This window comes from Candidatus Pelagibacter communis, assembly GCF_001179965.1.
GTDB lineage: Bacteria > Pseudomonadota > Alphaproteobacteria > Pelagibacterales > Pelagibacteraceae > Pelagibacter.
In genome coordinates, this window is sequence record NZ_CVSH01000052.1 from 145,172 (window position 1) to 202,000 (window position 56,829).

At 28.7% G+C, this 56,829-nt stretch carries 62 protein-coding genes, 3 tRNA genes, 1 rRNA gene and 1 pseudogene (2 of these 67 only partly in view); 44 read left to right on the forward strand and 23 right to left on the reverse strand.

The annotated features are described in order from the left end of the window. A protein-coding gene (locus AMN73_RS03040; protein ID WP_075534808.1) for a hypothetical protein crosses the window boundary here: on the forward strand, window positions 1-275 show its end. It extends 1,393 nt beyond the left edge of the window; 275 of the gene's 1,668 nt are visible here — the last part of the coding sequence; the start codon falls outside the window, past its left edge; the stop codon is at window positions 273-275. Here the strand turns inward: AMN73_RS03040 and AMN73_RS03045 are convergent, their stop codons facing one another. Beyond that, window positions 276-1,019, reverse strand: coding sequence for a glycosyltransferase family 2 protein (locus tag AMN73_RS03045; RefSeq protein ID WP_075534809.1), 744 nt, complete (start codon window positions 1,017-1,019; stop codon window positions 276-278). It lies immediately after the preceding gene. 58 nt (window positions 1,020-1,077) lie between these two features. On the opposite strand from AMN73_RS03045, the gene AMN73_RS03050 reads away from it, so the two are divergent. The 5 genes from AMN73_RS03050 (at window position 1,078) to rrf (ending at window position 4,759) form a co-directional block, all read left to right on the forward strand. Continuing rightward, window positions 1,078-1,752: a glycosyltransferase gene (locus AMN73_RS03050; RefSeq protein WP_075534810.1), complete on the forward strand. Its 675-nt coding sequence runs from the start codon at window positions 1,078-1,080 to the stop codon at window positions 1,750-1,752. Between the two features lie 8 nt (window positions 1,753-1,760). After that, window positions 1,761-2,801, forward strand: coding sequence for a GDP-mannose 4,6-dehydratase (gmd, locus tag AMN73_RS03055; protein WP_075534811.1), 1,041 nt, complete (start codon window positions 1,761-1,763; stop codon window positions 2,799-2,801). Continuing rightward, on the forward strand, window positions 2,798-3,724 hold the full coding sequence (locus AMN73_RS03060; RefSeq protein ID WP_075534812.1) for a GDP-L-fucose synthase family protein: 927 nt from the start codon (window positions 2,798-2,800) through the stop codon (window positions 3,722-3,724). The genes gmd and AMN73_RS03060 overlap by 4 nt, the downstream gene beginning before the upstream one ends. Beyond that, window positions 3,721-4,602, forward strand: a complete 882-nt coding sequence (locus AMN73_RS03065) for an NAD-dependent epimerase/dehydratase family protein (RefSeq protein WP_075534813.1) — start codon at window positions 3,721-3,723, stop codon at window positions 4,600-4,602. The genes AMN73_RS03060 and AMN73_RS03065 overlap by 4 nt, the downstream gene beginning before the upstream one ends. 42 nt (window positions 4,603-4,644) lie before the next feature. Next, window positions 4,645-4,759, forward strand: a 5S ribosomal RNA gene (gene rrf / locus AMN73_RS03070). Here the strand turns inward: rrf and AMN73_RS03075 are convergent. Further along, on the reverse strand, window positions 4,759-5,535 hold the full coding sequence (locus AMN73_RS03075) for a glycosyltransferase family 2 protein (RefSeq protein WP_075534814.1): 777 nt from the start codon (window positions 5,533-5,535) through the stop codon (window positions 4,759-4,761). The genes rrf and AMN73_RS03075 overlap by 1 nt on opposite strands. A gap of 86 nt (window positions 5,536-5,621) precedes the next feature. Between AMN73_RS03075 and ykgO the strand changes: the two genes are divergently transcribed. The 7 genes from ykgO to AMN73_RS03110 are packed head-to-tail and all read left to right on the forward strand — an operon-like array spanning window position 5,622 to window position 10,644. Further along, a complete protein-coding gene (gene ykgO / locus AMN73_RS03080) occupies window positions 5,622-5,747 on the forward strand; it encodes a type B 50S ribosomal protein L36 (RefSeq protein WP_075534815.1) in 126 nt (41 codons plus the stop codon). Beyond that, window positions 5,748-5,858 (forward strand): aa3-type cytochrome c oxidase subunit IV, encoded by a 111-nt coding sequence (locus tag AMN73_RS03085; RefSeq protein WP_075534816.1) that lies wholly within the window; start codon window positions 5,748-5,750, stop codon window positions 5,856-5,858. It begins immediately after the preceding gene. An 8-nt stretch (window positions 5,859-5,866) separates the two neighbouring features. Continuing rightward, entirely contained in the window at window positions 5,867-6,955 is a 1,089-nt protein-coding gene (locus tag AMN73_RS03090) for an NAD(P) transhydrogenase subunit alpha (protein WP_075534817.1), read from the forward strand. A gap of 6 nt (window positions 6,956-6,961) precedes the next feature. Next, window positions 6,962-7,270, forward strand: coding sequence for a proton-translocating transhydrogenase family protein (locus tag AMN73_RS03095; RefSeq protein ID WP_075534818.1), 309 nt, complete (start codon window positions 6,962-6,964; stop codon window positions 7,268-7,270). Between the two features lie 2 nt (window positions 7,271-7,272). Next, window positions 7,273-8,667 carry an NAD(P)(+) transhydrogenase (Re/Si-specific) subunit beta gene (locus AMN73_RS03100; RefSeq protein WP_075534819.1) on the forward strand — a complete coding sequence of 465 codons (1,395 nt, stop codon included), beginning with the start codon at window positions 7,273-7,275 and terminating at the stop codon, window positions 8,665-8,667. A gap of 6 nt (window positions 8,668-8,673) precedes the next feature. Beyond that, the gene (locus AMN73_RS03105) at window positions 8,674-9,372 is read left to right on the forward strand and encodes a transaldolase family protein (RefSeq protein ID WP_075534820.1); all 699 of its coding nucleotides are present in this window, start codon (window positions 8,674-8,676) and stop codon (window positions 9,370-9,372) included. Between the two features lie 9 nt (window positions 9,373-9,381). After that, window positions 9,382-10,644, forward strand: a complete 1,263-nt coding sequence (locus AMN73_RS03110) for a hypothetical protein (RefSeq protein ID WP_075534821.1) — start codon at window positions 9,382-9,384, stop codon at window positions 10,642-10,644. A gap of 9 nt (window positions 10,645-10,653) precedes the next feature. On the opposite strand, the gene AMN73_RS03115 is transcribed toward AMN73_RS03110, so the two are convergent. The 11 genes from AMN73_RS03115 to tkt all read right to left on the reverse strand — a co-directional run bounded on the left by AMN73_RS03115 (window position 10,654) and on the right by tkt (window position 18,904). Further along, window positions 10,654-10,730, reverse strand: a tRNA-Met gene (locus AMN73_RS03115). 3 nt (window positions 10,731-10,733) lie between these two features. Continuing rightward, a complete protein-coding gene (rpsU, locus tag AMN73_RS03120; protein ID WP_075534876.1) occupies window positions 10,734-10,928 on the reverse strand; it encodes a 30S ribosomal protein S21 in 195 nt (64 codons plus the stop codon). Window positions 10,929-10,975: 47 nt separating this feature from the next. Continuing rightward, window positions 10,976-11,563 (reverse strand): cell cycle transcriptional regulator TrcR, encoded by a 588-nt coding sequence (locus AMN73_RS03125; protein WP_075534822.1) that lies wholly within the window; start codon window positions 11,561-11,563, stop codon window positions 10,976-10,978. Then, complete coding sequence (rpmE, locus tag AMN73_RS03130; RefSeq protein WP_075534823.1) at window positions 11,563-11,790, reverse strand: 50S ribosomal protein L31; 228 nt, start codon at window positions 11,788-11,790, stop codon at window positions 11,563-11,565. Before rpmE ends, AMN73_RS03125 begins: the two co-directional genes overlap by 1 nt. Before the next feature lie 35 nt (window positions 11,791-11,825). Next, window positions 11,826-12,566, reverse strand: a complete 741-nt coding sequence (locus AMN73_RS03135; protein ID WP_075534824.1) for an inositol monophosphatase family protein — start codon at window positions 12,564-12,566, stop codon at window positions 11,826-11,828. Window positions 12,567-12,574: 8 nt separating this feature from the next. Continuing rightward, on the reverse strand, window positions 12,575-13,135 hold the full coding sequence (gene efp, locus AMN73_RS03140; RefSeq protein ID WP_075534825.1) for an elongation factor P: 561 nt from the start codon (window positions 13,133-13,135) through the stop codon (window positions 12,575-12,577). Next, complete coding sequence (thiE, locus tag AMN73_RS03145; RefSeq protein ID WP_256997836.1) at window positions 13,132-13,758, reverse strand: thiamine phosphate synthase; 627 nt, start codon at window positions 13,756-13,758, stop codon at window positions 13,132-13,134. Before thiE ends, efp begins: the two co-directional genes overlap by 4 nt. After that, the gene (locus AMN73_RS03150) at window positions 13,745-14,755 is read right to left on the reverse strand and encodes a class I fructose-bisphosphate aldolase (RefSeq protein ID WP_075534827.1); all 1,011 of its coding nucleotides are present in this window, start codon (window positions 14,753-14,755) and stop codon (window positions 13,745-13,747) included. Before AMN73_RS03150 ends, thiE begins: the two co-directional genes overlap by 14 nt. Continuing rightward, the gene (locus AMN73_RS03155; RefSeq protein WP_075534828.1) at window positions 14,752-15,933 is read right to left on the reverse strand and encodes a phosphoglycerate kinase; all 1,182 of its coding nucleotides are present in this window, start codon (window positions 15,931-15,933) and stop codon (window positions 14,752-14,754) included. The genes AMN73_RS03150 and AMN73_RS03155 overlap by 4 nt, the downstream gene beginning before the upstream one ends. Next, a complete protein-coding gene (gene gap / locus AMN73_RS03160) occupies window positions 15,933-16,940 on the reverse strand; it encodes a type I glyceraldehyde-3-phosphate dehydrogenase (protein ID WP_075534829.1) in 1,008 nt (335 codons plus the stop codon). Before gap ends, AMN73_RS03155 begins: the two co-directional genes overlap by 1 nt. After that, on the reverse strand, window positions 16,937-18,904 hold the full coding sequence (gene tkt, locus AMN73_RS03165) for a transketolase (RefSeq protein WP_075534830.1): 1,968 nt from the start codon (window positions 18,902-18,904) through the stop codon (window positions 16,937-16,939). The genes gap and tkt overlap by 4 nt, the downstream gene beginning before the upstream one ends. 54 nt (window positions 18,905-18,958) lie before the next feature. Here tkt and AMN73_RS03170 point away from each other — a divergent pair, with 54 nt between their 5' ends. From AMN73_RS03170 to AMN73_RS03255, 18 genes and pseudogenes are all read left to right on the forward strand, one after another. Continuing rightward, window positions 18,959-19,273: a 5-formyltetrahydrofolate cyclo-ligase gene (locus AMN73_RS03170; protein ID WP_075534831.1), complete on the forward strand. Its 315-nt coding sequence runs from the start codon at window positions 18,959-18,961 to the stop codon at window positions 19,271-19,273. Next, window positions 19,261-19,707 carry a cell division protein ZapA gene (locus tag AMN73_RS03175; protein ID WP_075534832.1) on the forward strand — a complete coding sequence of 149 codons (447 nt, stop codon included), beginning with the start codon at window positions 19,261-19,263 and terminating at the stop codon, window positions 19,705-19,707. Before AMN73_RS03170 ends, AMN73_RS03175 begins: the two co-directional genes overlap by 13 nt. A gap of 3 nt (window positions 19,708-19,710) precedes the next feature. Next, on the forward strand, window positions 19,711-20,256 hold the full coding sequence (locus tag AMN73_RS03180; protein ID WP_075534833.1) for a 5-formyltetrahydrofolate cyclo-ligase: 546 nt from the start codon (window positions 19,711-19,713) through the stop codon (window positions 20,254-20,256). Continuing rightward, entirely contained in the window at window positions 20,253-21,059 is an 807-nt protein-coding gene (locus AMN73_RS03185; protein WP_075534834.1) for a TIGR00282 family metallophosphoesterase, read from the forward strand. Before AMN73_RS03180 ends, AMN73_RS03185 begins: the two co-directional genes overlap by 4 nt. A 2-nt stretch (window positions 21,060-21,061) precedes the next feature. Next, window positions 21,062-21,787: a YebC/PmpR family DNA-binding transcriptional regulator gene (locus AMN73_RS03190; protein ID WP_075534835.1), complete on the forward strand. Its 726-nt coding sequence runs from the start codon at window positions 21,062-21,064 to the stop codon at window positions 21,785-21,787. Next, window positions 21,787-22,278: a RuvC family protein gene (locus AMN73_RS03195; protein ID WP_075534836.1), complete on the forward strand. Its 492-nt coding sequence runs from the start codon at window positions 21,787-21,789 to the stop codon at window positions 22,276-22,278. Before AMN73_RS03190 ends, AMN73_RS03195 begins: the two co-directional genes overlap by 1 nt. A 55-nt stretch (window positions 22,279-22,333) precedes the next feature. Beyond that, on the forward strand, window positions 22,334-23,008 hold the full coding sequence (tolQ, locus tag AMN73_RS03200) for a protein TolQ (RefSeq protein WP_075534837.1): 675 nt from the start codon (window positions 22,334-22,336) through the stop codon (window positions 23,006-23,008). A gap of 1 nt (window position 23,009) precedes the next feature. Next, complete coding sequence (gene tolR, locus AMN73_RS03205) at window positions 23,010-23,426, forward strand: protein TolR (RefSeq protein ID WP_075534838.1); 417 nt, start codon at window positions 23,010-23,012, stop codon at window positions 23,424-23,426. A 4-nt stretch (window positions 23,427-23,430) separates the two neighbouring features. Beyond that, a pseudogene (locus tag AMN73_RS03210) lies at window positions 23,431-24,244 on the forward strand (cell envelope biogenesis protein TolA). Continuing rightward, on the forward strand, window positions 24,241-25,584 hold the full coding sequence (gene tolB / locus AMN73_RS03215) for a Tol-Pal system beta propeller repeat protein TolB (protein ID WP_075534839.1): 1,344 nt from the start codon (window positions 24,241-24,243) through the stop codon (window positions 25,582-25,584). The pseudogene AMN73_RS03210 and the gene tolB overlap by 4 nt, the downstream one beginning before the upstream one ends. Window positions 25,585-25,662: 78 nt before the next feature. Continuing rightward, window positions 25,663-26,139: a peptidoglycan-associated lipoprotein Pal gene (gene pal / locus AMN73_RS03220; protein WP_075534840.1), complete on the forward strand. Its 477-nt coding sequence runs from the start codon at window positions 25,663-25,665 to the stop codon at window positions 26,137-26,139. A 76-nt stretch (window positions 26,140-26,215) separates the two neighbouring features. Further along, on the forward strand, window positions 26,216-27,193 hold the full coding sequence (gene ybgF, locus AMN73_RS03225; protein ID WP_075534841.1) for a tol-pal system protein YbgF: 978 nt from the start codon (window positions 26,216-26,218) through the stop codon (window positions 27,191-27,193). Then, entirely contained in the window at window positions 27,153-28,187 is a 1,035-nt protein-coding gene (gene tilS / locus AMN73_RS03230) for a tRNA lysidine(34) synthetase TilS (protein WP_075534842.1), read from the forward strand. The genes ybgF and tilS overlap by 41 nt, the downstream gene beginning before the upstream one ends. Before the next feature lie 43 nt (window positions 28,188-28,230). Beyond that, window positions 28,231-30,138, forward strand: a complete 1,908-nt coding sequence (gene ftsH, locus AMN73_RS03235) for an ATP-dependent zinc metalloprotease FtsH (RefSeq protein ID WP_075534843.1) — start codon at window positions 28,231-28,233, stop codon at window positions 30,136-30,138. A gap of 6 nt (window positions 30,139-30,144) precedes the next feature. Further along, window positions 30,145-31,194 carry a dihydropteroate synthase gene (gene folP / locus AMN73_RS03240; RefSeq protein WP_075534844.1) on the forward strand — a complete coding sequence of 350 codons (1,050 nt, stop codon included), beginning with the start codon at window positions 30,145-30,147 and terminating at the stop codon, window positions 31,192-31,194. Between the two features lies 1 nt (window position 31,195). Then, window positions 31,196-32,527, forward strand: coding sequence for a phosphoglucosamine mutase (gene glmM, locus AMN73_RS03245; protein WP_075534845.1), 1,332 nt, complete (start codon window positions 31,196-31,198; stop codon window positions 32,525-32,527). Window position 32,528: 1 nt separating this feature from the next. Continuing rightward, window positions 32,529-33,341, forward strand: coding sequence for a bifunctional hydroxymethylpyrimidine kinase/phosphomethylpyrimidine kinase (gene thiD, locus AMN73_RS03250; protein ID WP_075534846.1), 813 nt, complete (start codon window positions 32,529-32,531; stop codon window positions 33,339-33,341). Then, the gene (locus AMN73_RS03255) at window positions 33,338-34,630 is read left to right on the forward strand and encodes an adenylosuccinate synthase (protein ID WP_075534847.1); all 1,293 of its coding nucleotides are present in this window, start codon (window positions 33,338-33,340) and stop codon (window positions 34,628-34,630) included. The genes thiD and AMN73_RS03255 overlap by 4 nt, the downstream gene beginning before the upstream one ends. On the opposite strand, the gene rpoH is transcribed toward AMN73_RS03255, so the two are convergent. Both rpoH and AMN73_RS03265 read right to left on the reverse strand, forming a co-directional pair. Next, window positions 34,627-35,517: an RNA polymerase sigma factor RpoH gene (gene rpoH, locus AMN73_RS03260; protein ID WP_075534848.1), complete on the reverse strand. Its 891-nt coding sequence runs from the start codon at window positions 35,515-35,517 to the stop codon at window positions 34,627-34,629. The genes AMN73_RS03255 and rpoH overlap by 4 nt on opposite strands. Before the next feature lie 43 nt (window positions 35,518-35,560). Then, the gene (locus AMN73_RS03265) at window positions 35,561-36,535 is read right to left on the reverse strand and encodes an RluA family pseudouridine synthase (protein WP_075534849.1); all 975 of its coding nucleotides are present in this window, start codon (window positions 36,533-36,535) and stop codon (window positions 35,561-35,563) included. Window positions 36,536-36,558: 23 nt separating this feature from the next. On the opposite strand from AMN73_RS03265, the gene AMN73_RS03270 reads away from it, so the two are divergent. Beyond that, window positions 36,559-36,635: transfer RNA gene (locus tag AMN73_RS03270), tRNA-Arg, on the forward strand. Here AMN73_RS03270 and AMN73_RS03275 read toward each other — a convergent pair. The 3 genes from AMN73_RS03275 to AMN73_RS03285 are packed head-to-tail and all read right to left on the reverse strand — an operon-like array spanning window position 36,636 to window position 39,083. Continuing rightward, on the reverse strand, window positions 36,636-37,427 hold the full coding sequence (locus AMN73_RS03275) for an ABC transporter permease (RefSeq protein ID WP_075534850.1): 792 nt from the start codon (window positions 37,425-37,427) through the stop codon (window positions 36,636-36,638). It lies immediately after the preceding tRNA gene. Next, window positions 37,417-38,151 (reverse strand): ABC transporter ATP-binding protein, encoded by a 735-nt coding sequence (locus tag AMN73_RS03280; RefSeq protein ID WP_075534851.1) that lies wholly within the window; start codon window positions 38,149-38,151, stop codon window positions 37,417-37,419. The genes AMN73_RS03275 and AMN73_RS03280 overlap by 11 nt, the downstream gene beginning before the upstream one ends. Next, window positions 38,151-39,083 carry an L-threonylcarbamoyladenylate synthase gene (locus AMN73_RS03285; RefSeq protein ID WP_075534852.1) on the reverse strand — a complete coding sequence of 311 codons (933 nt, stop codon included), beginning with the start codon at window positions 39,081-39,083 and terminating at the stop codon, window positions 38,151-38,153. The genes AMN73_RS03280 and AMN73_RS03285 overlap by 1 nt, the downstream gene beginning before the upstream one ends. Window positions 39,084-39,103: 20 nt before the next feature. On the opposite strand from AMN73_RS03285, the gene AMN73_RS03290 reads away from it, so the two are divergent. From AMN73_RS03290 to dxs, 3 genes are read left to right on the forward strand one after another with little or no spacing between them, the layout of a single operon-like run. Beyond that, complete coding sequence (locus AMN73_RS03290) at window positions 39,104-39,358, forward strand: exonuclease VII small subunit (RefSeq protein WP_075534877.1); 255 nt, start codon at window positions 39,104-39,106, stop codon at window positions 39,356-39,358. Beyond that, a complete protein-coding gene (locus AMN73_RS03295) occupies window positions 39,339-40,208 on the forward strand; it encodes a polyprenyl synthetase family protein (RefSeq protein ID WP_075534853.1) in 870 nt (289 codons plus the stop codon). The genes AMN73_RS03290 and AMN73_RS03295 overlap by 20 nt, the downstream gene beginning before the upstream one ends. Next, window positions 40,205-42,118 carry a 1-deoxy-D-xylulose-5-phosphate synthase gene (gene dxs, locus AMN73_RS03300; RefSeq protein ID WP_075534854.1) on the forward strand — a complete coding sequence of 638 codons (1,914 nt, stop codon included), beginning with the start codon at window positions 40,205-40,207 and terminating at the stop codon, window positions 42,116-42,118. The genes AMN73_RS03295 and dxs overlap by 4 nt, the downstream gene beginning before the upstream one ends. On the opposite strand, the gene aroC is transcribed toward dxs, so the two are convergent. Further along, a complete protein-coding gene (gene aroC / locus AMN73_RS03305) occupies window positions 42,115-43,200 on the reverse strand; it encodes a chorismate synthase (RefSeq protein WP_075534855.1) in 1,086 nt (361 codons plus the stop codon). The genes dxs and aroC overlap by 4 nt on opposite strands. Window positions 43,201-43,233: 33 nt before the next feature. Here aroC and pdxH point away from each other — a divergent pair, with 33 nt between their 5' ends. After that, a complete protein-coding gene (gene pdxH / locus AMN73_RS03310; protein ID WP_075534856.1) occupies window positions 43,234-43,860 on the forward strand; it encodes a pyridoxamine 5'-phosphate oxidase in 627 nt (208 codons plus the stop codon). Here pdxH and AMN73_RS03315 read toward each other — a convergent pair. Next, window positions 43,857-44,870 carry a polyprenyl synthetase family protein gene (locus tag AMN73_RS03315; RefSeq protein ID WP_075534857.1) on the reverse strand — a complete coding sequence of 338 codons (1,014 nt, stop codon included), beginning with the start codon at window positions 44,868-44,870 and terminating at the stop codon, window positions 43,857-43,859. The genes pdxH and AMN73_RS03315 overlap by 4 nt on opposite strands. 109 nt (window positions 44,871-44,979) lie before the next feature. Here AMN73_RS03315 and AMN73_RS03320 point away from each other — a divergent pair, with 109 nt between their 5' ends. The 4 genes from AMN73_RS03320 to ppdK are packed head-to-tail and all read left to right on the forward strand — an operon-like array spanning window position 44,980 to window position 51,386. After that, window positions 44,980-45,786 (forward strand): S49 family peptidase, encoded by an 807-nt coding sequence (locus AMN73_RS03320; RefSeq protein ID WP_075534858.1) that lies wholly within the window; start codon window positions 44,980-44,982, stop codon window positions 45,784-45,786. Then, the gene (locus tag AMN73_RS03325; protein WP_075534859.1) at window positions 45,776-46,660 is read left to right on the forward strand and encodes a glycine--tRNA ligase subunit alpha; all 885 of its coding nucleotides are present in this window, start codon (window positions 45,776-45,778) and stop codon (window positions 46,658-46,660) included. The genes AMN73_RS03320 and AMN73_RS03325 overlap by 11 nt, the downstream gene beginning before the upstream one ends. A gap of 2 nt (window positions 46,661-46,662) precedes the next feature. Beyond that, the gene (gene glyS / locus AMN73_RS03330) at window positions 46,663-48,729 is read left to right on the forward strand and encodes a glycine--tRNA ligase subunit beta (protein WP_075534878.1); all 2,067 of its coding nucleotides are present in this window, start codon (window positions 46,663-46,665) and stop codon (window positions 48,727-48,729) included. Further along, window positions 48,729-51,386: a pyruvate, phosphate dikinase gene (gene ppdK / locus AMN73_RS03335; protein ID WP_075534860.1), complete on the forward strand. Its 2,658-nt coding sequence runs from the start codon at window positions 48,729-48,731 to the stop codon at window positions 51,384-51,386. Before glyS ends, ppdK begins: the two co-directional genes overlap by 1 nt. A 1-nt stretch (window position 51,387) precedes the next feature. On the opposite strand, the gene nadC is transcribed toward ppdK, so the two are convergent. Further along, entirely contained in the window at window positions 51,388-52,215 is an 828-nt protein-coding gene (nadC, locus tag AMN73_RS03340) for a carboxylating nicotinate-nucleotide diphosphorylase (protein ID WP_075534861.1), read from the reverse strand. Between the two features lie 5 nt (window positions 52,216-52,220). After that, complete coding sequence (gene nadA, locus AMN73_RS03345; RefSeq protein WP_075534862.1) at window positions 52,221-53,210, reverse strand: quinolinate synthase NadA; 990 nt, start codon at window positions 53,208-53,210, stop codon at window positions 52,221-52,223. A gap of 57 nt (window positions 53,211-53,267) precedes the next feature. Between nadA and AMN73_RS03350 the strand changes: the two genes are divergently transcribed. Beyond that, window positions 53,268-53,353, forward strand: a tRNA-Leu gene (locus AMN73_RS03350). Between the two features lie 8 nt (window positions 53,354-53,361). Here AMN73_RS03350 and AMN73_RS03355 read toward each other — a convergent pair. Next, the gene (locus AMN73_RS03355; protein WP_075534863.1) at window positions 53,362-54,393 is read right to left on the reverse strand and encodes a glycosyltransferase family 2 protein; all 1,032 of its coding nucleotides are present in this window, start codon (window positions 54,391-54,393) and stop codon (window positions 53,362-53,364) included. Window positions 54,394-54,477: 84 nt separating this feature from the next. Here AMN73_RS03355 and AMN73_RS03360 point away from each other — a divergent pair, with 84 nt between their 5' ends. The 3 genes in view from AMN73_RS03360 to AMN73_RS03370 are tightly spaced (at most 8 nt apart) and all read left to right on the forward strand, a layout consistent with a single transcriptional unit that may run on beyond the window. Beyond that, complete coding sequence (locus tag AMN73_RS03360) at window positions 54,478-55,239, forward strand: nucleotidyltransferase family protein (RefSeq protein ID WP_075534864.1); 762 nt, start codon at window positions 54,478-54,480, stop codon at window positions 55,237-55,239. A 2-nt stretch (window positions 55,240-55,241) separates the two neighbouring features. Then, window positions 55,242-56,195 (forward strand): NAD-dependent epimerase/dehydratase family protein, encoded by a 954-nt coding sequence (locus AMN73_RS03365; RefSeq protein WP_075534865.1) that lies wholly within the window; start codon window positions 55,242-55,244, stop codon window positions 56,193-56,195. Window positions 56,196-56,203: 8 nt separating this feature from the next. Next, window positions 56,204-56,829, forward strand: the 5' portion of a protein-coding gene (locus AMN73_RS03370; protein WP_075534866.1) for a class I SAM-dependent methyltransferase. It continues 115 nt past the right edge of the window; the window shows 626 of its 741 coding nt (coding positions 1-626); the start codon lies at window positions 56,204-56,206; the stop codon falls past the right edge of the window.

The following is a 56,829-nucleotide window of genomic DNA, read 5'->3' on the forward strand; positions in this document are numbered from 1 at the left end:
AAAAAAAACTTTTACAAATTAAACTAATACTATTGATTATTTTTATAGTATTTTCTTTTCGAAACGTAAATAGACTAATTAATGAATATAATATTTACAATTATAATTTTCTTAAAAATCCAAATTATTCGATTGATAAAGATTATTATACTATGCAAAATGCAAAGAAAAACCTTTTTAAAGATCTAAGTAAATGCGATGAAAATAACTCTTTAGGGAAAATTAAGTGTAAAAAAATTTTAAATTATAATTTTTACTATAATTCTAAAAATTAATTAAATTTTTCTCTTTATCGAATTAATACCAAGTAATATAAGATAATATAAAGATTTAATAAGATTAAATTTTTCATATTCCATAAAAACCGCAAAACCATCGGATAATTTTTGATAAAAGTTTGACGATAATGAGTTTTTTGTCTTATTCCATACAACTAAGCTTTGTGGAAAATTATAAGCATTTATATTATTTTTTGTAATTTTAAGCCATGCAACATAGTCCTCTTTAGTTTTAAGAGGTGGAAATAGTTCCTCCATAATTATTTTTTTGTTTAATTGAACCGTTGATAATCCAATTTCATTTGAACCTAGCAAATCTTTGTAATCTAAAACAGATTTAGGACTTTTTACATTGATTGTTTTCTCCTTAGAAACTACCTTGTCATAATTGCAAAACGTAAAATCATAATTATTTTCTTGCATAAATTTAGTTTGTCTTTCCAGTTTCTCAGGTAGCCAAAAATCATCAGAGTCCACAAAAGCAATAATTTTACCCTTAGCATGTTTGATGCCTATATTTCTTGAAATACCAGCACCTAAATTCTTCGAATTTTTAATAATTTTAATTTTAGGATTTTTTTTAAAATCACTTTCTATCTCAAATAAATCGTTTAAATTTTCATCATCATAAATCAAAATAACTTCAAAGTCTTTGAATGATTGGCTTAAAATAGAATTAATAGTTTTTTTAACATAATTTATTTTTCTATAGTAAGGTAATATGATACTAACAAATGGCATTATTTAATAAGTTAATAATGAAATACTATTATACATCATAAATATATTAAATAAGATAATGAAAGATTTAACTTTGATAATTCCAGCAAAAAAAGAGGCTGAGTCTCTTCCGATTTTCTTGAAAGAAATAGAGAAATATGAATGCAAAAAACTAATAGTGCTTCAGAAAGAAGACTTAGAAACAAAAAAATCAATAGAAAATATTAAAAATATAGAAATCTACGAACAAAATAATAATGGATATGGTAGTGCCTTAATTGAAGGTATTAATTCTGTTAAAACAGATTATTGTTGCATAATTAATGCAGATGGTTCTATGGACCCTAAATATCTAGAAGATATGAAAAAACAATGTACAAATTTGGATTTTGTTTTTGGTTCAAGATATCAAAAACCAGGGGGAGGAAGCGAAGACGATGATGTAGTTACATCAATTGGTAATTTCGTATTTACTTTATCAGGTAATATTTTATTTAATTTAAAAATAACAGATATTTTATTTACTTATATTCTAGGAAAAACTTCTTCTTTCAAAAATTTAGATTTAAATAATTTTGACTTTAGAATTTGTGTTGAAATTCCAATTAAGGCTAAATTTAGAAAAATGAATTATATTTGTGTACCTAGCTTTGAAAGAGAGAGAATAGGCGGAAAAAAGAAAGTTAATGCATTAAAAGATGGATTGCTTATCCTTTCTGAAATTGTTAAATATTTTTTGAAATTAAAGAAATAAATATTTAAATGAAAAAAGTCGCACTAATTTTTGGTATTACTGGTCAAGATGGATCATATTTAGCTGAATTTCTATTAAAAAAAAAATATATAGTTCATGGAGTAAAAAGAAGATCATCATCAATTAATACTGGAAGAATTGACCATATTTATCAAGATCCACAGATTAAAAAAAGAACATTTATTTTACATTATGGAGATATCACAGATTCATTATTAGTAACCAGATTGATTAAAGAAATTAAACCTAATGAAATTTATAATTTAGCCGCCCAATCTCATGTACAAGTATCTTTTGAGTCACCAGAATATACAGCAAATGCAGATGCTTTAGGAGCACTAAGAATACTTGAAGCAATTAGATTCAATAAATTAGAAAAAAAAACCAAATATTATCAAGCAGGCACATCAGAACTATATGGAAGAAATGAAAAAACTCCTCAAAATGAAAGAACAAACTTTCATCCTGCAAGCCCATATGGTGTTGCAAAACTTTATGCGCATTGGATTACGATCAACTATAAAGAAGCCTATAATATATTTGCTTGTAACGGTATTTTGTTTAATCATGAAAGCCCAAGAAGAGGAGAAACTTTCGTCACTCAAAAAATTGTTCAAGCTTTATGCAGAATTAAAAAAAAAAAGCAAAGGATATTATATCTTGGTAATTTATATGCCAAAAGAGATTGGGGGCATGCAAGAGACTATGTTGAGGCAATGTGGCTTATGTTGCAACAAAAAAAACCTATTGATTTAGTAATATCAACAGGCAAGCAATCTACTGTTAAAAATTTTGTCAACAAGGTTTCAAAAAAACTAGATATGAAATTAAGTTGGAAAGGTAAAGGAATATCTGAAAAAGCAGTTGATCAAAATGGAAAAACTATAGTTGCTTGCGATAAAAATTATTATAGGCCTTTAGAGGTAAACAACCTTCTAGGAGATTCAAGAAAAGCTAGAAAATTACTTAATTGGAAGCCAAAAACTGGACTTGATGATTTAATTTCTGAGATGGTAAATTTAGAAATAAATAGGTTTGACTATAAATGAGTATTTTTTTAGCTGGACATAAAGGTCTGGTAGGTTCAGCGATTTTAAGGAAACTGAGAAAAAAAAATTATAAAAAAATAATCACAATAAGTAGAAAAAATCTTGATTTACTAGACCAAAAAGCAGTCCACAGTTTTTTAAAAAAAAAAAAACCAAAAGTTGTTATAATTGCAGCTGCAAAAGTTGGTGGGGTTTATCATAACAATACTCATGGTGCTGATTTCATTTATGAGAATTTGCAAATACAAAATAATTTAATTCATGGAAGTTTTAAGAATAAAGTAAAAAAGGTTATTTTTCTTGGATCAAGTTGTATTTATCCAAAAAAATCCAAGCAACCTATTAAGGAAAAATACCTTTTAACAGGAAAATTAGAAGAAACGAACGAACCTTACGCTGTAGCAAAAATAGCCGGAGTAAAAATGTGTGAGGCTTATAATAAACAATATAAAACTAAATATTTGAGTCTAATGCCAACGAACACTTATGGTCCCAATGATAATTACCATACAAATAACTCTCATTTTTTCCCCGCATTAATTAAAAAAGCTCACGAATGTAAAATTAAAAAGCAAAAAATATTTAAAGTTTGGGGTAGCGGAAAGCCATTAAGAGAATTAATTTTTGTTGACGATATTGCTGATGCATGTATTTTTTTTATGAACAAAAATATAAAAGATACAATTATTAATATAGGGACTGGTAAGGATATGAGGATTAAAGATTATGTTAATTTTTTAATAAAAAAATTGAAACTTAAAGTGAATATTAAATATGACAATAAAAAGCCTGATGGAGTTTTTAGAAAAGTTCTTGATGTAAATCTTGCAAGAAAATATGGATGGAAATCTAAAATATCTTTAGAAAAAGGTTTTGATATCACATATAAAGATTTTGAAAAAAAATATAAAAAAAACCAATGAAAAACATTCTTGTTGTAACAGGTGGTGCAGGATTTGTTGGATCAAATTTAATAAGTTATTTAATAAAAAAGACAAATCATAAAATTATCTCAATAGATAATTATAGCTCTGGGTCAAAAAAAAATCATATTAAAAATCCAAGAGTTAAATATTTTTCATCACATACAAGAAATATTTCTCAGATATTGAAGAAACCAAAAAATATAAATGCAATTTTTCACTTTGGTGAGTTTGCAAGAATTTATCAAAGTTTTTTGAAAATGGATCAATGTTTAGACTCAAATAATATAGGCACAAATGCAGTATTTAATTTTTGTTTAATTAATAAAATAAAACTTATCTATAGCGCAACCTCAGCATCACTGGGAAATCGTGGTAAAGATAAAAATCTTTCCCCTTATGCTTTTTCAAAATCTCAAAATTTAGAATTGCTTGAGAATTTAAAAAAGTGGTTTAAGTTTAAGTACGAAATAATTTATTTTTATAATGTATATGGTCCAAAACAGATAAGTCTAGGTAGCATGGCTACAGTTATAGGAATATTTGAAAATTGTTTCAAAAAAAAAAAATTTTTACCAGTTGTAAAACCTGGTACTCAAACTAGAAGATTTACTCACATAGATGATACAATAAAGGTTTGCTATCTTGCTTGGAAAAATAATTTATGTAGACATTATAGTATCTCACACAGAGAAAGCTATTCCATCTTGCAAGTAGCAAAGCTTTTTAAAAAAAAAATAAAATTTTTACCAAGAAGATCTGGTGAAAGGTATGCATCTGCATTAACAAACATGAATCTTTCAAATCGTGTCTATAAATACTTTGGTAAGAAAAAATTAAAGGATTATGTAGAAGATTTTATTAAAAATAATCAATAATTTATTGTTGATTTTAAGTTTTTTTTAAATATAAATTCAGTGCCTGGTGATTATTGCGAAGGTGTAATACCCGATCCCATTCCGAACTCGGAAGTCAAGCCCTTCTGCGCCGATGGTACTTTGTCTTAAGACATGGAAGAGTAGGACGTTGCCAGGCTATAAAATTACATTAATTATTTTTGTAATTAAATAATCTAAGTTTATAATATTTTTTTTTTTTAAAAAAAAGTCGTATTCAATCTGCATTTTCCGTCTTTTCCAAAACGAAATAGATATTAAATTTGAGAAGGTTTTATCTAAATTAGCATTATGTACTCTCTTCATAGTTAATTTCTTTTGCAGTGAGATCATATCAAATTGTGTGTGAGCAAATAATATTAATTTTATATCTATAGCTAAATAGTTCCAACAAAAAGGTTTTCCTTTCTTAAAAAATTTATAGAGTATTTCTCTACTACAAGATATTGAGCTTGTTCCAAAAATTTGTGGCCAACTAACTAAAATTTTTTTAAATAAAATATTATCTTTGTAGAATTTAATTTTACTTTTTTTTTCGAAGGTATTTGAGAATAAGTAAGGAACATCTTGAACAATTTTATTTTTAGTTTGAACAAATATTTTTGATAAATTATTTAACTTTAAATTGGAGAATTTATCGTCCCCGTCTAAGAGACAAATATATTTTCCTTTTGACTTAAAAAATCCATATTGAATTTGATACATTTGATTTAAAACAGGAAATTTTCTAAACTTTTCTTTAATATGAAAATATTTTAATTTTTTTGTATTTTTATATTTATCTTTCGAAGGTCTTTTTGAAGTGTCAACAACAATTATCTCATAACTAGAGTAGTTTTGATTTAAGCAAGTTTTTATACATTCATTCAAGAACTTTGACTGATTATGAGTATTAATAATTATACTAAAGTCCATTTGTTAAATTATTCAGTATTTTATATGCTGATGCAACAATTCTTTTATTGACCAAATAAATTTAAATAAGTAAAAGTTCTGAAATTATGAAAATAAAAAGTTCATTAAAATCACTAAAATCGAGAGATCTTAACTCTAAATTAGTAAGAAGAAGAGGGCGAGTTTACATAATTAATAAAAAAAATCCAAAATTTAAAGCAAGACAAAAATAAATGGATAACGAGAGTCATAAAAAAACCTGGGACAATTTCACAAAATTTGTACTTTGGGGAACTATAGCTGTAATTGGTGTATTAGTTCTCATGGCAATTTTTTTATTGTAAAAAATTTCATGATTGTAGGATCTATTTCAGAAAATAAAGACTTAGAAAAGAGAATTTCATTAGTACCAGACATAATTAAAAAATATAATAATCTTGGACTAGAAGTGAATATAGTTAAAGGATATGGCGACCATATAGGTTTTAGCGATGATTCCTTTAAAAACGCTGGTGCCAAAATTCTTCAATCAAAAGAAGAAGTAATGAAAAATTCAAATATTTTAATTCAGTTAGACTTGATTAATGAAAATGATTTTTCAATTTTAAATAAAGAAAAAATTTTAATTGGCTCTCTAAACTATTCTCAAAATAAAGATAAAATTGAAAAATTAAAATCCAAAGGAGTAAATATATTTTCTTTAGAATTACTTCCAAGAATTACAAGAGCTCAATCAATGGATATTTTATCATCCCAAGCAAATCTCGCAGGTTATAAAGCTGTGATTGAGGCATTTGCTTTTTTTGAAAAAGCGATTCCGATGATGATGACAGCAGCTGGAACTGTTCCCGCTGCAAAAGTTTTAGTGGTTGGTGCAGGTGTGGCTGGATTGCAAGCTGTTGCTACAGCAAAAAGAATGGGTGCAGTTGTTTTTGCAACCGATGTGAGAATGGCCTCTAAAGAACAAGTGGAGAGTTTAGGAGGCAAATTTTTAACCGTTGAGGGATCAGAAAACCTTGAGACGGAAGGTGGTTATGCTAAAGAAGCGTCTGAAGATTTTAAAAAAAAACAAGAAGAACTTTTATCTGAAACTTTAAAGAAAATTGATATAGTTATTTGTACTGCTTTGATACCAGGAAAAAAGGCACCAATAATTCTTAAAGAGGGTATGATTGAAAATATGCAATCTGGTTCAGTTATTTATGACTTAGCTGCTATTCAAGGTGGAAATTCAGCATATACAAAAGTTGGTGAAATAATTGATAAAAATGGTGTTAAAATAATGGGAGAAAAAAATATACTAAATAAACTTCCAGTATCATCGTCAAATCTTTATGCAAAAAATTTATTTAATTTTGTCTCAAATCTTTATGATAAAGAGAATAAGAAAATTAATATTAATTTAGATGATGAAATTATAAAAAATACATTGTTAAAATAAGTTATTATGGAAATAGATCCTTTTATATTCAGATTAAGTATATTTATTTTATCTATATTTGTGGGTTATTATGTTGTTTGGAGTGTTACTCCATCTCTTCATACACCTTTAATGTCAGTAACAAATGCTATTTCATCAGTAATAATAGTAGGTGCTATAATTGCATCATTAGCTGGAAATTCTAACAAAGTTTTTGATACAGCCAGTATATTTGGCTATCTAGCTATAATTTTAGCAGCAGTAAATATTTTTGGTGGCTTTTTAGTAACTCAAAGAATGCTAGCAATGTACAAGAAGAAGAAAAAAGATAAATAATCATGTCAGCAAATTTATTAGCAATTTTTTACTTAGTTTCCGGAGTATTATTTATTTTAGCTCTCAGAGGACTTTCATCACCTGAAACATCAAGACAAGGTAACTTATACGGAATCATTGGAATGATTATTGCAATAAGTGTTACCGTTATCTCAGTAGGAAATTTCTCAATTGGATTTGTATATTTAATTATTTTTTTAATAGCAGGTGGAACACTAGGAGCATTTATTGCATTTAAAATTCCTATGACTGCTATGCCAGAATTGGTCGCAGGTTTTCATAGTTTGGTCGGTCTAGCAGCAGTGTTTGTTGCAATTTCTGCTTTTTTAAATCCTGAGATATTTAATCTTGGATATCCTGGAGATATAAAAATTGCAAGTTTAGTTGAAATGTCACTAGGTGCAGCAATTGGCGCAATTACATTTACCGGGTCAATTATAGCCTTTTTAAAACTAAGAGGAATAATGTCTGGTTCGCCAATCACATTTGTTGGGCAGCATATTTTAAATCTTGCATTAGGTATAATATTGATTGGATTGATATTCTATTTATGTAAAACTCAATCTGAAAATTTATTTTGGTCATTAATACTAATATCTTTTCTTGTTGGTATATTACTTATTATACCAATTGGAGGTGCTGATATGCCAGTCGTAATATCAATGCTAAATTCTTATTCTGGTTGGGCTGCTGCTGGAATTGGTTTTACTCTTGAAAATACAGCTTTAATTATCACAGGAGCCTTGGTTGGTTCATCAGGTGCAATTTTATCTTACATAATGTGTAAAGGAATGAATAGATCGTTTTTCAATGTTATACTAGGAGGATGGGGAGCAACAGATGACACTTCAAGTAAAAAATCAAGTGAACAAAAACCTGTAAAAAGCGGCAATGCTGACGATGCCGCATTTTTAATGAAGAATGCATCATCAGTAATTATTGTTCCAGGTTATGGTATGGCAGTTGCCCAAGCACAACACGCACTTAAAGAAATGGTTGATTCACTTAAAAAAAATGGTGTTAAAGTTTCATATGCAATCCATCCAGTTGCAGGAAGAATGCCAGGACACATGAATGTTTTATTAGCTGAAGCAAACGTTCCTTATGATGAGGTTTTCGAACTTGAGGACATAAATAATGATTTTGCAAATTGTGACGTTGCATATGTAATAGGTGCCAATGATGTAACAAATCCTGTTGCTAAAACTGATCCACAAAGCCCAATTTACGGAATGCCAATTTTAGATGTTGAGAAATCAAAATCAGTATTATTTGTTAAAAGAAGTTTGTCACCAGGTTATGCTGGTATAGATAACGATTTATTTTATAGAGAAAATACATTAATGTTATTTGCTGACGCAAAAAAAATGACAGAAGAAATAACAAAAAACTTGTAGGATAAATTGATTACAAAAATATTTTGTGACATAGCAGAAATTAGCCAGATTAAAAAATTCAATAAAAAAAAAATTGTTAAAGGTTTTACTACTAATCCAAGCTTAATTAGAAAAGCTGGTGCTAGAGATTACAAATCCTATTGCAAGAAAATTTTAAAAGCTTGTCCTGAAAAACCAATATCCTTTGAAGTCTTTGCAGATGATCATAAAAATATGATTAATCAAGCATATATACTAAACTCACTTGGGAAAAATGTTTATGTAAAAATACCCTTTTGTAATTCAAAGGGCAATTTTTGTGGGAAAATTATTAAAGAATTAAATAAAAAAAATATAAAGCTAAATATTACAGCTGTCTATAGCTCATCACAAACAAAAAAAATTTTAAAGAATATTAATAAAAAATCAAAGGTTATTATATCTATTTTTGCAGGTAGATCTGGTGATACTGGACTAGATCCAATTCCAGAATTTAAAAAAAGTTTATCTTTATGTAAAAATTATAAAAATGTTGAAATTTTATGGGCTAGTGTTAGAGAACCATATAATTTCACTCAAGCAAAGCAATTAAAATGCCATATAATTACTGTACCACCATCAATAATAGAAAAAATAGAAAAATTTGGAAAAAGTTTTAAAGATTTAACGATTGAGACTGTAAGAAATTTTTTAATTGATAGTAGAAAATCAAATTTTAAAATTTAGCTTTCTAAAATGAAAGATAGTAACATTTCAAAATATTATAAGACTTTATCAATATTTTTATTTTTATATTTATCTTTAGTTTTTGGTTTTTATATTGACGAGAATCTTAACTTCGGTGCTATAGGAGATTGGCTACATACAGACAAACCCGTTATTGAAGCTTTATCAGCAGACATTAAAAAAACACTTTTAACTTATGAAAGTTTCGGTCACAGACATTCTCCATTATATTTAATTTTTTTAAGTTTTTTTCATAAATTAGGTCTTTCATTAGACTCAATAAGATTTTTACACTTAAATCTATCAATTTTTCTAGTTTACTATTTTTATAAATGTTTAACTTTTAAATTTGAGAAAATAGATAAAAATTTACTTTTACTAATATCTTTTTCACTTTTTCTTTCACCAACATTTAGATCACTTTCAATTTGGCCCAGTACAAGAATAATTGGATTGATTTTTTTTGTAATATCGATTTATGAGTTTTTGAAATACCAAAAATTTAGTAAAGAGAAATATATCTTTAAAAATTTATTATTTTTAATTTTATCTTCATATATAAGCCCAAATTTTTCAGTTTTCGTGATTTATTTTTTCTTTCATTACATCAAAAAAGAAAATTTAATGTTAATTATTAAATATCTTATTTTTTGTGGAATTTTGTCTTTACCCGCATTTTACTATTTAATCATACTTGATATTAATTTCTTAACAGCTACTACTCCAGGTTCGTCAAATGAGGAAAAAATTGGATTGAGTCTAAACTTCGCAAATAAAATTTTAATAATTTCAAGTATAATTCTATTTCATTTATCACCGTTTTTATTAAATAAATCTATCTTTAGTGAATTTAAAAAAATTAAAAACTTAAACTTATTTATCTTTTTAATAATATTTTTAATATGTTTATTTTATTTTAATTACGTTCCAAATTATACAGGTGGAGGAGTTTTTTTTCAAATTTCATATTATTTTTTTAATAATTATTATTTTTTTTATTTTATTAGCTTAGTATCAATATTTATTTTATGTTTTTTTTGTTACAAAAACCTAAATAATTTTTTAATATTTTCTATTTTAATTATATCTAACATACAGAATACTATATATCATAAATACTACGACCCACTCATATTGATAATTTTTTTTACAATTATTTCAAACTATTTGGTTAAAAATTTTTTTATTAAAAAAAATAGCATTTATTATTTGTACACTTTTTATGTTGGTTTTATTTGTTTGAGGTTAGTTAAGAACTATTTTTTTGCCTAAAATTTAAATTGGTTGCGGGGGACGGATTTGAACCGCCGACCTTCAGGTTATGAGCCTGACGAGCTACCAGACTGCTCCACCCCGCGGTATTAGATTCTATTTTTAAGCTTATTAAGCTTTTTAACTCTTTTTATATTTTCTTGAAGTATTCTTTTTTTTTTTTCAGATGGTTTCTCATAAGTATCTTTCAATCTTATTATTTTGAAAAAACCATCTCTCTGAAGTTTTCTTTTCAAAACTCGAAGAGCTTGCTCAACATTATTATCTTTTACTTCTATTTTAATAACTACCTCCAAAAAAAATGTTTATTAACACTTTAAAAATTTATTGTCTATAAAATTTGTTTATCACTCTTTGCTTGTTTTGCTTTTTCTTTCTCACGTTTTTCTCTTTTAATACGTCTTTCAGCTTTTTCTAGGGCCAAGACCAAATCTTTTTGAGAAAATAAGTTTATGGAAACTGGGTCTTTAGGATTTAAATTATTAAAGTTCCAGTAACTTTTATTTCTTATAGATGTGACTGAATTTTTAGTTATACCTACTAACTTTGCAATTTGAGAGTCTTTTAATTGTGAATGATTTTTTAAAAGCCACAAAGCTGAATCTGGTTTATCTTGTCTTTTAGATAATGGAACATATTTTTTCGTTTTTTCTGATTGGCCAGAAATTTCAATATCACTAATTTTTATTTCCAATGGCCTGTTTTCGTCTTCTGATGATAAATTAATTTCCTCTCGAGTTAATTGCCCGGCCATAATAGGGTTGTAGGGTTTTATACCTTTGGCAACCTCTCCGTCAGCAATACCTTGAACTTCTACCTCATGAAGATTACAAAAATTTGCAATTTGCTTAAAAGTTAATGTTGTGTTTTCAACCAGCCAAACAGCCGTAGCCATCGGCATTAAAAGTCCGTTTGTCATTATTTTTTATCAGATCTAAAGTTTTGGAATTTTTTATTAAACTTACTTACTCTTCCTTTATCTAAAATTTTTTGTTTTCCACCTGTCCATGCAGAGTGAGATTTTGGATCTATCTCTAATTTAAGTATATCTCCTTCCTTACCCCAAGTTGATTTAGTTTCAAATTGTGATCCATCAGTCATTTCAACTTTAATTTTATGGTATTTTGGATGTATATCTTTTTTCATACCGAGACTTATAACAAATGATTTTTATAAAACAATTAAAACTTATCTAAAATTTTAACCATTTTTTCATTAATACTTGGATTAGATGTAATAACTTCAATATCATTAATTTTTTTAATATCTGCCTTATTAACTACACCACCAGCTTCTTGGATTAATAAAATCCCTGGAGCAATATCCCAAATGTTTAAGTTTTCTTGAAAAAATCCATCAAATCTTCCTGATGCCACGTATGCGAGATCTAAAGCTGCGCTTCCTGTATTTCTTTTAGCAAGCTCAACATTTCTAAATTTTTTACCATTTGATGCAAACAAACATTCATTCAAATCTTTTTTTTTTGAAACCCTTATTCTTTTATTATTTAAATATGATCCATTATTCTTTTCTGAGAAAAACATTTCATCTTTTATAGGATCAAAAACTAAACCAGATTTTATAACTCCATGAGATTTTAAAGCTATACAAATGGAAAAATGAGGAATACCATGAAAAAGGTTTGATGTTCCATCAATGGGATCAATAATCCATATATTTTCCTCATCAGTATTTTTTGTAAACCCAGTCTCTTCACTAATAATACAATAATTTTTTTTTGCTTTTAAAAGCTCCTCTATTAAAATTTTTTCAACTTTTTTGTCTGCGTTTGTTACAAAATCTGAAGGACCTTTCTTAGATACTTGTAGATTTTCTATTTCACCAAAATCTCTAATTAGTGATTTCGATGCTTTTTCACAAGCTTTAATCATAATATTTAAGTTAGGCGAAATAGAATTCATTTTATTTATTAAATTTTTTTGACATACTCGAATGTTCTTGTATCAATTAAGACTTCATCACCTATTTCTATAAATGGTGGAACCTGGATTTTGACTCCATTGTCTAAAGTTGCGGGCTTATAAGAGGACGAAACTGTTTGACCCTTGAGTGCTGCGTCAGTCATTTGGATCTTACATGATACCTGATTAGGAAGCTGAACCATTATCGGATCATCATTATGAAAGCTTATAGTAACTTCTAAATTTTCCTTGAGCATGCTACCTTTCTCTCCGACAATATTTTTTCTAATCTCAACTTGCTCAAAGGATTTAGTATTTATAAAATAATAATTTCTTTCATCGTCATACGAATAATTAAATTTATTTTCCTCTACAGATGCTTTTTCTATAGTTTCACTGGATCTAAATCTTTCATTTAATTTTGTATTTTTATTTATACTTTTCATTTCTACCTGTGCAAACGCCCCGCCTTTACCGGGTTTAACATGTTGAGTTTTTAAAACTTCCCATAAATCATTTTTATATTCTAAAAGCATACCAACTCTTATTTCATTTGCTGTTATTTTCATCTTAATTTTTTCAAAGCTTCTATAGGTTTATATTTTTTATTTTTCCAAATGTAGCCTGAGATAGCTAAAAAGTTTGCTTTATTCAATAAGAGTTTTTTATAATTACTTTGTTTAATTCCCCCAATTGCAATAACAGGTATTTTTGCAATTTTTTTCGCATATTTTATGAGATCAATATTTGCTCTAAATTTTGTTTTTTTTGTTTTTGAAGAAAAAAAAGCTCCAATAGCAATATAATCCGCTTTGTTTTGAATGGCTTTTTTAATTAATTTTTTGGAATTGTGACAAGTTACTCCAATAATTTTTTGTCTCAAAACTCTTCTAGCTTTTTGAATATCAATATCCTTTTGACCAATATGACATCCATCAGCATTTATTTGTTTAGCCAGAAAGGGGTCATCATTAATAATAAATTTCACTTTATATTTGTTGCAAATTTTTTGAATTTTTCTTGCAACAGCTAAAATTTTCCTTTTAGGAGTTGTTTTTAATCTTAATTGAAAAAAAAATATTTTTTTTGTTTTAAAAATATCCTCTAATTCATTAAAAAAATAAGAATTATTTATTAAATTTGGAGATATTAAATAGATAAATTTTTTTTTAGAATTTTTAAATTTTCTCAAGATCCTCTGACCATTTTCCTTTAGAAGCAAGCGAACACATTTTTGCTCGTTGATTAAAAACTTCCTGAGTGCCTTTAACATTTTGAATATTTTTTGCCCAGAATTTCAAAGCGCTTTGTTGCAAAGCTCTTCCATAAGAATATGTCATTATGAAATTTGTATCATTAATTAAATTAATACTATTTAAATTTTTTGCAGCTTCAGTTTCAGATTGTCCACCTGATAAAAAAGCAATTCCAGGAACTTCTGAAGGCACAGAGTTTTTTAAACATTTAATTGTTAATTCTGCAATTTCTTTTGTATTGATATTTTTTTTTGAGTTTGATCCTGGTAAAATCATATTTGGTTTTAAAATTATACCACTCGTGTCTACTTTATGTTTTATAAGCTCATCAAAACATTTTTTAATCACTTCAGAAGTTTTATTAAAACACTCTTCAGCACTATGATTACCATCCATAAGAACTTCAGGCTCTACTATTGGAACCATCCCACACTCCTGAACCAACGCAGAATATCTTGCAAGAGCGTGTGCATTTGAATATATTGATAACTTACTAGGATAATTTTCTGAAATTGAATACACAGCTCTCCATTTTGTAAATCTAGCACCTAATTTATAATACTCTTTTAATCTTTCTCTTAGTCCATCTAAACCTTCTGTAATTTTCTCATCAGGCGAGTTGGCAAGAATTTTTGCACCAGTATCAACCTTAATTCCTGGAATTGCACCATTACTTGATATTAACTCTGGAATTTTTATATTCGTTGAACTTTTTTGTTTGATTGTTTCATCATATAAAATTACTCCACCGATGAAACTTTTCATTGCTGAAGAAGAAAAAAGTGTTTCTCTAAATAATAACCTATTCTCAGGGCTTGAAGAAACTCCAACCGCTTCAAGACGTTTTGTCATTGTACCAGTGCTTTCATCAGCAGCTAAAATTCCCTTGCCTTTTTCTAAGATTTTTTTTGCAATATTTTTTAAATCCGTCATGAATTAAGTGCCTTTATACCAGGAAGCTCTTTTCCTTCAAGAAATTCAAGAAATGCTCCACCAGCAGTTGAAACAAAATCAAAATCCTTTACTAATCCAAAATTATTGAGAACCGCCACAGTATCTCCACCACCAGAAACACAGTAAATTTTATTTTCTTTTTTTCTCTTTATAATTTGTTTGGCAATTTCATTACTGCCTTTTGAAAATTCTGGATTTTCAAAATAACCCGCAGGACCGTTCCAAAGTATTGTATTTGAATTATTGATTATATTTTTAATCATTTTAATCGTTTCAGGTCCAATATCTAAAATCATATCATCATTAGATATTTCCGTTAATTTTTTTATAATAGATTTTTCTTCAACACTCTTACCAGTGCTTACATCCAATGGAAAAAAAATTTTACAGTTTTTCTTTTCAGATAGATCAAATATTTCAGAAATTATTTGATCTACATTTTTTTCATATATTGATTTTCCAATTTGATATTTTTTAAATTTAAGAATGTTATTTGCCATTCCACCAACAAAAATTATATTATCAAATTTATCTATTAAATTTTTAATAACAGTTATTTTTGTTGAAATCTTTGATCCCCCAATTATACAAGATATTGGCCTTTTAATATTTGAAGTTATTTTAATTAATGAATTTACCTCTGCCTCTAATTGTATACCAGAGTATGAGGGTATAAACTTTGTAATTGAATGAACTGAGGCATGTTTTCTATGTGAGCATGAAAAAGCTTCATTAACATAAATGTCAGCTAGATTTGCTAAATTTTCAGCAAAAATTGAATCATCACTTTCTTCCTCTTTAAAAAATCTTAAATTTTCAAGCATTACTATATTGTTTCTTTCACTAAAAAAATTTTCAATTTTTATTTTATTAATAGTGTCAGTTATGAATGATATTTTTTGATTTAATTTTCTTTCCAATTCATTACAGACAGGTTTTAAAGAGAGCTCATTTACAATTTTTCCTTTAGGTCTTCCAACATGAGAAAGTATAATTATTTTTGCTTTATTTTTTAATAAATATTGTAATGTAGGAATAGTTTTATCAATTCTGTTTGTATCTATTATATTCGCACCATTTAGCGGTACATTAAGGTCTAATCTGATTAAAATTTTTTTATTATTTAAATCTAAACCTTTACTTTGTATGCTTTTCATTAGATTTTTTTATGAATGTATTCTGCTAGGTCACACATTCTACAAGAAAAACCCCATTCATTGTCATACCAAGCTGATATTTTTCCCATTTTTTTGCCAATTGTATTTGTTAGGCTAGCATCAACAATAGCTGAGTTTGGGTTGTGATTGAAATCAACTGATACTAATTTTTCATTTGTAATATCTATTATACCTTTAAATGATTTTTTAGATGCATCTAAAAAACTTCTGTTTATTTTTTGAACTGATAAATCTTTTTTTGTACAAAAAACTAACTCTATTAAGGAGACATTTGGAGTTGGTACTCTCATCGCTACACCTTCTAACTTACCTTTTAAAGAAGGTATGATCTCCCCAATTGTTTTTGATGCACCTGTGGATGTTGGCACTATTGATTGTGATGCAGATCTCGCTCTTCTCGGATCCTTATGAGAATTATCCAACAATCTTTGGTCAGTAGTAAAAGCATGAATTGTTGTCATAAAACCTTTCTCTATTTGATAATTATCATGAAGAACATTCACTACGGGCGCTAAACAATTTGTAGTACAAGATGCTGAAGAAATTATTTTATCATTTTTATTTATGGATTTTTGGTTAACACCGTAAACTATAGTTTTGTCGGCATTTTTACAAGGTGCCGAAACGATAACTTTTTTTGCACCATTTTTTAAATGAGGTAGAAGTTTTTCCTTTGAATTAAATTTTCCCGTGCATTCAAAAACATAATCAACACCATACTTTTTCCAATTTATATTCTCGATATTTGTTTCTTGAGAAAATGATATTTTGTGTTTTCCAATTGTAATTTTATCTTTATTAAATTTAATTTTAGAATTAAATTTACCATGTATTGAGTCGTGCTTAAGCAAATTTGAGCTTACTTCAGGTCCAGTTCTATTGTTTATATGTTTAATTTCAAAGTTATTATATTTGCCTTCAATAATTGATCTAATAACCATTCTACCAATTCTACCAAGTCCATTAATACCTAATTTTATTTTCATATTTTTTCTTTTATTGCTTTAATTATGTCTGTCGAATTTAGTTTAAAGTGATCATAGATATCTTTGTAGGGAGCACTTTTACCAAAATCATTAATACCAAAATTCATTCCATTAGAACCTGTATATTTTTTCCAGAATTCAGTTTCAGAAGCTTCTATAGATACCAAAAGTTCTGTTCCAGAGAAAATTTCTTTTTTGTAGATCTCATCTTGTTTGTCAAATAACTCTTGACACGGCATTGATATAACTTTTGAATAAATATTTTCTGTGGCTAATTTATGGCTAACTTCGCATGCCAAACTAGTTTCAGAACCGCTTGACAATAATATTACTTTAATATTTTCACCTGTTCTCATTATTTCATATGCTCCTTTAGAGCATTTATTAATTTTGTTATATTCTTTCCTTAAGGGATTAATTTTTTGTCTAGACAATGCAATTACACTAGGTGAGTCATTGCTTTCAAGTGCTAATTGCCAACACTCAAAAGTTTCAACTGTATCTGCAGGTCTAAAAACATTTAAATTAGGAATTGATCTTAAACTAGCTAATTGCTCAACTGGTTGATGAGTTGGACCATCTTCTCCAAGCCCAATCGAGTCATGAGTGAAAATATATATCACTTTTTGCTTCATCATTGCAGCTAATCTAATTGATGGTTTACAATAATCGCTAAAGATTAAAAATGTTCCGCCATAAGGTATTAAACCACTGTGCAAAGACAAACCATTCATAATACCGCACATAGCATGCTCTCTTACTCCATAATGAATATAATTTCCTTTAAAATTTCCTGGTTTAATTATTTGATGTTTTTTAGTTTTGGTGTTATTTGAACCAGCCAAATCAGCTGACCCCCCAATTAAGTTTGGTAAAGTTGAAATTAATTCTAAAAACATTTCAGATGATTTTCTTGTTGCAATAGGATCTAAATTTTTTAAGTAGTTTTTTATTACTTTTTCCATTGATTGATTAATCTGATCTTTATGATTTGTTATTGACCGTCCCAACCAACCAAACTTTTTTATTTCTTTTTGATATTTAGCTTCATCTTTTTCAGCTTTTGCAGATGCTCTATTGCCAATTTCTTTCCACAATTTTTTGATTTCACTTGGAATTTCAAAAGGTTTATAATTCCAATTTAATTTTTTTCTAACCAAGTTAATTTCTTCTTCACCTAGTGGACTTCCGTGAGAAGATGCTTTCCCACCTTTGTTTGGAGAGCCATAACCAATTGTTGTTTTACATGAAATAGCAAAAGGTTTTTTTGCTTTTTGAGCTTTTTTAAGGGCTTTAAAAATTTGTTTTTCATCATGTCCATTTATATTTAGATAATCCCAACCATAACTCTCAAACCTTTTTTTTGTATTATCAGATACTGCTAAATTAGTTGGCCCATCAATTGATATTGAATTATTATCAAATAATAAAATAAGATTTTTTAACTTAAGGTGACCTGCAAAACTTAATGCTTCATGGCTTATTCCTTCCATTAAACATCCATCCCCAGCTAAAACATAAGTCTTATGATTTATAATTTTTTTACCTACCTTATTTTTTAAAATTTCTTCTGCTAGCGCGAAACCAACTGCATTTGCTATGCCTTGACCTAGTGGGCCAGTTGTAGTTTCAATTCCAGATCCTGGGTGATATTCAGGATGTCCTGCACAAATAGAGTCTAATTGTCTAAAATTTTTTATATCCTCTAAAGAAACACTTTTGTAGCCTGTAAGATAAAGAAGTGAATAAAGAAGCATTGATCCATGCCCAGCCGATAAAACAAATCTATCTCTATTTAACCAATCTGGTTTTTTTGGATTAAATTTTAAAAAATCTTTAAATAGAACTGTCACTACATCAGCCATTCCCATGGGCATTCCTGGATGACCAGAGTTTGCTTTTTGTACAGCATCTATTGACAAAAACCTGATGCTATTTGCTAATTCTCTGTGTTGTTTGCTCAAAAATTATCCTATCTAGACTAAGAAGACTCAATTTAATAATATAAATATATATATATGAAAACTTTTAATGAAAAAGAAGAAAAACTTAATTCTTCACTTCAGAAGTTAAAAAAATTAAAATTTGAAAATCCACAATTAGCAGAACAAACTAAAAATTTAAAAGCTCAAAAAAATCAATTAGAAATTGAAAAAAGAGATATAGAGGAGAAGTATCGAGTTCTAGTCACCGAACATGAGACTTTAAGGAAAAAAATAAAAGACGAAAAACTCTCACAAAGACATAAAGAATTAAAATTTAACGAAAAAATAGATGAATTAAATCAAGAAACAGATATTTTGTTAGAAGAGATTGATAAATGGCAAATGTAAATATTAAATTTAATGGTAAAGAATTTTTGTTATCCTGTGATGATGGCCAAGAGGAGCATTTAGAGGAATTATCAAACCTTCTTAGCAAAAAATTCGAAGAATTAAAATCAAGCTTAGGAAATATAGGTGAAAATAAATTGTTACTGATTACATCAATTAAAATTATCGATGAATATTTTGAAACAATGAAAAAAGTTGATAATAAAAAAAAAGAGTTTCAGTTACTAAAAGATAAATTCTTAGATTTAAAAAAATTAGTTTACCAATATAAAGATGAAAAAGAGAGTGAAATTCAAACTCTGGTAAATGAACACGAAAAATTAAAAAAAGAAATTAATAAAATTCATGAAAATTACTCAAGAATTATTGAAAATACGACCAAACAAATAGATGATTTTGTCGAAAAAATTAGCACAGAAAACTCAGTACAATAAATTGTGTTAAAACATAAAATCAGAAAAAAAATATTAAAAATCAGAGACGAAAAATATTCTAAGTCATTAAATATTGATAAAAAAAAAATTTTAAAAATTATTCAAAAAGCAAATATTAAAAAACCAGTTATTGGTATTTATTACCCAGTTAATTCTGAAGTTAGCACAAAAAAGATTATGGAGTTTTTAGAAAAAAAAAAATTTACAATATCACTTCCAATTTTAAAAAATAATATCGAAATGGAATTTTATAAATATAAAATAAAAGATCCTCTTTATATTAATAAATATGGTATACCAGAGCCAAAAAAGAAAACGAAAGTTAAGCCAAATATTTTAATAATACCCTTGGTTGCGTTTGATAGACAACTAAATCGTTTAGGTTATGGTGGAGGTTTTTATGATCGTTTTTTATGCAAGATGGGAAAAAATATAATTATTAAATTGGGTTTGGCCTTTTCGTATCAAATGATTAAACACGTACCTGTTGAAAAATTTGACAGGAAATTGGATGTTGTTTTAACTGATAAAGAGATATTTGAAACATGAGGATATTATTTTTAGGAGATGTAGTAGGTGAACCAGGTTGTGATGCAATAAAAAGAAATTTAAAAAATCAAATTAAATTAAAAAAAATTGATTTTGTAATTGTCAATGGTGAAAACGCTGCCAAAGAAGGAGTAGGGATTACAGAAAAAATCTCTAACGATTTTTTTAATTGTGGTGTTGATGTAATCACAACTGGAAATCATATTTGGGATCAAAAAGAAACTGCGGAATATATAGATAAAGAAAAAAGATTACTTAGACCTTATAATTTAATAGCGCCATCACCTGGAAAGGGATTTGAAATCTTTGAAACAAAAAATAAATCTAAAGTAGGTGTTTTAAATTTAATGGGAAATATATTTATGAAAAAGTGCGAAAATGTCTTTGAGTCTATAAAAAAATTTACTTCGCAAAATAAATTAAAAGAAAATTACGATTATTTGATTGTCGATTTTCATGGAGAAATAACAAGCGAAAAAATGGCGGTTGGACACTTTATGGATGGTATTGCAACTCTAGTAATTGGTACTCACACTCACGTTCCAACAAGCGATACAAGAATATTAAAAAAGGGAACAGGTTATCAAACTGATGCAGGAATGTGTGGAGATTATGATTCAGTTATTGGAATGAACAAAGAAAATTCAATTAAAAAATTTTTTAAACAGGATGCAAAAAAACATTTCCCTGCAACAGGGCAAGCAAGCCTTTCAGGCGTAATTGTAGATTGCAATAGAGATACTGGTTTAGCTGATAAAATTAATAGTTTTATCTTAGGTGGAGATTTAAAAAATACAAATTAGTTATGGCAGGTCATTCACATTGGGCAGGAATTAAACATAAGAAAGGTAGAGCAGACAAACAAAGATCAAAAATTTTTTCAAAAATATCCAAAGAAATTACCGTTGCTGCCAAATTAGGTGATAAAAATCCTGATATGAATCCCAGACTGAGATCAGCCATACAATCAGCACGTTCAGCTAATATGCCAAAAGAAAATATTGAGAGAGCAATTGATAAATCCACAAACATAAATTCCTCAAATTTTCAGAGCATGAGATACGAGGGTTTTGGACCAAAAAATATTGCAGTTATAGTAGAAGCATTAACTGATAATAAAAATAGAACTGCATCAAAAATTAGAACTATTTTTCAAAAGAATGGAGGTAGTCTTGGTTCATCCGGCTCTGCATCTCATAATTTTAAACAAATCGGAGTGATTAAAATTCCAAAAAATGAAATTTCAGAGGAGAAAATTTTGGATGTTGCTATTGATTCAGGTGCAGAAGAGTGCCATTCGGATAATGAAATTCATGAGATACATTGTGAAAAAAATAAAATATACGAAGTAAAAAAAAAATTAGAAATGACTGTTAAAAATTTTATATCAACAGAAATTGAATGGATACCAATTAATAATGTAATTATCTCCAAAGATATTTTTGATGAAATAAGTGATTTTTTAGATTCACTTGATAATGATGATGATGTACAAAATATTTTTACGAATCTAAAAATTGGGAGTAATTAATGTTGATTATTGGAATTGATCCAGGAATTTCTGGCGCAATTTGTTTTATGGAGGATGGAAAAATAACTGATGTAATAGAAATGCCAAGTATGGCCGAAGGAAAGAAAAATAAAAAACAAGTCAATAGTTCTCAAATATTTAATGAAATTTCCTCTAAAATAAAAAATTATAACAAGAATGAAGTAAAAGTAGTCATAGAACATGTAACTGCTATGCCTGGACAAGGAGTTACAAGCATGTTTAATTTTGGTCAATCATTTGGTGTATTAAAGGGTATATGCTCAGCAATGAATTTATCAATGTATTTTGTTAGGCCTGCTAAATGGAAAAAATATTTTAATTTGATTAACTCAGAAAAAGACGCCAGCAGAACTAGAGCTATCGAAATATTTCCTTATTTTTCTGTGAATTTATCAAAAAAAAAAGATGCAAATAAAGCTGATGCCATGCTTATTGCTAGTTATTTCTACGAAAATTTAAGATCAGAATAGACAATTTTGAAATTTAAGACAAATTGATGACACAATTAAGTGACAAGTAGATCAAATGGAAGCAGATATAACATCACAAGCAGTTGGTTTAGCAAGTAACACTGACTTTTCACTTGTTCAATTATTTATACGCGCAGATTTTGTAGTCAAGTCTGTAATAATTATTCTTATAGCTTGCTCAGTATACTCATGGGCAATAATAATTGAAAAAGTAAAATTATTTAAAAAAATAAATGAATCTTCCGAAATTTTTGAAGAACGATTTTGGAAATCAAAGTCAGCTGAGTCTTTTTATAATACTATACCAAAAAATATAGAAGATCCAATGGCACTTGTTTTTAAATCGTCTATGGAAGCAGCACTAAAAACAAGATCAAAAACGCAACTCAATGAAAGACTTTCAAACATGCTTGAAATAAATATAGAGAAACAGATGAATAAAATTGAGAAGAGTTATACTTTTCTTGCAACCGTAGGTGCAACAGCTCCTTTCATTGGATTATTTGGTACAGTTTGGGGAATAATGAATTCATTTCAATCAATTGCTATATCTAGAAATACTAGTTTAGCTATTGTTGCCCCAGGAATTGCAGAAGCTCTTTTTGCAACTGCACTCGGTTTGTTAGCTGCCATACCAGCAGTGATAGCTTATAATAAATTTAATAGTGACTCAAAAAAATACTCGCAGAAATTAGAAAATTTTTCAAAAAGATTTCTAACAATAATTTAAAATGGCTTTTAATCTTAAAAGATCCAAAAATGATCCAATGAGTGAGATCAATGTCACTCCTTTCGTTGATGTTATGCTTGTACTTTTAATTATATTCATGGTTACGGCACCCTTGTTAACAGTAGGAGTTCAGGTTGATTTACCAGAAAGTTCAGCAGACTCTCTTCCAGAGGAACAAGAACCTTTGACACTTACAATTAATTCTAAAGGAGAAATATTTATCCAAGAATCTAAAGTGGAATATGAAAAAATTATAGCGAAAATTTTAGCGGTCTCAAAAAATAGAACTGACACTAGAATATATGTCAGAGGTGATAAGACAATAAATTATGGTAGAGTTTTAGAAGTGATGGGAATGCTTTCTGGTTCAGGCTTTACAAAGGTAGCTCTAATATCCGAACCTTACAAAGAGAGGTAAAATCTTGGTCAGAAATGTTATAATCTCATCTGGATTTCATATCATAATGATATTTATAACAGCAATAAGTCTCCCTTTTTTTGACAAAAGAACCAATAGATTTACCCCCCCTTGTGTCTGTAGAGTTAATACAAATATCAGATAAGACTAATATTCCTTATGCGCCAAAAGCAAAAAAAATAATTGAAGAAGTAAAAAAAAAAGAAGAAGAAAAACTAACCTCTGAACAAGCACCACCAAAAAAAGTTAAAAAAGAAAAACCAGATGCAGTTCCCTTACCTGACGAAAATATTGATAAAGTAAAAAAAATTGAGGAAAAAAAACAAAATCCAGAAAAGCTCGATGAAGAAATTAAACAAGTTTCTGAATTTGAAAAAAAAGAATTATTTGATCCAAATAATATAGCCGCTTTAATTGATAAATCAAAAGAAGAATTCGCTGAAACTACAAAAAAAACTAATAAAATATCGCAATCTCAAAAAAAAGATCTAAGTATTACAAGTCTTACTTTGAGTGAAGAAGATGCATTAAAAGCACAAATTTTTGGTTGCTGGAGTATTCCTTTAGGACTACCATATAATGAAAATTTATTAGTAAGAATAAAATTACAATTAAAACCAGATGGAACAGTCGTTAAATCTGAGATATTGGATCATGCAAGGATGAATACACCAGGTCAGGGATTTTATAAAGTTTTGGCAGAAAGTGCGCTTAGAGCAATTAAAATGTGTCAACCCTTAAGGGTACCCACTGAAGGTTATGAAAGATGGAAAGAACTACAATTAAATTTCGACGCAAGAGAGATGTTAGAGGGATGATTAAATATTTTAAATATATTATAATTTTTTTGTTTAGCATCACACATGCCAATGCTTTAATTGAAGTAGATATTACAAGAGGAAATTTAAATCCTCTGCCTATTGCTGTATCTCCATTGTCAATTGATAGTAATTCTAATGAAGCACTTCAAAAAACATTGAAAAAAAAAAATATTGGATCTGAAATTTCAAAGGTTGTTGAAAATAACCTGCAAACTTCTGGTTTGTTTAATCCCTTGAGCAAAGATGCTTTTCTTCAGAAGCCTGATATAGCACACCTAAAACCAAGATTTGAAGATTGGTCTTTGATTAAAGCTCAAGCGCTAATCACAGGAAAAGTAATTTATAAAAATGAAAAACTAAGAGTAGAATTTAGATTGTGGGACGTGTTAGCAGGCAAAGAAATGATGGCATTAGCTTTCACTACAGTGCCAACAAACTGGCGAAGAGTTGGACATATAATTACCGACAAAGTTTACGAGAGGTTAACTGGAGAAAAAGGTTATTTTGATACAAGGATAATTTATGTTTCAGAAGAGGGACCAAAAACAAAAAGAATTAAAAAACTTGCGATAATGGATCAAGATGGATTTAATACAAAATATTTAACATTAGGAAATGAATTAGTTTTGACTCCAAGATTTAATCCTACAAATCAAATGGTTACTTATTTATCTTATTTTAGAAATCTTCCGAGGGTTTATCTTTTAGATATTGAAACAGGTATACAAGAGGTAGTAGGTGATTTTCCAGGGATGACATTTGCACCAAGGTTTTCACCAAATGGAAAAAAAATTATCATGAGTTTTGCTATGGATGGAAATTCTGACATATACACTATGGATTTAGAAAATAGAGTAGTTGAAAGAATTACAAATCATCCCTCAATTGATACGTCCCCATCTTATTCACCTGACGGAAAATATATTTGCTTCAATTCTGATAGGAGTGGTTATCAACAGATATATGTTATGAAGAGCGATGGTACAAAAGTCAAAAGAATTTCATTTGGCAAAGGTTTATATGGTACACCCGTATGGTCTCCAAGGGGGGACTTAATAGCATTTACAAAACTTCATAAGGGAAAGTTTTATATTGGTGTAATGAGAACGGATGGCTCTGGCGAAAGGTTATTGACTGAAAATTTTTACCAAGAGGCACCCTCATGGTCACCTAATGGTAGAGTACTTATTTTCTATAGAGAGACCAAGTCAGACTCTGAAGGCAAGGGGTTTTCTGCTAAATTATGGTCAATTGATTTAACAGGCTATAATGAGAGATTGGTGGACACTGAAACCGATGCCTCCGACCCATCTTGGTCGTCTTTATTAAGTAATTAGTATTAAATAGTTGATTTTTATACTTGAAAGATTTAATTAGGTGTGAAAAACTTAAAATATTCAAATAAGGAGTAGTTAATGAATTTAACGAAAATTTTCAAAAATGCATTTATGATAATGCTAGCAAGTTTAGTGCTTTCTGCTTGTGCAACTAAAAAAGTTACGAATCAAATGCAGGGCGATGTTTATACTGGAAAAGATACAGTTGAATATTTAGCTTCAGGAGTTGCAGATAGAGTTTTCTTTGCAACAAATGAATCTGTCTTGACTACTGCTTCAAGAGAAACTTTAAGAAAACAAGCAGCTTGGTTAAGAAAAAATTCAAAAATAAATGTTGTGCTAGAAGGTCATGCTGATGAAAGAGGTACAAGAGAGTATAACTTAGCTTTAGGTGAAAGAAGAGCAAATTCAGTTAAAGACTATCTTATGACTTATGGGATCTCTGGAAATAGAATTTCAGTAATCAGCTATGGTAAAGAGAGACCTGTTGATTCAGGTTCAAATCCTTTAGCTTGGTCAAAAAATAGAAGATCAGTCACAGTTAAAGCAAACTAATTTAGAAATACGAAAAGGCCCTGATTAAATTATCAGGGTCTTTTTTTTGCCATCATTATAATTACAAATAATCTTGATGACTAAACAAAAACTTTTTTTATTTTCTTTTGTAATATTTTTCTGCATTTTTATTCCAAAAAAAATATTTGCTGACAGTCATAATTATGAGGAAATTATTAAAATTATTCAACAAGATTTAAAAACATTAGAAAAAGCAGTTTATTCAAATTCACAGAATGAAATTCTTAACGAGAGTATTACAGAATTAGACCAGAGTTCTGAGGAAGTACTTACAAGGCACTTATTAAAACTTTCAGAAATTGAAAAACAATTTCAAGAACTTACCAACCGTTTTGAAGAAATAAATTTTAAATTAGACAAATTATCTAATAGGCTTTCTAAAGTACAGTCTGATAATCAGATGCGATTTCAACAACTTGAAACATTGTCAGTGAGTGAAAATAATAATAAGAAAATAAGTTCTTCAAGTGATAAAAAGAAAATTTTACCAGGATCGTCAGAACCTCAGGATCTTGGGGCAATATCTTACAAAGATACTGAGACAGATAACCAAGAACAAGAAATTCAATCAATAGATACCACAGGTTCAGTTGTTACTGAAACTTTTGTATCGGAAGAGAAGATTCTTCCAGATACAAATCCAGATAAACAATATGATTTTGCAACAAGCTTTTTAAAAAATGGTGATTACAATATGGCTGAAAGAGCCTTCAGAGAGTTTGTAAATACAAACCCTGATCACAAACTTGCAGGCAACGCACAATATTGGTACGCAGAAACATTTAGAATAAGACAACTTTTTACAGATGCAGCATCTGCATATTTAGAAGGTTATCAAAAATATCCGAAAAGCGAGAAGGCACCTATCAATTTATTAAAACTCGGTGTATCACTAGTACAAATTGGAGAAAAGGATCAAGGTTGTCTGATGATAACGGGTGTTAAACAACAATATCCAGAAGCTAATCAGTCTGTTCTTCAAAAAGCAAAATATGAAGAGAAAAAGTTTGAATGCTCAAAAGATAAATCATAATTTTATTAGCAACTTATTAAATAAAGATTTTATTAAGCCTATTTTCAGTAAGTTTGAAAAAAAATTAAATAGTAGAGAAAGTTTCTTAGTCGCAGTTTCAGGTGGACCTGATAGCTTAGCGCTTGCTTTTTTATCCAAGTGCTATGAAGAAAAATATGGTGCCAAATTCTATTATTGTATTATAGACCATAAATTAAGAAAAGACTCGTCTAAAGAGGCTCAGGATGTATGTAAAATCCTAAAAAAAATCAACATTAAGTGTAAAATTATTAAATGGATAGGCTCAAAACCTTCATCAAATATTCAGGCCATTGCAAGAGTAAAAAGATATTCATTACTAAGCGGAGAATGCTCGAGACTTAAATTAAATAATATTCTTCTTGGTCACCATAAGAATGATTTAAATGAGAATTTTTTTATCAGAATGACCAGGGGAAGCGGCTTGAAGGGTTTAGTTTCTCTGGACGAAAAGACTAAAATAAATAAAATCAACTATATAAGACCTTTATTAGAGTTTGATAAAAAACAACTTGAAAAAATAACTTTAAACGTCTTTAAAATTTTTGTTAAAGATCCATCTAATTTTAACAAAGATTTTAAAAGAGTAAGAATCAGAAAATTAATTGAAAATCTTAAAAATGAAGGTTTAGATGAAAATAAATTAATTTTAACTATTAAAAATTTAAAAACTGCAAATAACGCATTAGATTTTTATGCTAATCAAAATATTAAAAATAACCTAAGTTTTGTTTTAAATAAAAAAAAAGCTACGTTAAATCTTAATTTCTTCCTACAGCCGGATGAGGTGATTATGAGGTCTCTAAATATTGTAATGAGAAAGATTAGTAAAAAATACTACCCTCCAAGAGGAAAAAGCACAAATTTACTAATCAAGGAGATTAAGTCACATCCAAAATTTAAAAAAATGACACTTGGAGGCTGTTTATTTGAAAAAATCAACCAAACTGTTATAATTTCAAGTGAAAGTGGTTAAAATATATACTTGTTAAATTAATAATAATTCTTATTTTAGAAACATGAATTTTAGAAATCTAGCTATGTGGGCAATAATAGTATTTTTGACTATTGGCCTATATAATATGTTCAAAAACCCACAAGGAACACTAAATAACAATATTGAAAAAATTAACTTCTCAACTTTTTTAACTGAAGTTGAAAATGGAAGAGTAGTGCAGGTAGAAATAAAAGGTAATAACATAAACGGTGTACTATCTGATGGAAATAAATTTTCTACTTACTCTCCAAATGATCCGAACTTAATAGAAAAACTTTCAGACAAAGGTGTGAGTATTACCGCTGCGCCATTAGATGAAAAGATGCCATCATTATTTGGTGTGTTGTTGTCTTGGTTTCCTATGTTGCTTTTAATAGCCGTCTGGATATTTTTTATGCGTCAGATGCAAGGTGGTAAAGGCGGCGCAATGGGCTTTGGAAGATCTAAAGCAAAAATGATGAATGAGGTTAAAGGTAAAGTAACTTTTAATGATGTTGCGGGTGTTGAGGAAGCAAAAGAAGAGGTTGAAGAAGTAGTAGAATTTTTAAAAGATCCAAGAAAGTTTAGTAGATTAGGTGGCAAAATACCTAGAGGATGTTTGTTAGTTGGTCCACCAGGAACAGGTAAAACTTTATTAGCTCGAGCAATTGCTGGGGAAGCTGGTGTTCCTTTTTTTACTATATCTGGTTCTGATTTTGTTGAAATGTTTGTTGGAGTAGGTGCGTCAAGAGTAAGAGATATGTTTGAGCAAGGAAAAAAACATTCGCCGTGTATAATTTTCATAGATGAGATTGATGCTGTTGGAAGAAGTAGAGGAGCAGGTTTAGGAGGTGGAAACGACGAAAGAGAACAAACTTTGAACCAATTGCTAGTTGAGATGGATGGATTTGATACTAACGAAGGAGTAATAATAATTGCAGCCACAAATAGACCAGATGTTTTGGATCCCGCACTTTTAAGACCTGGAAGATTTGACAGACAAGTTGTGGTTTCAAATCCAGATATAATTGGAAGAGAAAAAATATTAAAAGTTCATGCTAAAAAAATTACTATGTCACCTGATGTAAATTTAAGAACTGTTGCGAGAGGAACCCCAGGTTTTTCGGGTGCAGATTTAGCTAATTTAGTGAATGAAGCTGCATTGTTAGCGGCTAGAAAAAATAAAAGAATTGTTACCTACCAGGAATTTGAGGAGGCAAAAGATAAAGTAATGATGGGAGCTGAAAGAAGATCAATGGTAATGACAGAGGATGAGAAAAAATTAACTGCTTATCATGAGGGTGGTCATGCTCTTGTTTCATTTAATATGCCTAACTATGATCCAATACATAAAGCAACAATTATTCCTAGAGGAAGAGCATTAGGAATGGTGATGAATTTACCCGAAAGAGATAAACATGGTCATTCTATAAAGTATTTGAAAGCCAGATTAGCAGTTTGCTTTGGAGGCAGGGTCGCTGAAGAAATTATTTTTGGAAAAGATAATATATCTACTGGAGCTGGAGGTGGAAGCGGATCAGACATTAACCAAGCAACTCAGTTAGCTAGAGCAATGGTAACTAAATATGGTATGAGTGAGGAATTAGGGCCAGTCGAGTATGGAGAAAATCAAGAAGAAGTATTTTTAGGAAGATCAGTAACCCAAACTCAAAGTGTTTCAGAGGCAGTCGCTCAAAAAATTGATAAAGAAATAAGAAAATTAGTTGATGAAGGTTACAATCAAGCAAGAAAAATACTTACTGAAAAGATTGATGATTTACATAAAGTTGCTAAGGCTTTACTTACTTACGAAACTCTAACAGGGGAAGAAATTGAAAATATTATTAATAAAAACATTTATCCTACAAATAAGGAAGATACTAAATCGGATGATAGCGACCAAAGCTCTGCATTAGGGTCAATAGGGCTAAAACCTAAAATCGTTCATTAAAGACCCATGCCAAAATATTACACAAGAGCGTGTAATTTTTATTTTGGCCAAGCATCTCAAGAAAAAGTAAAAAAGAAAAACTCACTTGCATTATATGGAGACAGTTCAATCTCCTTTGACATGATTGAACTTATTACTAGAAAAAGTTCAAGAAAACTAAGTATCTTTGAAATTAAAAAGATTAAAGGTAAGATTAAGAATAAGATTTTTTCTGATTTAAAGAAAATTTCTAAGAAAAAAAAGATCAAAAATCTTAATTTAAAAAAATTACCAATTTTGATGGGAGTTCTGAATTTAACCCCTGATAGTTTTTCTGATGGAGGAAAATATATAAAAAATAAAAACGGGTTATTACATGCAAAAAAATTAATTAATGATGGATGTAGTATTTTAGATGTTGGTGGAGAGTCTACCAGACCAGGATCTAAAGAAATTTCTTCGAGCGAAGAATGGAAAAGATTACATCCAACACTATCAAAAATTAAAAAATTCAAAAAATTCATTTCTTTGGACACAAGAAAAAGTGACATAATGGAAAAGGGGATTAAAAATAAAATTAATTTAATTAACGATATTTCTGGCCTTGAACACGATGTTAAAACTCTGGAACTATTAAAGAAAACAAAAATACCTTTTGTAATTCACCATATACAGGGAAATCCAGCAACTATGCAAAAAAATCCAAAATATAAAAATGTGATTTTAGATATTTACGATTTTTTTGAGAATAAAATAAAATATTTAAGGTCGATCGGTATTAAGCATAATAATATCATTTTAGACCCAGGTATTGGTTTTGGTAAAAACTTGAAACATAATATTACCTTATTGAGAAAGATTTCTATTTTCCACTCACTTGGTTTTCCTGTAATGTTAGGTACTTCAAGAAAAAGATTCATAAAAGATTTATCTGGAGAAAATGACAGCAAAGAAAGGTTAGGAGGAACAATAGCATCAAATTTATTTGCAATTATGCAAGGTGTTCAAATTTTAAGAGTGCATGACGTTAATGAGGTAAATCAAAGTATAAAGGTCTTTAAATCACTCAAATTTTAAAATGACAAAAAAATATTTTGGAACAGATGGAATTAGAGGCAAAGTTAATCAGAATAAAATTAATGGAGAGATGTTTTTTAAATTTGGCCTAGCTGCTGGCACATATTTTAAAAATCAAAAAAAATTTAAGCAAACTGCTATAATAGCAAAAGATACCAGATTATCTGGTTATTCCCTTGAGCCCGCACTCGTCTCTGGGTTGGCATCAGCTGGTATGCATGTTTATACCTTGGGGCCTTTACCTACAAATGGTCTAGCAATGTTAACCAAAAAAATGAAAGCAAATTTAGGTATAATGATTACCGCATCACATAATCCATATTATGATAATGGCCTTAAACTGTTTGGACCAGATGGTCTAAAACTGTCTGATAAAATTGAAAAAAAAATAGAAAAATTAATTGATATTAAAATCGTTAAAAATCTTTCGGAACCAAAAAACTTGGGAAGGGTAAAAAGATTAGAGGATGCGAATGATAGATATATAAAAATATTAAAAAAAAACTTTCCAAGTAATTTTTGTTTAAAAGGCATGAAGATAGTAATCGATTGCGCAAACGGTGCTGCATATAAATCTGGACCAAAACTTTTTAGAAGTCTAGGTGCAAAAGTTTTTGAATATGGGGCATCACCAAATGGCTTAAACATAAATCAAAATTGTGGTTCAACATTCCCGAATAAAATTAAACGCTTAGTGAAAAAACATAACGCTCATATCGGTATATCTTTGGATGGTGATGCTGATAGAATTATAATCTCTGATGAAAAAGGGAACATTATTGATGGTGATCAAATTATTGCTATGTTAGCAACAAGATGGAAAAGAAAAAAAATCTTAAAAGGAGGCGTTATTGGAACTTTGATGTCAAATTACGGTCTGCAAAACTATTTTAAAAGTAAAAAAATTAGGTTTATTAGAGCTGATGTCGGAGATAGATATGTAAAAGAAAAAATGCAGAAAAATAATTTCAATCTTGGTGGCGAACAATCAGGACATATTATACTTGGAAAATTTGCAACAACTGGAGACGGATTATTAGTTGCCTTAGAAGTTTTATTCTCAATGAGAAAAGGAACTAAAGCCAGTCAATTGTTTAATCTATTTAAGTTAACTCCACAAATTTTGGAGAATATTAAAGTAAAAGATAAATCAATAATTAATTCAAATAAATGTATAATCGCTATAAAGAAAGCAGAAAAACTTATTAAAAATAATGGTAGGATGCTTGTAAGAAAGTCAGGAACTGAACCTAAAGTAAGGATAATGGGAGAGTCTAGTAATATAAATTTATTACAAAATTGTATCAATATTGTAAAAAAATCTATTAATTAAATTGAAAATAAAATCTAAAATATTGGTAATTGCAGGCTCAGACTCCTCAGGGGGAGCAGGAATACAAGCTGATATAAAAACAATTACAAGTCTTGGTTCGTATGCAATGACAGCAATTACCGCATTAACCTCACAAAATACGTCTGGCGTATTTTCCATATTAAAAGTTCCAATAAATGAAATCAAAAATCAAATTGAATTTACGTCAAAGGATATCAAGCCAGATGCAATTAAAATTGGTATGTTACACTCCTCACCTGTTATTAAAACTATTATAAAATCTTTGAAAAAAGTTAAAATAAATAAAATAGTTTTAGATCCAGTAATGGTAGCAAAGGGTGGTACAAAACTTATAGATAATAAGTCAATTAAAATTATTAAATCACATCTAATTAAAAAAGTAACAATAATTACTCCAAATATTCCAGAAGCTGAGATACTTACAAAAACAAAAATAAGATCAATACCAGATATGATTTTTACTGGAAAAAAATTATTAAAACTTGGTGCAAAAAATGTTTTAATTAAAGGTGGTCATTTAAAATCAAAATATGTTTTTGATATCTACTTAAATAAAAAGGAAAAAGTAATATTCAAAAGTAAAAGAATAAAAACTAAAAATACACATGGTACTGGTTGTACACTTTCAAGTGCAATAGCAACATATTACTCGTGTGGAAAAACATTAAAGAATTCTTGTAGAATGGCGATCAATTATGTTAACCATGCTATCGGGAGTGGTCCCAGGTATGGAAAGGGTCATGGGCCAATAAACCACATAAGTGTAATTAATATAAATAAAAAATTTAAATGAAAAATGTTGTAGTAGTTGGTTCACAGTGGGGCGATGAAGGTAAAGGAAAAATAGTTGATTGGCTTTCAAGTGAGGCAGATGTAGTTATTAGATTTCAAGGTGGACATAACGCAGGCCACACTTTAGTTATTGATGGCATCACATACAAATTAAGGTTATTACCCTCTGGCATAGTTAGAAAGAATAAAATTTCAGTGATTGGGAATGGTGTTGTGGTAGATCCATGGGCTTTTTTAGAAGAAATAAAAGAGATTAAATCAAAAGGTGTAGAAATTTCTGAAAAAAATCTAATTTTATCTGAGGCAGCAAACTTAATTTTGCCTTTTCATAGAGAAATGGATGAAATCAGAGAAGATACAGCTGGAAAAGCAAAAATTGGAACAACGCGAAGAGGAATAGGACCTGCGTATGAAGATAAAGTTGGAAGAAGATCAATAAGAGTTATGGATTTAATTTCCGAGGAAAACTTAAATCACAGATTAGAGACTGTTTTAATGCATCATAATGCTATAAGAAAAGGTCTTGGAAAAGAGATATTTCAAAAAGATCAACTTAAAAAAGAATTACTTGAAATAGCACCAGAAATACTAAAATATTCTCAGCCAGTATGGAAAAAAATTGATGAATTTAAACAACAGAAAAAAAAAATATTATTTGAAGGCGCACAAGGAATTTTATTAGATGTTGATCATGGTACTTATCCATTTGTAACTTCCTCAAATACAGTAGCGTCTTCAGCTGCAACAGGCTCTGGCTGTGGTCCTAACAGCATAAACTATGTACTTGGCATAACTAAAGCTTATACTACTCGAGTAGGCGAAGGCCCATTTCCAACAGAACTAACAGATAGCATTGGAGAACAATTGGGGCAAAAAGGAAAAGAATTTGGAACAGTTACTAGCAGGAAAAGGAGATGTGGATGGTTTGACGGGGTTTTGGTAAGACAAACAATTAAAATTTCAGGAATAGATGGCATAGCTTTAACAAAATTAGATGTTTTGGATGAACTTGATGAAATAAAAATTTGTATAGCTTATAAATTAGATGGTAAAAAAATAGATTATTTACCAGCTGCGGTTGACGACCAATTAAAAGTGATTCCAATTTATAAAACTTTTAAAGGATGGAAGTCTTCAACAAAAGGTATTAAAAACTTTAATGATTTACCGATAAATGCCAAAAATTATGTTTCTGAACTTGCAAAATTTATTGAAACTAAAATATCAAGCATATCAACTAGCCCAGAAAGAAACGACACAATTTTGATTGAGGATCCTTTCAATAATTAATTGGCTGGTAATAAATTTTTTGACCTCGCAGCATTAAGCATATGTTTTTGAAGCTTTTCGAATGCTTTGTTTTCAATTTGTCTTATTCTTTCTCTGCTAATTTTATATTTTTTACTTAAATCATCCAAAGTAATTGGTTCATCCGCAAGTCTTCTCGAGTAGAGTATTTCTTTTTCTCTGTCATTTAAAATTTTTATAGACTCCGATAATAAATCTTTTCTTTGTTCTATTTCTTCTTGCTGAGCAAATTTTAGTTCCTGATCCATATCTTTATCAACAACCCAATCTTGCCATTCATCACCATCTTCACCAATGGGTGCGTTTAAAGACTGCTCTTTTCCTAATAATCGTCTATTCATAGATATTACTTCATCCTCACTTACATCAAGTCGATTCGCAATATCTTTTACGTGCTCATGTTTAAGATCACCCTCTGTCTTAGGTGCAATCTGATTTTTTAGTTTCTTAAGGTTAAAAAATAATTTTTTTTGAGCTGCGGTTGTTCCAATTTTAACTAAACTCCAGGATCTTAGAATATACTCTTGAATAGATGCTTTTATCCACCACATTGCGTAGGTTGCTAAACGAAAACCTTTTTCTGGTTCAAATTTTTTTACAGCTTGCATTAATCCAATATTACCTTCTGAAATCATTTCACTTACTGGTAAACCATAGCCTTTGTAGCCCATTGCGATTTTTGCAACTAGCCTCAAATGACTCGTAACTAATTTTTCTGCAGATTTTACATTTCCTGTAGCTTTCCAATTTTTTGCAAGCATATATTCCTCCTCAGCATCAAGCATTGGAAATTTTTTTATCTGATCAAGGTAAGCAGTTAAGCCACCTTCATTTGATAACGCAGGAAATTTAAATGTTGTAGAACTCATGACACTTATTTAATAAAATTTTATAATTTTACAATGGGTTTTTTTAAGCATTTTTAAGGCTTTTTATTATATTTTCTAAATCTTCAGGTAAATTTGATGTAAATTCCATATTCTCGTTTTTAACTGGATGAACAAAGCCTAATGTTTTAGCATGAAGAAATTGTCTTTTTAAATTTATTAATTTTTTCTCAACATTTTTGTCTATATCTTTAAATTTTTTAAATTTTTTTTTATATTTTTTATCACCTAAAATATTATTACCCTTATAAGACATATGAACTCTTATTTGATGAGTTCTTCCTGTTTCTAATTTACATTCTACAAAACTAAAAGTTGGTATTTTTTTTTTTTCAAATACTATTAAAGTCTTATAGTTTGTAATTGCATTTTTTCCCCTACTAATTCCTACCTCCATAATTTGTCTGTTTTTTGAACTTCTGGTAATTAAAGTTTGAATTTTCCCTTTCTGTGGTCTCAATTTTCCCCAAACTAAAGTTTGATAAACTCTTTTGATAGTATGTTCACTAAATTGTTTGGATAAAATTTCATGTACAAAATTATTTTTTGCGATTACTACTAAACCAGATGTATCCTTATCTATTCTGTGGACTATACCTGGCCTTGTTTCACCATTAATATTAGATAAATTTTTTTTGTCATAACTTACCAAGGCATTGACTAATGTTTTATCATAATCACCTGCACCAGGGTGCATTGATATACCAGCAGGCTTGTTAATGACCAAAAGGTATTTGTCTTCAAAAACTATATTTAATTTAAAATCATAAGGTTTGATTAAAGTTTTCTTTGGTTCAGGAATTGTAAAAATTAAATTATCACCAGGCGATATTTTCTTTGATGGATCAAAAATAAACTTCCCATTTATTTTAAGATTTTTAGCAATAATAAGATTTTTAATTCTAGTTCTGCTCAGTTCACTATACTTTTTTGCTAAAAATTGGTCCACTCTCTCTTTTGGACTTTTATCTTGAACAATTAAATTAATGTTATTTTTCATAAATTATAATAATAATACTATATGCGCTTGTAGCTCAACTGGATAGAGCGCCTGACTTCGGATCAGGAGGTTCTGGGTTCGACTCCTAGCGGGCGCACCATTATTCTCCAATATTTATAAGAGATCCCTTTTTCCGCGCTTGTCTAAATGAGTAATAAAAAAGAACAATACCTATAAATAAATAGAATATATTGAGAATAAAGGCATTTTTAATATTTGAATAGTCAACATATTGATTTATTAAAATCGATCTTGCCTCTTCAAAAATATACACAAGCGGCAAAGCCTTAGCCATAGTTTGTAGCATATCTGGTAAAATTTCTATTGGATAATATATGCAACCTAATGGAGCTAACAAAAATAACGAGGACCAAGCTATATTTTCAAATGCTGGTCCATATCTTAATAGACCAGACGATACAAACAAACCTAGTGTTATTCCAAAAATATACAAACTTAAGAATAGAAATAATAAAGGTATGCCAAGATTTAAAATTGAAATACCAAACAAAGGACTTGTAATTAGTATAGCAGGTACAAGTCCTATTAGGGTTCTAATTAAAGCAGTTACGACTAAAGATATAATTATTTCACTTATTCTCATAGGAGCAATAAATAAATTAGTGAAATTTCTACTCCATATTTCCTCTAAAAATAGCATGTTAAAACTAATACTTGATCTAAATAGGAAATCGTAAAGTATCGCACAAGTTAATATAACACCCAAAGTATTATTGTAATAGTTGCTATAAGTTGAAAAAAATAAAGAAATAAAACCCCACAAAATAATTTGGATTGTTGGCCAGTAAATCAAATCTAATATTCTTGGAAGTGAACTTTTAATTAAAAAAAAGTGTCTTAAAAAAAGTCCATAAATTCTGTTAAAACTCATTTGATGTCCTATTTAATTTTAAAAAAACCTCTTCAAGATTTATTTTGCCATGTTTTTTAATCAACTCATTGGGTGTGCCTCGATCGATTAACAAACCATCTTTCATCATCAAAACATTTTTACAAAGTCTTTTTACTTCATCCATATTATGTGAAGCGAGCAGAATCGACATTTCTCTCTCTTTTGATAATTTTTCTATAAAGGTTCTAACAAAATCACCTGTCTCAGGATCTAATGATGCTGTAGGCTCATCTAAAAATAGTATTTTTGGATCATTGATAAGAGCTTTAGCTAAACTCACTCTATTTTTTTGGCCAGATGATAATTCACCAGTTTTTTTATTTAAAAATTCGGTTAACCTTAATTTTTCTGATAAATGATCTATTCTTAACAAAACTTTTTTTACCCCGTATAGTTTTCCATACACAATTAAATTTTCTTTTACAGTTAGTTTTTTTGGCAATTCGATATAAGGAGAAATAAAGTTCATTTTATGTAAAAGTTTAATTCTATTTTTCTCAATATCCTCACCATCTATCAGCACTATTCCATTTGTAGGTTTAAGCAGTCCGAGCATCATTGCTATTGTCGTAGTTTTACCGCAACCATTTGGACCTAATAAACCTAAAATTTCATTCTTATTTATTTTAAAGTTAATATTTTTTACTGCAGCTTTATTCGAATAGTTTTTTGACAGATTTTTAACATCAATAGGATATTGCATTATCTTTTAGATGCCCTAATCAACCTATCGTTTATAGTTTGGCCAATTCCTTTATTTGGGATTTTTTCAACTGAAATACTATTATATTTTAATTTTTTAATCATTCTAAGTGTTTTATATAAGTTTTTACCCGCTTCATTAAGATTGTTATTTTTTGTCAAATAAAAGAAATTTTTATCAGATATTTTTCTTTTTTTAATTAATAGAAATGCCTCATGCTTCTTAGGATTTTTAACATTTCTTCTAATTTGAATTCCAGGAGAATAATGAAGCTTACCCTGACCTGGAACAGAATTTTTATTATTTTTGGATTTATAATTTACTTTATTTTTGAGAACTTTATTTATTTTACTTACTTCTATTGCTCCTAATCTTAAAATAGCAGGTTTAGGATCTAAATTTACAATTGTTGACTCTAAACCTATTTTTGAACTGCCACCATCTAGAATGAATTTGATTTTATTACCAAATTCTTCTTCAACATCTTTTTTTGAAACAGCACTAACTTTTGTTGAAATATTTGCACTTGGTGCTGCAAGAGGAAAATCAAGCTCTTTAAGTAACTTTCTTGTTAATGAATGCTTTGGAAACCTTACTGCAAGTGTTTTTTTTTTATTTGTTACATTTTTTGATATTTTATTTTTACTTTTAAGCTTTAGTATAAAAGTTATTGGGCCAGGACAAAATTTTTTATATAGTTTGATAAAATTTTGATTTATTTTGCAATCTTTTTTTAAGTTTTCTAAAGAATAATAATGAACAATCAAAGGATTATTTTTTGGTCGTTTTTTTAATTTAAAAATTTTTGAAGTTGCTAGATCAGAGTATGCATTAGCTGCTAAGCCATATACGGTTTCTGTAGGTATTCCAATACACTCATTTCTATTCAATAAAAATTTACTTTTTTTAATATTTGAAAGATCTTTTTTCATGTAATAATAAGACTTTTTATATGAAAGATAAAAATTTGCCAAACGATATTCAAAGTAAATCTGTCGAAGAGTTGACAGATTTAGCTACCAATATAATCGAAAATCTTGAAAATAAAAAAAATTTAGAGAATTCGGTTGAAGAATATCAAATGCTTATAAAATTAAATAATTTAATAGAAAAAAAATTTCAGAAAACTTCTAAACAAATTTCAGAGATCACAAAAGATAAAATAAAATTAATTTTACAAAATAAAAATGGAAAAAAAACTAAATAAAATTGCAAAGGATACTAATAAATTTATAAAAAGTTTTTTTTATTTGCAAAAAAAAACTGAACTAATTCCTCCAATGAAATATGGAATGTTTCCAGGTGGAAAAAAAATTAGATCAAAACTTATAATAGATATTGGTAAAATTTTTAATATTGAATATAAAAAATTAATACGTATTGCTGCAGCAGTAGAGTGTATTCATGGATATTCTTTAATACATGATGATTTACCATGTATGGATAACGATAACCTTAGAAGAGGTAAATTATCAACCCATAAAAAATTTGGAGAGTCAACCGCAATACTAGCTGGAAATTCTTTATTAACAATTGCGTTTGAAATTCTTTCTGACAAGAATTTTAAAATAGAAAGCAATACTAAAATCAATCTTATAAATTCTATCTCAAAATGTTCTGGCCATACAGGTATAGCAGGAGGGCAATATCTAGACTTAAGTTTTGAGAAAAAAGAAGTTTCAATTCAAAAAATTAAAATTATGGAGGTAAAAAAAACGGGAAAACTTTTTAGTTTTTGTTGTATGGCACCCATTATTGTTTCAAATAAATTAAAACATATAAAAAAATTTGAGTTAATTGGAGAACAAATAGGGCTATTATTTCAAATAGTTGATGATTTAATTGATTTAAAAAGCTCCTCTAAAAGAGCTGGAAAAAAAACTAAAAAAGATATGAAAAAAGGTAAAGCTACGCTCATAAAAGTTTTAGGATACCAAAATACAGTTGATTATCGAGATAATTTAAAATTTAATATCTTAAAAAAAATTTTAATATATGGAAAAAAAAGTAAAGATTTAAAAGATACAATAAACTATATAGTTAACAGAAGTAAATGAATAAAAATTATAAATATTTAGATAATATTAATTTTCCATCTGATATAAAAAAACTTTCTCAATCTGAGCTTAAAATATTAGTTAAAGAGTTGAGAGAAGAACTTATTGATGCAGTTTCTGAAACTGGGGGACATTTAGGAGCAGGATTAGGTGTTGTTGAACTTACAGTTGTTCTTCATTATATTTTTAACACACCCAACGACAAATTAATATGGGATGTCGGACATCAAACCTACCCCCATAAAATTTTAACTGGAAGAAAAGATAGGATTAGAACATTAAGAAAAGGTGGTGGGCTATCTGGTTTCACAAAAAGATCGGAAAGTGAGTATGATCCTTTTGGAGCTGCTCATAGTTCAACTTCAATATCATCTGCTTTAGGTATTGCAGTTGCAAACAAATTATCAAATAAAACTGATAATGTTATTGCTGTCATTGGCGATGGGGCGATAAGTGCAGGAATGTCTTATGAAGCAATGAATAATGCAGGCTCTAGTAAAACTAAAATGATTGTAATTTTAAATGATAATGACATGTCGATTGCTAAACCGGTTGGCGCTATGAGAGCATACCTTGCTAAAATCTTATCTGGAAAATTATATTTTAGTTTTAGAGAAACACTTAAGCTTATAATATCTGCATTTTCAAAAAGATTTAGCAAAAAAGCCGGTAAGGCTGAAGATTTTTTAAGATCAGCAATGACAGGCGGAACTCTTTTTAATTCAATGGGTTTCTATTACATAGGACCTATTGATGGGCATGATGTAGATGCTCTTGTTTCAGTAATGAAAAATGCTAAAGAAATTAATTATGATGGTCCTATTATGATCCACATAAAAACGGAAAAAGGAAAGGGATATGAATTTGCTGAAAAATCAAAAGACAAATTTCATGGTGTATCCAAATTTAATGTAAACACTGGTATACAAGAAAAATCTAATTCGAGCACACCTTCATATACAAAAGTATTTGCGAATACATTAATTAAGCATGCCGAAAAAGATAGTAAGATAATTGGAATAACTGCTGCAATGCCATCAGGAACAGGGATGGATTTATTTGGGGAAAAATTTCCTTCAAGAATGTTTGATGTTGGAATTGCTGAACAACATGCAGTAACTTTTGCAGCTGGACTGTCTACTGAGGGATATAAACCCTATGCAGCAATATACTCTACTTTTTTGCAAAGAGCCTATGATCAGGTTGTTCATGATGTTGCAATTCAAAATTTACCAGTTAGGTTTGCTATAGATCGTGCTGGACTAGTAGGTGCAGATGGACCTACTCATGCTGGATCTTTTGACATAACTTATCTTTCTACTTTGCCAAATTTTGTAGTTATGGCTGCAAGCGATGAGGCTGAACTTGTAAGAATGGTCAATACGTCAATAGATATAAATGATAGACCATCAGCATTCAGATATCCAAGAGGAAATGGTATAGGAGTTGATTTACCTTCTATTGATGAAAAAATAGAAATTGGAAAAGGACGAGTAATTAAAGAAGGAAAGAAAATTGCAATAGTTAATTTTGGAGCAAGATTAAGTGAATGTTTGATGGCCTCAGAAAATCTCTCAAAAAAAGGGGTTAATCCTACAATTGTAGATGCTAGATTTGCCAAACCTTTAGATGAAAATTTATTTTGGCAAATAGCAACTGATCATGAAGCAATAATATCAATTGAAGAGGGTTCGATTGGTGGATTTGGATCACATCTATCTCACTTTTTGTCTGAAAAAAATTTGATTGATAAAAGTTTAAAATTTAGATCTATGATTTTACCAGATACGTTCATCGATCATGATAAGCCTGATATAATGTACAAAAATGCAGGCCTAGATGCACGAAATATCGAAAATAAGGTTTTTGACACTCTTAATTCAAAGGTAATAATTAAAAAATCAAATTAGGAAAGACATTGTGCACTATTAAGCAAATAGTGATCTAATAATACACAGTGCATCATTGCCTCGCCAATTGGCACAGCTCTTATTCCAACACAAGGGTCGTGTCTACCTCGTACTGAAATAGATGTATTTTTTCCAAATTTATCTATTGTCTTTCTAGACGTTAATATTGAAGATGTTGGTTTAACTGCAAAAGATATTACAATTTCTTGACCGGTAGATATTCCACCAAGTATTCCACCGGCATTATTTGATTTAAATTTTGTCGATTTTCCTCTCTGAAATATTTCATCAGAATTTTGTTCACCTGACAGCTGAGCTGAGTTCATTCCAGATCCTATATTTACTCCTTTAACAGCATTTATACTCATCATGGCGGCTGCTAAATCCATATCTAGTTTTGAATAAATAGGTGCTCCTAAGCCTAATGGAATACCTCGAGCCCTAACTTCGATAATTGCACCACATGAAGAACCTGCTTTTCTAACGCTCAACAAATATTTTTCCCATAATTTTAAAATATCTTTATCTGGACAAAAAAACGGATTTTTTGAGATAAATTTATCATTCCATTTATTTACGTCGCAACCAAGTATGCCTAATTGAGTAACTGCTCCAACAACTTTATATTTTTTTCCAATTTTTTTTTCTAAAACTTTTTTTGCTATTGCGCCCGCAGCAACTCTTGCAGCAGTTTCTCTTGCAGATTGTCTACCTCCACCTCTATAGTCTCTTATTCCGTATTTTTTGAAATACGTAAAATCAGCATGTCCAGGCCTAAATTTATTTTTAATTGTCTCATAATCTCTTGATTTCATATCTTTGTTATAAATAATCATTGAAATAGGTGTCCCAGTTGACTTTCCCTCAAAAACTCCAGATAAAATATTTATTTTATCATCCTCTTTTCTTTGAGTAGTAAACTTCGATTGGCCTGGCTTTCTTTTATTTAGCTCTATCTGTATGTCTCTCTCTGAAATAGGTATATTAGGAGGACATCCATCAACTATACAACCGATTGCTGGACCATGAGACTCTCCCCATGTAGTAAAACGAAATATCTTTCCAAATGTATTAAATGACATTAAATATATTATATAATTTATTTTGTTAAAATTATGAATGAAAAAAACTCGCTAGGACTAGATATTTGCTTTAAGAACTTTGAAAATCCTTTAGAATTGTTCAAAGAATGGTTTGATGAAGCAAAAAAAACTGAAATCAACGATCCAAACGCTCTCGCATTAGCAACAAGTTCAAAAAATGGAATACCTTCAGTAAGAATGGTGCTTCTGAAAGATTTTAATGAAAAAGGATTTGTTTTTTATACTAATTTAAAAAGTAAAAAGAGTCAGGATATTCAGAGCAATCCTCATGCATCAATGTGTTTTCATTGGAAAAGTCTTTTAAGACAAATAAGAATAGTTGGTGAATTAAATAATGTACCAGATAAAGATGCTGATGCTTATTATAACTCAAGATCATATGGAAGTAGAATTGGAGCATGGGCTTCTAAACAAAGTACCATTTTAAAAGATAGAGATGAATTATATAAATCAATTAATAATTTTAAAAAAAAATTTCCAGATGAAAAAAAAGTCCCGAGACCTCCAAATTGGTCAGGATGGAATTTATCACCCAAAGAGATTGAGTTTTGGCTTGATGGGGATAATAGAATTCATCAAAGGTTAAAATATATAAAATCCAAAAGTGGTAATTGGGAAAAAGTTTTGTTGAGTCCTTAAAAATTTCTTTCTAAGCTAAATGATGTTAATTTCTTTAAAATATCTTTTTCTTTTGAGTTATTAAAAATACTTAAAGAATTCGATGCAAGATTTATAAAATATTCAGCTTTAATGTAACAATCATTAATGATATTATTTTTTTTAATTAAATCTAAAACAAATTTTAAATCATCGTTATTTCTCTCTTCTTTTTCAAAAATTGTTTTTAAATATTTTTTCTTCGTTTCATCTAATTTTTGATACAATAATATAATTGGTAAAGTGACCTTTCCTTCAAAAAAATCATTTCCAATCTCTTTGCCAAAAAATTTTAGATCTGAATTATAGTCTAATGTATCGTCTGCAATTTGGAATGTAAGACCTAAATTTTTTCCGTAAAATTCTAAAGCGTCCTTAATTTTTTTATCTTGATTTGCTAGAATAGAACCAACTTTAGTTGCTGCTGCAAATAATGAGGCAGTTTTTGCTGAAATTATTTTTAAATAAGTTTCCTCTAACATATCAACCTCACCTTTATGTTGAAGTTGAAGTACTTCTCCTTGTGATATTTCGGCTGAAGTCGATGATAAAAGTTTCAAAACTTCTAGATTGCCATCCTCCACCATCATTTCGAAGCATCTGCTCAACAAATAATCACCAACTAAAATTGATGATTGATTTCCCCAAATTTTATTTAATGTCTTCTTACCTCTTCTAACATCACTATTATCTATGACATCGTCGTGCATTAGAGTTGCTGCGTGAATTAATTCTACACACGCTGCCAAATTTACATCTCTAGATCCTTTTTGATAGTCGCAGAGTTTTGCTGAGCCTAAGGTTAGTAATGCCCTTAGTCTTTTTCCACCTGTTCGTAAATGGTAACTTGTCATTTCGTCAACCAGCTCGACTTTACTAGACAATTTAGATTTAATTCTTTCCTCAACTAAAATTAACTTATCTTCAACAGAACTTTTAAGTTCTGAATAAGAATTATTTATCTTATTTTTTAACTGAACAACTGTACCCATGGCTGTAAACTAGTATAATAACATCAATATTATACTTATCAATTGACGCACCTAAAACTTCAACTATAAGTAGACTTTATATTTTATCATAAATTTTATAAGCATACGTATGTTTTCAATTTTCAAAAAAAAAAAAATTATACCCCATATCAAATTAAATGGGGTAATAGGTAATGTTGGAAAGTTTAAGCAAGGAATAAATTTTGCTAGTCAGGAAGAAATAATTAAAAAGGCTTTTTCTATAAAAAAAGCACCAGCAGTTGCAATTTCAATAAATTCTCCTGGAGGATCCCCAGTTCAATCACATTTAATTCATGATCAAATTAAGTCTTTAGCCAAAAAACATAAAAAAAAAGTACTAATTTTTGCCGAAGATGTAGCTGCATCAGGAGGATATCTTATAGCTTGTTCTGGTGATGAAATTTATGCAAATCAAAGTTCAATTATAGGATCTATAGGAGTGATATATTCATCTTTTGGGTTTACTGAGCTAATAAGTAAAATTGGTGTTCAAAGAAGAGTTTATACAGCTGGAAAAAATAAAAGTACTCTTGATCCATTTATGGAGGAAAAAAAAGAAGATATTGATAGATTAAAAAATATTCAATTAGATCTTCATAAAGATTTTATAGAGGTCGTAGAAAATAGTCGTTCAAATAAATTAAAAAAAGATTCTGGAATAGAATTATTTTCAGGTGAATTTTGGTCTGGAAGAAAAGCAAAAGAGCTTGGTCTTATTGATGGAATAGGAAATGCTGAAAAAGTATTAAAAGAAAAATATGGTGAAGATGTTGTTATTAAAAAATTTGAAAAACAAAAAGGTTGGCTTGCAAGTAAACTATCGTCAGAAAGTCATACTGAGAAAGTTATAAGTATTATGGAAGAAAGATCTATCTGGCAAAGATATGGTTTCTAAAATTAAAATTAGAAAAAAACCCAAGTTTCAAACTTTTCAAGACACAATTTTTAATCTTCAAAAATATTGGGGTAAAAATGGTTGCGTGATACTTCAGCCTTACGATATTGAAGTGGGGGCTGGAACATTCCATCCAGCTACAACACTTAGATCATTAGGTCCAAATCCCTGGAAAGCTGCCTATGTTCAACCTTCAAGAAGACCAACTGATGGACGATATGGAGATAATCCTAATAGGCTTCAGCACTATTATCAGTTCCAAGTAATTATTAAACCATCACCAAAAAATATAAAAAAACTTTATTTAAACAGTTTAAAAACGATAGGCATCAACCATAAAGAACATGACATTCGTTTTGTAGAAGATGATTGGGAAAGCCCGACATTAGGTGCAGCTGGACTTGGCTGGGAAGTTTGGTGCGATGGGATGGAGATAACTCAATTTACCTACTTTCAACAAATGGCAGGCTTTGAATGCAAACCAGTTTCGGTTGAACTTACATATGGTTTAGAAAGGTTGTGTATGTTTACTCAACAGAAAAAAAATGTTTATGATTTAATATGGAATAGTGAAGATATTAAATATAGAGACGTATTTCATCAAGCAGAAAAAGAATTCTCTACTTATAATTTTGAATTAGCAAATACAGAAAATCTTTTTAAAATTTTTGATATGACTGAAAAAGAAGCAAAGATGCTCACTGAAAATAACGTGTCATTACCAGCCTATGATCAATGTTTAAAGGCAAGCCATATTTTTAATATTTTAGATGCACGTGGTGTGATAAGTGTTGCTCAAAGAGCCGAATATATATCAAGGATAAGAGATATCACCAAAGGGGCAGCTGAAATTTGGTTAAAAAATCAAACTTAAAAATGTCTGAATTTTTTTTAGAAGTTTTTACAGAGGAGATACCAGCGAAATTACAAAATGATGCGAGAAATTATTTGTTTTATAATTTTAAAAAATTATTTGAAGAAAAAAAAATAAAATATAAAAATGGCAAGGTCTTTTCTGTTCCAAATAGATTGGTAATATTATTTGATGGTTTAAGTAAACAAATTATTTTTGAAAAGGAGGAGAAGCGAGGTCCTAGCATAAAATCACCCAAAGAAGCAATAGATGGTTTTTTAAGATCAAATAAAATTACTGAAAAAGAAATCTTTAAAAAAGAAACTGAAAAAGGTGAATTTTACTTTTTTTTAAGACCAAAAGAGAAAATCAATACTAAGGATATACTTGAAAGAGAAATACCAACAATATTAGACAAAATTGACTGGAAAAATTCTATGAGGTGGTCAGACCACAGTTTACAGTGGGGAAGACCTTTAAAATCTTTAATAGCTGTCTTTGATAATAAGTTTATCGATTTCACTTACCATCATTTAAGAAGCTGTAATTTTATAATTTTAGATAAAGAATTTGAGGATAAAAAAAAAATAGTAAGAGGGTATAAAGACTACATAGATTGTTTAAAAAAATTAAATATCACTATTGATCAAAATCAACGTAAATCAATTATTCAAAAAGAACTCATTAAAAATTCAAAAAAAAATAACATTGATATTGAAATTAATGAAAAGCTTTTGGCAGAAGTAACAGATTTAGTTGAGCAGCCAAATATTTTATTATGTCATTTCGATAAACGCTTTCTATCTATACCAAAAGAAATTCTTGTAATTACAATGCAACATCATCAAAAATATTTTCATACTTTAGATAGAAAAGGGAATATTACCAATCAGTTTTTTGTTGTTGCAAATAATAAAGATCCAAAAGGTTATATTAAAGCAGGTAATGAAAGAGTGGTAGAAGCAAGATTAAATGATGCTGAATTTTTCTGGAATAAAAACAAAAATCAAAATTTATTTAAACAAGTTTCCAAACTAAAAAGTATGAATTATTTCAAAGGATTAGGAACGTATTTTGATAAAATTCAAAGGATGAGGAAATTAGGTGGAGCAATCTCAGATGAACTTTTAATTAGTAAAGATAAAATTGAAATTTCATGCTCTATCTGCAAAACCGATTTGCTTTCTGATCTTGTGGGAGAGTTTCCAGAACTTCAAGGTGTGATGGGAGGTTATTTTGCTGAGTCACAGGGTTTTGATAAAGATGTTTCTCTTGCAATAAAAGAACATTATTTACCTAATTCACTTGAAAGCAAAGTTCCAACAAGACCATTTAGTCTTGCTCTTTCGTTGACTGATAAGTTAGATACATTAGTTGGTTTCTTTGGTGTTAATCAAAAGCCCACAAGCTCAAAAGATCCATTTGCATTAAGAAGAGCAGCATTAGGAGTTATTAGACTAATACTTGAAAATAAGAAAAATATTAGAATTAAAGATCTAATAAATTATTCTTTGCTTTTGTACCAAGAACAAAGTTATAAATTTGATAATACATCTGTACTAAAAGATTTATCTGAATTTTTGTTAGAAAGATTAAGATATTACATGAAAGATAAAGCTATTAGACCTGATATAATTAACGCTAGTCTAAATAATAAAAATATTAATAATATAAACGAAATTTTTAGAAAGTCTTTCGCTTTAAACAAAATTATAAACAAAGAAAGTGGAATAGATATTATCTCAAGTTATAAAAGAGCATCGAACATTATTGAAAACGAGCTAAAAGATAATAAATTAGAGCTGGCAGATACTGCTGATCCTGGAATATTTAAAAATGATTTTGAAAAAAATTTATTTAAAAAAATAAAAGAACTGAAAAAATATTTTACAAATATAGATAAAGACGAAAATTACGAGACAACTCTTGATAATCTAAAGACTGCAAAACCCATTATTTCTGCTTTTTTTGATAATATAATTGTTAATGACAATGATGAAATAATTAGAAAAAATCGATTGGAACTCCTTCAAATGTTCTGTAGAACATTTGAAAATTATATAAATTTTTCTAAAATCGAAAGTGTTTAATGAGTGATTTAATTTTAAACTTTAATTCTAAGTTTTCAAAAAAAATTAAAAATCCAAAGAATTTTCTCGGTGGAAAAGGTGCAAATTTATCTCAAATGGGAAGAATGGGATTGCCAGTTCCCCCAGGATTTACAATTTCTACTAAAGTTTGTGATATATTTTATAAAAACAAGAAACAGCTAAACAAGCAATTAACAAAAGAAATTAACAAGCAATTATCTCAAATAGAGAGAGAAACAAAAAAAAAATTTGGAGACTTAAAAAATCCTTTATTAGTTTCCGTTAGATCAGGAGCAAGAGTATCAATGCCAGGAATGATGGATACGATACTAAATCTAGGTCTAAACGATAAAACAGTTATGGCTTTAGCTGACAAAACTTCAAACAAAAGGTTCGCAAAAGATAGTTATAGAAGATTTATTCAAATGTATTCTAGTGTTGTACTTGGTATAGATAGCTTTAATTTTGAGGAGTTAATTGAGAATTATAAATTAACAAAAGGAGTTTTGTTAGATACCGAGCTAGACGAAAAAGATTGGGATGCATTAATTAGCGACTTTAAAAATGTTGTAAAAGAAAAGACAAAGAAAGAATTCCCACAAGATGTTTACAAACAACTTGAAGGTGCAATATCTGCAGTTTTTTTATCTTGGCAAAGCCATCGTGCTAAAGTGTACAGAAAACTAAATCATATACCAGATGATTGGGGTACTGCTGTAAATGTTCAATCAATGGTTTTTGGCAATATGGGTGATGATTGTGCAACTGGAGTAGTTTTTACAAGAGATCCATCAAGTGGAAAAAATGAAATATATGGTGAATATTTAATCAATGCACAAGGTGAGGACGTTGTTGCGGGGACAAGAACGCCTCAACATATTACAAAAAAAGCAAGGATTAATTCTGGTGGAAAAGAATTATCGATGGAAGAAACTATGCCAAAAGTATTTAAACAACTTAAAAAAATATTATCTACTTTAGAAAAGCACTACAAAGATATGCAAGATGTTGAGTTTACTGTAGAGAATAAAAAACTTTGGATGCTTCAAACTAGATCTGGAAAAAGAACAGCAAAATCATCAGTAAAAATTGCTGTAGATATGGTAAAAGAAAAACTAATTTCTAGAAAAGAAGCTATTTTAAGAATTGATCCTAATTCTTTGGATACACTTCTTCATCCAACCTTAGATGAAAAAAGTGAAATAAAAGTAATAGCAAAAGGATTGCCCGCATCTCCAGGTGCAGTCAGTGGAAAGGTAGTCTTCTCATCAGAAGAGGCCGAAAGACTCAATGGAATGATGCAAAATACTATTTTGGTAAGAGTTGAAACATCACCAGAAGATATTCACGGTATGCATGCAGCTAAAGGAATTTTAACCTCCAGAGGAGGAATGACAAGTCATGCTGCAGTTGTTGCAAGGGGTATGGGAAGACCATGTGTTTCTGGATCTAGTGAAATTAGTATAGATTATGAAAATAAACTATTTAAAACTGATCAAATTCAAGTCAAAGAAGGAGAAATCATTACAATTGATGGATCTACTGGAAGAATAATATTAGGAGAGGTTCAAACTGTAAAACCTGAGATATCAGGAGACTTTTCAAAATTAATGAGTTGGGCTGATAGTTTTAGAAAACTAAAAGTAAGAACCAATTCTGAAACTCCAGTAGATACTAAAGCAGCAAGAGATTTTGGCGCAGAAGGTATTGGACTCTGCAGAACAGAACATATGTTTTTTGACGAAGATAGAATACTGTCTGTAAGAGAAATGATACTATCTAAAAATAAAAATGATAGAAATAAAGCTTTAGCAAAACTTTTGCCCCACCAAAAAAAAGATTTTATAGAAATATTTAAAATTATGAATGGTCTTCCTGTGACCGTTAGACTATTAGACCCACCATTACATGAATTTTTACCGAAAAACGAAAAAGAAGTTAAAGATGTTTCAAATTCACTTGGTTTAACTGTTACTGAAATAGAGTCAAGAATAGGGGAATTACACGAGCATAACCCAATGTTGGGACATAGGGGTTGTAGATTGGCTATTTCTTTTCCTGAGATTTACGAAATGCAATGTAGAGCAATTTTTGAAGCTCTAATTGAATGCAAGAATAAAAAAATTAAATCAATTATTCCAGAAATTATGATCCCTTTAGTTTCTACTGAAGCTGAAATAGAAATAATGAAAAAATTGGTTGATAGAGTTGCAAATCAAGTAAAAGCAGAAAATAAAACAAAAATAGATTACCTTGTTGGCACAATGATCGAATTACCAAGAGCTGCAATAAAAGCTAAAGATATAGCTAAACATGCTGACTTTTTTAGTTTCGGAACGAATGATCTAACACAAACAACATTTGGTATTAGCAGAGATGATAGTGGTAAATTTTTAAATGATTATATTGAAAATAAAATATTTGATATTGATCCATTTATATCAATAGATGAAGGTGTGGGAGATTTAATCGAAATTGCTACATTAAAAGGAAGAAAACAAAATAAAAAAATTAAATTAGGAATCTGTGGAGAGCATGGTGGAGATCCAAAAAGCATCAATTTTTGCTCAAGAACAGGTCTTAATTATGTTTCTTGCTCACCTTATAGAGTTCCCATTGCAAGGCTTGCAGCTGCACAAGCACAGTTAAAAAAATAATTTAAATTTCTAGTTTTAAATCAATTGCGGAAACACTATGTGTTAGACGTCCAATAGAAATTCTATTTATACCCGTTGATGCTATTTTTCTTATATTTTTTAAATTAACATTTCCAGATGCTTCAGTTTTATATTTATTCTTTACTAGCTGAATACCTTTTCTTAAATTTTTAACATTCATATTATCAAATAAAATAGTATCAAATTTCAAATCTAATATTTTTTTCAACTGATTTAGATTATCTACTTCGACAGTAATTTTTTTTCTATTTTTTTTTGCTTTAATAATTAAATCCCTTAAGTTTGTATTGGCAATGTGATTGTCTTTAATTAAGAATTCGTCACTTAAATTAAAACGATGGTTGTAGCCTCCACCCACATTAACTGCATATTTTTGAATGGCTCTTAGACCCGGTATAGTTTTTCTGGTACAGCAAATTTTTGTGTTTTTTCCAACTTTTCTTACAAACTTATTTGTTTGAGTTGCTATACCTGAAACATGGGTTAAAAAATTTAGAGCCACCCTTTCTCCAGTTAAAATATTTTTGACATTACCATAAATAACCGCAATTATTTGTTTTTTTTTTATTTTTGAACCTTCTTTTTTTTTTATTTTGAATAATATTTTTTTATCAACTATTTTAAAAGTTTGTTTTGCTAAATCCAAACCACCAATAATACCAGCAGAATTGGAAATTATCTTTGCTTTTATTTTATTTTTATTATTTAAAAGTTTTGATGTAATGTCTCCGTAAGGATGAAGATCTTCTTTTAATGCCTCTTTGCAAATTTTATAAATATATTTTTTTGATAATTTTACTTTAGACACAGAATTTATCTGCCGATCTCCGCCATTCTCTCTACTGATTTTTTTGCTTTTTCAATTGTCTCTTTACTCATTAATATCTCATTAGTTTCATTTTTAAGGCAATCTAAAACTTTTGGAAGAGTTATTCTTTTCATGTGAGGACATAAATTGCAAGGTCTTATGAATTGAACATTAGGATTGTCAATTTGAACATTATCACTCATTGAGCACTCGGTAACCATCATTACTTTCTCTGGCTGATTATCTTTTACATATTTAATCATGCCACTCGTTGAACCAGCAAAATCACTTGCTTCAATAACATCTGGTGGGCATTCAGGATGAGCTATAATTTTAATTCCAGGATTATTTTTTCTAATTTCGTTTATCTCTTCATCATTAAATTGCTCGTGAACTTCACATGTTCCTTTCCAGGAAATAATTTCAACATCTGTTTGAGAAGCAACGTACTTAGCTAAATAGTCATCAGGTAAAAAAATTACTTTCCCCACACCCAACGAATTAACAATTTTGACTGCATTTGCAGAAGTACAACAAACATCTGTTTCAGCTTTGACATCAGCAGATGTATTTACATATGACACAACAGGAACACCAGGATATTTTTTTTTAAGATTTCTTACATCGTCTCCAGTTATTGATGATGATAATGAGCAACCAGCAAGCATATCTGGAAGAAGAACTTTTTTATCTGGACTCATTAATTTTGCAGTCTCGGCCATGAAGTGTACTCCACACATTACTATAATATCAGCCCTTGTCTTTGAAGCTTCTATAGCTAAAGCAAGAGAGTCAGCTGAAAAATCTGATATACCATGATATATTTCTGGCGTTTGATAATTATGAGCGAGTATCACTGCATTTTTCTCTTTCTTTAATTTATTTATCTCATAAATGTATGGGGCATGTGTAGACCACTCAATTTGAGGTATTGTTTTTGATATTTTTTGATAAATAGTATCAGTTGCTTTCTTAATCTCAGAGTTAAATTCCATAACTAAATGTATCAACTTGAAACATAATTGTCATTCACTTATTCTGCCGCATAACTAGCGGTCGTGCTGAAATTGGTAGACAGGCACGGTTGAGGGCCGTGTGAGCCTAGCTCATGAGAGTTCAAGTCTCTCCGACCGCACCATAAAAATTTTAGAATTTTTTGTTTAAAAAGAAATCATAACAGCCAAGACAGTAACCATAAACTCTATCTTTTTCTCTTTTTTTTAAAGCAAGCAGTATTAAATAATAGGGTATTCTCAAAATAAAATATGAGTAACCTATTAGTTTATCTAACAAATTTCCTTCTTTTTTGATTAGAATCAAAAAACCTTTAGCTTCATAGTAACTTCTTGAAAGCCAACCTGAGACTTTTGCGCTTTGAGTAAGCATGTGAAAAGTCCTAACATCTAAATTAACTACTAGTCTTCCATATTTTTTTAATCTAAAAGATAAATCAAAATCTTCAGGTCCAAAAAAAAATATTTCATCTCCTAAACCTGATAGCTTTAGAGCATCTGCTTTATAAATAGAACAACAGCCTGACACTACATCGGTATCTTTTATTCCTTTATAAGATGGGTCATCAATTATCCTCTTTTTTTTTAAATTCATTAGTTTATGAAACTTTAAAAATCCCCAACTCCTGTACCATCCACACCACCAAATAGTATTTTTTAACCCCCCGTGAATTATCTTTGGGGAAGCAGCAACAATACTTGTATCGTTATCTAATGTCTTGACTATATTTTCCAAATAATTTTTAGTAATAATAAAATCACAATCAATACGAGCAATATAATCATAATCTTGATCCAATGAAAATTGGTAACCCAAGTTTAAACCTGCAGTACAACCTAAATTAACCGCCCATCTTTCATTTTTAATTTCTTTACTATCAATTAAATAAATTACCTTTTTTCCCTTATTTTTTATAATTGTATTTTTTTCAACTTTAATTATTTCTATTTTTTTATTTGGATTGTAAGTTATTTCTTCATCTTCAATTTTTATATTATTCTTTGACCAATCAAGAATTTTTTGAAGGTGAATTTCTTTTGAATTATTATTAACTAATATAATGTCAAAATTGTTGAACGTACTTTGATAAATACTTTCAAGACATTTAATTGTATTTTGCCAGTCATTCCAAGTGAGCACCGTGATTGCCAAATTTTTAGACATTGATTATTAATATAGTAAATTACTAAAAATTAAATTATTAATCATGTTTTACTTAACATATAATATATGCTAACCCAATAATTTATGAAAATAAATACCAGCTTGTTATCAGTTATTTTATTAGTTGGAGGTTCTGGATCAAGATTTTCTTCATTAAATGAACCACCAAAACAGCTTTCTAAACTTAATAACGATTACATTCTTATGCACATTATAAAATATCTTAACAGATATGGATTAAATCATTTTATATTACCATTAGGTTACAAAAAAAATTTTTTTAAGAAATTTTTTTATTCGAAAAAGAACATTAAAAAATATAAATTAAACTTACTTAATAAAAACTTTAATAATAAAAATTTAAAAAAAAATAAAATTAATATCTCATTATTTGATGCTGGTAAGAATACTAATAAAATGAAAAGAGTTATTAAATCACTCAAATATATTATTGATGATGATTTATTAATTGTTTATGGTGATGATCTATCTAACATAAAAATCAATGAAATTTTAAGAAAATATATTTATTTTAAGAAAAAAAAAGCTATTGCGACTACATATAAAAAAAGATCCCAATATGGGCATGTGATTTTAAATAAAAAAGGTTTCGTTAAAAAATTTATTGAAAAACCTGTTTTTTCTAATCCAATTAATATTGGAAATTATCTCATAAATTCATCTTTAATTAAAAGATTTAAATCAAATAAAGAAATCGAGAGTAGTTTTTTGCCCAAACTTACAAAAAAAGGTTTGCTTGTAAGCTATGAACACAAAGGATATTTTTACAGCATAAATGATAAAAAAGAGTTAATTGCAGCAAAAAAAAAATTGAGAAATATGTAAAAATGAAAAATATACTTGTAACTGGTGGATTAGGTCTATTAGGAAAACCTTTAGTTAGCTTTTTAAGAAAAAAAAAAAATAACATATTTGTTTTAGATAGATCTAAAAATAAAAAAAGAAATAGCTTAATAAAGGGCCGAAATATAAATTTCATTTATGGAAATTATCAAAATAAAAATTTTCTTAAAAAAATAATTAAAAACAAGAAAATAAATGTAATATTTCATACCGGCGCAGTAACACAAGTTTTGGAGGGTCTAAAATATCCATTTAAAACTTATAAAAATAATATAATGGGCACAATTAATATTCTTGAGTGTATTAGACAAATAAATCCTTCAATTTTATTAATTTATAGCTCATCTGATAAGGCTTATGGTGAAATAAAAAAAAGAAATTACTTGGAAAATGATAATCTAAAATCAATTTATCCATATGATTTATCCAAGACATGTTCAGATTTGATATGTCAGTCATATAGCAAAGTATATAACTTAAAAATTGCCATTGTAAGATGTGGAAATTTATTTGGTCCAGGTGACTTTAATAAAAATAGAATTATTCCAGAAACAATTCTATCAACTATGAAAAATCAAAGATTAAAAATAAGATCCTCAGGAAAATTAATAAGAGACTACCTTTATGTTGATGATGCAGTAAAAGCTTATTTTATGATAATGAATAAATTAAAAAATAAGAATTCCAACACTCTAATTTATAATGTTGGTTCAAGAGATAATTTGTCAGTCGTAAAATTGGTAAATATGATTTTAACTTTAATGAATAGAAGAGATTTAAAGCCTATAATTTTGAATAAATCAAAAAAAGAATTAAAGTTTCAAAAACTTAATGATAATAAAATACGAAAAGAATTAGGATGGAAACAAAGTATAACTATAAATAAAGCGCTTAGCAAAACAATAAATTGGTATAAAGAAAATAGAAATTTATTTTAGAAAAAAGTATGTTTAATTATAAGAGAAAAAGAAGAGCTTATTTGATGCCAATATTAAAAATGTTAAGAAAAGCGTTTAATACGTTTAAAAAATACGCTTATCCAAACTATAAACTAAGTCCTACAGTTTACGACATGTACAAAGATGAGCAAATTAAAAATTGTTATGAGCATTTTAAAAAATATTTTAAAACTGCTGTGTTGTTAAATTCAGAAAATATAAGGGATCATGCAATAAATTTGGCAAATGAAAATGATAAAGATCCAAATAATTTCTATTTAGAATTTGGGGTTTTTAGTGGAACTTCAATAAATTTTTTTTCACAAAAAATAAATAAAAATATTTATGGTTTTGACTCATTCGAGGGACTTAGGGAGGACTGGTTAGGTACTACTGTCACTAAAGGAACTTTTGATTTAAAAAAAAAAATACCAAAACTAAATAAAAATGTTATTCCAATTTCAGGATGGATACATGAAACACTTCCTAATTTTATTAAGGAAAAAAAACCTAAAATAAATTTTGTTCATATGGATGTTGATACTTACGAAACAACAAAATTTGTATTAGAAACAATAAAGCCCAATCTCATAAATGGAGCAATTATTTTATTTGATGAGCTTTATAATTTTGA

Bases quoted from the DNA above. Each gene is read 5' to 3' on its own strand.
- AMN73_RS03045 (WP_075534809.1), bottom strand. From the start codon at position 1,019: ATGCCATTTGTTAGTATCATATTACCTTACTATAGAAAAATAAATTAT.
- AMN73_RS03050 (WP_075534810.1), top strand. From the start codon at position 1,078: ATGAAAGATTTAACTTTGATAATTCCAGCAAAAAAAGAGGCTGAGTCT.
- gmd (WP_075534811.1), top strand. From the start codon at position 1,761: ATGAAAAAAGTCGCACTAATTTTTGGTATTACTGGTCAAGATGGATCA.
- AMN73_RS03060 (WP_075534812.1), top strand. From the start codon at position 2,798: ATGAGTATTTTTTTAGCTGGACATAAAGGTCTGGTAGGTTCAGCGATT.
- AMN73_RS03065 (WP_075534813.1), top strand. From the start codon at position 3,721: ATGAAAAACATTCTTGTTGTAACAGGTGGTGCAGGATTTGTTGGATCA.
- AMN73_RS03075 (WP_075534814.1), bottom strand. From the start codon at position 5,535: ATGGACTTTAGTATAATTATTAATACTCATAATCAGTCAAAGTTCTTG.
- ykgO (WP_075534815.1), top strand. From the start codon at position 5,622: ATGAAAATAAAAAGTTCATTAAAATCACTAAAATCGAGAGATCTTAAC.
- AMN73_RS03085 (WP_075534816.1), top strand. From the start codon at position 5,748: ATGGATAACGAGAGTCATAAAAAAACCTGGGACAATTTCACAAAATTT.
- AMN73_RS03090 (WP_075534817.1), top strand. From the start codon at position 5,867: ATGATTGTAGGATCTATTTCAGAAAATAAAGACTTAGAAAAGAGAATT.
- AMN73_RS03095 (WP_075534818.1), top strand. From the start codon at position 6,962: ATGGAAATAGATCCTTTTATATTCAGATTAAGTATATTTATTTTATCT.
- AMN73_RS03100 (WP_075534819.1), top strand. From the start codon at position 7,273: ATGTCAGCAAATTTATTAGCAATTTTTTACTTAGTTTCCGGAGTATTA.
- AMN73_RS03110 (WP_075534821.1), top strand. From the start codon at position 9,382: ATGAAAGATAGTAACATTTCAAAATATTATAAGACTTTATCAATATTT.
- AMN73_RS03125 (WP_075534822.1), bottom strand. From the start codon at position 11,563: ATGACAAACGGACTTTTAATGCCGATGGCTACGGCTGTTTGGCTGGTT.
- rpmE (WP_075534823.1), bottom strand. From the start codon at position 11,790: ATGAAAAAAGATATACATCCAAAATACCATAAAATTAAAGTTGAAATG.
- AMN73_RS03135 (WP_075534824.1), bottom strand. From the start codon at position 12,566: ATGAATTCTATTTCGCCTAACTTAAATATTATGATTAAAGCTTGTGAA.
- efp (WP_075534825.1), bottom strand. From the start codon at position 13,135: ATGAAAATAACAGCAAATGAAATAAGAGTTGGTATGCTTTTAGAATAT.
- AMN73_RS03150 (WP_075534827.1), bottom strand. From the start codon at position 14,755: ATGACGGATTTAAAAAATATTGCAAAAAAAATCTTAGAAAAAGGCAAG.
- AMN73_RS03155 (WP_075534828.1), bottom strand. From the start codon at position 15,933: ATGAAAAGCATACAAAGTAAAGGTTTAGATTTAAATAATAAAAAAATT.
- gap (WP_075534829.1), bottom strand. From the start codon at position 16,940: ATGAAAATAAAATTAGGTATTAATGGACTTGGTAGAATTGGTAGAATG.
- AMN73_RS03170 (WP_075534831.1), top strand. From the start codon at position 18,959: ATGAAAACTTTTAATGAAAAAGAAGAAAAACTTAATTCTTCACTTCAG.
- AMN73_RS03175 (WP_075534832.1), top strand. From the start codon at position 19,261: ATGGCAAATGTAAATATTAAATTTAATGGTAAAGAATTTTTGTTATCC.
- AMN73_RS03185 (WP_075534834.1), top strand. From the start codon at position 20,253: ATGAGGATATTATTTTTAGGAGATGTAGTAGGTGAACCAGGTTGTGAT.
- AMN73_RS03190 (WP_075534835.1), top strand. From the start codon at position 21,062: ATGGCAGGTCATTCACATTGGGCAGGAATTAAACATAAGAAAGGTAGA.
- AMN73_RS03195 (WP_075534836.1), top strand. From the start codon at position 21,787: ATGTTGATTATTGGAATTGATCCAGGAATTTCTGGCGCAATTTGTTTT.
- tolQ (WP_075534837.1), top strand. From the start codon at position 22,334: ATGGAAGCAGATATAACATCACAAGCAGTTGGTTTAGCAAGTAACACT.
- tolR (WP_075534838.1), top strand. From the start codon at position 23,010: ATGGCTTTTAATCTTAAAAGATCCAAAAATGATCCAATGAGTGAGATC.
- tolB (WP_075534839.1), top strand. From the start codon at position 24,241: ATGATTAAATATTTTAAATATATTATAATTTTTTTGTTTAGCATCACA.
- pal (WP_075534840.1), top strand. From the start codon at position 25,663: ATGAATTTAACGAAAATTTTCAAAAATGCATTTATGATAATGCTAGCA.
- ybgF (WP_075534841.1), top strand. From the start codon at position 26,216: ATGACTAAACAAAAACTTTTTTTATTTTCTTTTGTAATATTTTTCTGC.
- tilS (WP_075534842.1), top strand. From the start codon at position 27,153: ATGAAGAGAAAAAGTTTGAATGCTCAAAAGATAAATCATAATTTTATT.
- ftsH (WP_075534843.1), top strand. From the start codon at position 28,231: ATGAATTTTAGAAATCTAGCTATGTGGGCAATAATAGTATTTTTGACT.
- folP (WP_075534844.1), top strand. From the start codon at position 30,145: ATGCCAAAATATTACACAAGAGCGTGTAATTTTTATTTTGGCCAAGCA.
- glmM (WP_075534845.1), top strand. From the start codon at position 31,196: ATGACAAAAAAATATTTTGGAACAGATGGAATTAGAGGCAAAGTTAAT.
- AMN73_RS03255 (WP_075534847.1), top strand. From the start codon at position 33,338: ATGAAAAATGTTGTAGTAGTTGGTTCACAGTGGGGCGATGAAGGTAAA.
- rpoH (WP_075534848.1), bottom strand. From the start codon at position 35,517: ATGAGTTCTACAACATTTAAATTTCCTGCGTTATCAAATGAAGGTGGC.
- AMN73_RS03265 (WP_075534849.1), bottom strand. From the start codon at position 36,535: ATGAAAAATAACATTAATTTAATTGTTCAAGATAAAAGTCCAAAAGAG.
- AMN73_RS03275 (WP_075534850.1), bottom strand. From the start codon at position 37,427: ATGAGTTTTAACAGAATTTATGGACTTTTTTTAAGACACTTTTTTTTA.
- AMN73_RS03280 (WP_075534851.1), bottom strand. From the start codon at position 38,151: ATGCAATATCCTATTGATGTTAAAAATCTGTCAAAAAACTATTCGAAT.
- AMN73_RS03285 (WP_075534852.1), bottom strand. From the start codon at position 39,083: ATGAAAAAAGATCTTTCAAATATTAAAAAAAGTAAATTTTTATTGAAT.
- AMN73_RS03290 (WP_075534877.1), top strand. From the start codon at position 39,104: ATGAAAGATAAAAATTTGCCAAACGATATTCAAAGTAAATCTGTCGAA.
- AMN73_RS03295 (WP_075534853.1), top strand. From the start codon at position 39,339: ATGGAAAAAAAACTAAATAAAATTGCAAAGGATACTAATAAATTTATA.
- dxs (WP_075534854.1), top strand. From the start codon at position 40,205: ATGAATAAAAATTATAAATATTTAGATAATATTAATTTTCCATCTGAT.
- aroC (WP_075534855.1), bottom strand. From the start codon at position 43,200: ATGTCATTTAATACATTTGGAAAGATATTTCGTTTTACTACATGGGGA.
- pdxH (WP_075534856.1), top strand. From the start codon at position 43,234: ATGAATGAAAAAAACTCGCTAGGACTAGATATTTGCTTTAAGAACTTT.
- AMN73_RS03315 (WP_075534857.1), bottom strand. From the start codon at position 44,870: ATGGGTACAGTTGTTCAGTTAAAAAATAAGATAAATAATTCTTATTCA.
- AMN73_RS03320 (WP_075534858.1), top strand. From the start codon at position 44,980: ATGTTTTCAATTTTCAAAAAAAAAAAAATTATACCCCATATCAAATTA.
- AMN73_RS03325 (WP_075534859.1), top strand. From the start codon at position 45,776: ATGGTTTCTAAAATTAAAATTAGAAAAAAACCCAAGTTTCAAACTTTT.
- glyS (WP_075534878.1), top strand. From the start codon at position 46,663: ATGTCTGAATTTTTTTTAGAAGTTTTTACAGAGGAGATACCAGCGAAA.
- ppdK (WP_075534860.1), top strand. From the start codon at position 48,729: ATGAGTGATTTAATTTTAAACTTTAATTCTAAGTTTTCAAAAAAAATT.
- nadA (WP_075534862.1), bottom strand. From the start codon at position 53,210: ATGGAATTTAACTCTGAGATTAAGAAAGCAACTGATACTATTTATCAA.
- AMN73_RS03355 (WP_075534863.1), bottom strand. From the start codon at position 54,393: ATGTCTAAAAATTTGGCAATCACGGTGCTCACTTGGAATGACTGGCAA.
- AMN73_RS03360 (WP_075534864.1), top strand. From the start codon at position 54,478: ATGAAAATAAATACCAGCTTGTTATCAGTTATTTTATTAGTTGGAGGT.
- AMN73_RS03365 (WP_075534865.1), top strand. From the start codon at position 55,242: ATGAAAAATATACTTGTAACTGGTGGATTAGGTCTATTAGGAAAACCT.